The 56,657-nt window shown below is 67.7% G+C and carries 51 protein-coding genes and 1 pseudogene (2 of these 52 cut by a window edge); 19 read left to right on the forward strand and 33 right to left on the reverse strand.

Translation table 11 applies throughout. From position 1 onward, the window contains the following. The 7 genes and pseudogenes from ACP26O_RS20995 to phnS form a co-directional block, all read right to left on the reverse strand. Position 1: a 1-nt sliver of a phosphonate degradation HD-domain oxygenase gene (locus ACP26O_RS20995; RefSeq protein WP_175666483.1), read on the reverse strand. Its footprint begins 551 nt before the window's first position; just 1 of its 552 coding nucleotides falls inside the window; its start codon straddles the left edge of the window (only 1 of its three bases is visible, at position 1); its stop codon lies beyond the left edge, outside the window. Between the two features lie 4 nt (positions 2–5). Continuing rightward, a pseudogene (phnY, locus tag ACP26O_RS21000) lies at positions 6–1,473 on the reverse strand (phosphonoacetaldehyde dehydrogenase). Continuing rightward, positions 1,470–2,780 carry a phosphonoacetate hydrolase gene (phnA, locus tag ACP26O_RS21005; protein ID WP_175666481.1) on the reverse strand — a complete coding sequence of 437 codons (1,311 nt, stop codon included), beginning with the start codon at positions 2,778–2,780 and terminating at the stop codon, positions 1,470–1,472. Before phnA ends, phnY begins: the two are co-directional and overlap by 4 nt. Further along, on the reverse strand, positions 2,777–3,637 hold the full coding sequence (phnV, locus tag ACP26O_RS21010; RefSeq protein ID WP_105830456.1) for a 2-aminoethylphosphonate ABC transport system, membrane component PhnV: 861 nt from the start codon (positions 3,635–3,637) through the stop codon (positions 2,777–2,779). Before phnV ends, phnA begins: the two co-directional genes overlap by 4 nt. Further along, complete coding sequence (phnU, locus tag ACP26O_RS21015) at positions 3,627–4,547, reverse strand: 2-aminoethylphosphonate ABC transporter permease subunit (RefSeq protein WP_175666480.1); 921 nt, start codon at positions 4,545–4,547, stop codon at positions 3,627–3,629. Before phnU ends, phnV begins: the two co-directional genes overlap by 11 nt. Further along, positions 4,525–5,628, reverse strand: coding sequence for a 2-aminoethylphosphonate ABC transport system ATP-binding subunit PhnT (phnT, locus tag ACP26O_RS21020; protein ID WP_175666479.1), 1,104 nt, complete (start codon positions 5,626–5,628; stop codon positions 4,525–4,527). The genes phnU and phnT overlap by 23 nt, the downstream gene beginning before the upstream one ends. 34 nt (positions 5,629–5,662) lie before the next feature. Next, entirely contained in the window at positions 5,663–6,751 is a 1,089-nt protein-coding gene (phnS, locus tag ACP26O_RS21025) for a 2-aminoethylphosphonate ABC transporter substrate-binding protein (RefSeq protein ID WP_006756348.1), read from the reverse strand. Positions 6,752–7,005: 254 nt separating this feature from the next. Between phnS and ACP26O_RS21030 the strand changes: the two genes are divergently transcribed. After that, positions 7,006–8,115, forward strand: a complete 1,110-nt coding sequence (locus ACP26O_RS21030) for a 2-aminoethylphosphonate--pyruvate transaminase (protein ID WP_175666478.1) — start codon at positions 7,006–7,008, stop codon at positions 8,113–8,115. Between the two features lie 101 nt (positions 8,116–8,216). On the opposite strand, the gene ACP26O_RS21035 is transcribed toward ACP26O_RS21030, so the two are convergent. The 3 genes from ACP26O_RS21035 to aroQ are packed head-to-tail and all read right to left on the reverse strand — an operon-like array spanning position 8,217 to position 10,898. After that, positions 8,217–9,557: an MFS transporter gene (locus ACP26O_RS21035; protein ID WP_105830460.1), complete on the reverse strand. Its 1,341-nt coding sequence runs from the start codon at positions 9,555–9,557 to the stop codon at positions 8,217–8,219. A gap of 34 nt (positions 9,558–9,591) precedes the next feature. Next, complete coding sequence (locus ACP26O_RS21040) at positions 9,592–10,446, reverse strand: shikimate dehydrogenase (RefSeq protein ID WP_175666477.1); 855 nt, start codon at positions 10,444–10,446, stop codon at positions 9,592–9,594. Further along, the gene (aroQ, locus tag ACP26O_RS21045) at positions 10,443–10,898 is read right to left on the reverse strand and encodes a type II 3-dehydroquinate dehydratase (RefSeq protein ID WP_006756352.1); all 456 of its coding nucleotides are present in this window, start codon (positions 10,896–10,898) and stop codon (positions 10,443–10,445) included. Before aroQ ends, ACP26O_RS21040 begins: the two co-directional genes overlap by 4 nt. A gap of 257 nt (positions 10,899–11,155) precedes the next feature. Here aroQ and ACP26O_RS21050 point away from each other — a divergent pair, with 257 nt between their 5' ends. After that, entirely contained in the window at positions 11,156–13,048 is a 1,893-nt protein-coding gene (locus ACP26O_RS21050) for a bifunctional sugar phosphate isomerase/epimerase/4-hydroxyphenylpyruvate dioxygenase family protein (protein ID WP_175666476.1), read from the forward strand. Positions 13,049–13,333: 285 nt separating this feature from the next. Beyond that, entirely contained in the window at positions 13,334–13,597 is a 264-nt protein-coding gene (locus tag ACP26O_RS21055; protein ID WP_011659625.1) for a hypothetical protein, read from the forward strand. Positions 13,598–13,672: 75 nt separating this feature from the next. Here the strand turns inward: ACP26O_RS21055 and ACP26O_RS21060 are convergent, their stop codons facing one another. Beyond that, on the reverse strand, positions 13,673–14,467 hold the full coding sequence (locus tag ACP26O_RS21060; RefSeq protein ID WP_006756355.1) for an AraC family transcriptional regulator: 795 nt from the start codon (positions 14,465–14,467) through the stop codon (positions 13,673–13,675). Between the two features lie 628 nt (positions 14,468–15,095). Between ACP26O_RS21060 and ACP26O_RS21065 the strand changes: the two genes are divergently transcribed. After that, positions 15,096–16,232 (forward strand): branched-chain amino acid ABC transporter substrate-binding protein, encoded by a 1,137-nt coding sequence (locus ACP26O_RS21065; RefSeq protein ID WP_011659627.1) that lies wholly within the window; start codon positions 15,096–15,098, stop codon positions 16,230–16,232. A gap of 320 nt (positions 16,233–16,552) precedes the next feature. Then, entirely contained in the window at positions 16,553–17,863 is a 1,311-nt protein-coding gene (locus ACP26O_RS21070) for an MFS transporter (RefSeq protein ID WP_175666475.1), read from the forward strand. A gap of 140 nt (positions 17,864–18,003) precedes the next feature. Here ACP26O_RS21070 and ACP26O_RS21075 read toward each other — a convergent pair whose 3' ends face one another. The 3 genes from ACP26O_RS21075 to ACP26O_RS21085 all read right to left on the reverse strand — a co-directional run bounded on the left by ACP26O_RS21075 (position 18,004) and on the right by ACP26O_RS21085 (position 19,593). Then, positions 18,004–18,441 carry a DoxX family protein gene (locus ACP26O_RS21075; protein WP_426356400.1) on the reverse strand — a complete coding sequence of 146 codons (438 nt, stop codon included), beginning with the start codon at positions 18,439–18,441 and terminating at the stop codon, positions 18,004–18,006. Between the two features lie 224 nt (positions 18,442–18,665). After that, positions 18,666–19,121, reverse strand: coding sequence for an RbsD/FucU family protein (locus ACP26O_RS21080; protein ID WP_006752322.1), 456 nt, complete (start codon positions 19,119–19,121; stop codon positions 18,666–18,668). A gap of 79 nt (positions 19,122–19,200) precedes the next feature. Beyond that, a complete protein-coding gene (locus tag ACP26O_RS21085; protein WP_175660126.1) occupies positions 19,201–19,593 on the reverse strand; it encodes a nuclear transport factor 2 family protein in 393 nt (130 codons plus the stop codon). Between the two features lie 172 nt (positions 19,594–19,765). Here ACP26O_RS21085 and ACP26O_RS21090 point away from each other — a divergent pair, with 172 nt between their 5' ends. Then, on the forward strand, positions 19,766–20,251 hold the full coding sequence (locus ACP26O_RS21090; RefSeq protein ID WP_175656636.1) for a cysteine hydrolase family protein: 486 nt from the start codon (positions 19,766–19,768) through the stop codon (positions 20,249–20,251). A 68-nt stretch (positions 20,252–20,319) separates the two neighbouring features. On the opposite strand, the gene garD is transcribed toward ACP26O_RS21090, so the two are convergent. Beyond that, a complete protein-coding gene (garD, locus tag ACP26O_RS21095) occupies positions 20,320–21,873 on the reverse strand; it encodes a galactarate dehydratase (RefSeq protein WP_175656637.1) in 1,554 nt (517 codons plus the stop codon). A gap of 238 nt (positions 21,874–22,111) precedes the next feature. On the opposite strand from garD, the gene kdgD reads away from it, so the two are divergent. After that, a complete protein-coding gene (gene kdgD, locus ACP26O_RS21100; RefSeq protein WP_006752326.1) occupies positions 22,112–23,026 on the forward strand; it encodes a 5-dehydro-4-deoxyglucarate dehydratase in 915 nt (304 codons plus the stop codon). A gap of 136 nt (positions 23,027–23,162) precedes the next feature. On the opposite strand, the gene ACP26O_RS21105 is transcribed toward kdgD, so the two are convergent. Further along, complete coding sequence (locus ACP26O_RS21105; RefSeq protein WP_006752327.1) at positions 23,163–23,714, reverse strand: hypothetical protein; 552 nt, start codon at positions 23,712–23,714, stop codon at positions 23,163–23,165. A gap of 170 nt (positions 23,715–23,884) precedes the next feature. Here ACP26O_RS21105 and ACP26O_RS21110 point away from each other — a divergent pair, with 170 nt between their 5' ends. Beyond that, complete coding sequence (locus tag ACP26O_RS21110) at positions 23,885–24,082, forward strand: type II toxin-antitoxin system VapB family antitoxin (protein WP_175666474.1); 198 nt, start codon at positions 23,885–23,887, stop codon at positions 24,080–24,082. Between the two features lie 158 nt (positions 24,083–24,240). Here the strand turns inward: ACP26O_RS21110 and ACP26O_RS21115 are convergent, their stop codons facing one another. Beyond that, positions 24,241–25,818 carry an aldehyde dehydrogenase (NADP(+)) gene (locus ACP26O_RS21115; RefSeq protein ID WP_175666473.1) on the reverse strand — a complete coding sequence of 526 codons (1,578 nt, stop codon included), beginning with the start codon at positions 25,816–25,818 and terminating at the stop codon, positions 24,241–24,243. A 248-nt stretch (positions 25,819–26,066) separates the two neighbouring features. Between ACP26O_RS21115 and ACP26O_RS21120 the strand changes: the two genes are divergently transcribed. Then, entirely contained in the window at positions 26,067–27,470 is a 1,404-nt protein-coding gene (locus ACP26O_RS21120; protein ID WP_279607358.1) for an MFS transporter, read from the forward strand. A 61-nt stretch (positions 27,471–27,531) separates the two neighbouring features. Here the strand turns inward: ACP26O_RS21120 and ACP26O_RS21125 are convergent, their stop codons facing one another. After that, entirely contained in the window at positions 27,532–28,257 is a 726-nt protein-coding gene (locus tag ACP26O_RS21125; protein ID WP_175666472.1) for a site-2 protease family protein, read from the reverse strand. Further along, positions 28,254–29,207, reverse strand: coding sequence for a DUF2167 domain-containing protein (locus ACP26O_RS21130; RefSeq protein WP_175666471.1), 954 nt, complete (start codon positions 29,205–29,207; stop codon positions 28,254–28,256). The genes ACP26O_RS21125 and ACP26O_RS21130 overlap by 4 nt, the downstream gene beginning before the upstream one ends. A 255-nt stretch (positions 29,208–29,462) precedes the next feature. Here ACP26O_RS21130 and ACP26O_RS21135 point away from each other — a divergent pair, with 255 nt between their 5' ends. After that, a complete protein-coding gene (locus ACP26O_RS21135) occupies positions 29,463–30,311 on the forward strand; it encodes a helix-turn-helix domain-containing protein (RefSeq protein WP_175666470.1) in 849 nt (282 codons plus the stop codon). An 18-nt stretch (positions 30,312–30,329) separates the two neighbouring features. Here ACP26O_RS21135 and ACP26O_RS21140 read toward each other — a convergent pair whose 3' ends face one another. Genes ACP26O_RS21140 through ACP26O_RS21165 form a run of 6 tightly spaced genes read right to left on the reverse strand, consistent with a single transcriptional unit; the run spans position 30,330 to position 36,584 of the window. After that, positions 30,330–31,541, reverse strand: coding sequence for an acyl-CoA dehydrogenase family protein (locus tag ACP26O_RS21140; protein ID WP_175666469.1), 1,212 nt, complete (start codon positions 31,539–31,541; stop codon positions 30,330–30,332). Continuing rightward, complete coding sequence (locus tag ACP26O_RS21145) at positions 31,538–32,395, reverse strand: hypothetical protein (RefSeq protein ID WP_175666468.1); 858 nt, start codon at positions 32,393–32,395, stop codon at positions 31,538–31,540. The genes ACP26O_RS21140 and ACP26O_RS21145 overlap by 4 nt, the downstream gene beginning before the upstream one ends. Before the next feature lie 56 nt (positions 32,396–32,451). Then, complete coding sequence (locus ACP26O_RS21150) at positions 32,452–33,108, reverse strand: methionine ABC transporter permease (protein WP_006752338.1); 657 nt, start codon at positions 33,106–33,108, stop codon at positions 32,452–32,454. Then, positions 33,101–34,276, reverse strand: a complete 1,176-nt coding sequence (locus ACP26O_RS21155; protein ID WP_175666467.1) for a methionine ABC transporter ATP-binding protein — start codon at positions 34,274–34,276, stop codon at positions 33,101–33,103. The genes ACP26O_RS21150 and ACP26O_RS21155 overlap by 8 nt, the downstream gene beginning before the upstream one ends. Before the next feature lie 18 nt (positions 34,277–34,294). Then, a complete protein-coding gene (locus ACP26O_RS21160; protein ID WP_175666466.1) occupies positions 34,295–35,713 on the reverse strand; it encodes an LLM class flavin-dependent oxidoreductase in 1,419 nt (472 codons plus the stop codon). Positions 35,714–35,723: 10 nt separating this feature from the next. Next, positions 35,724–36,584, reverse strand: coding sequence for a MetQ/NlpA family ABC transporter substrate-binding protein (locus ACP26O_RS21165; RefSeq protein ID WP_175666465.1), 861 nt, complete (start codon positions 36,582–36,584; stop codon positions 35,724–35,726). A 419-nt stretch (positions 36,585–37,003) separates the two neighbouring features. Here ACP26O_RS21165 and ACP26O_RS21170 point away from each other — a divergent pair, with 419 nt between their 5' ends. The 5 genes from ACP26O_RS21170 to ACP26O_RS21190 all read left to right on the forward strand — a co-directional run bounded on the left by ACP26O_RS21170 (position 37,004) and on the right by ACP26O_RS21190 (position 43,224). After that, positions 37,004–38,368: a 2-hydroxycarboxylate transporter family protein gene (locus ACP26O_RS21170; protein ID WP_105830479.1), complete on the forward strand. Its 1,365-nt coding sequence runs from the start codon at positions 37,004–37,006 to the stop codon at positions 38,366–38,368. Positions 38,369–38,499: 131 nt separating this feature from the next. Next, the gene (locus tag ACP26O_RS21175; protein ID WP_175666464.1) at positions 38,500–40,404 is read left to right on the forward strand and encodes a sensor histidine kinase; all 1,905 of its coding nucleotides are present in this window, start codon (positions 38,500–38,502) and stop codon (positions 40,402–40,404) included. Further along, entirely contained in the window at positions 40,394–41,755 is a 1,362-nt protein-coding gene (locus ACP26O_RS21180; protein WP_426356401.1) for a sigma-54-dependent transcriptional regulator, read from the forward strand. Before ACP26O_RS21175 ends, ACP26O_RS21180 begins: the two co-directional genes overlap by 11 nt. 25 nt (positions 41,756–41,780) lie before the next feature. Next, positions 41,781–42,110 carry a DUF3579 domain-containing protein gene (locus ACP26O_RS21185; RefSeq protein WP_175666462.1) on the forward strand — a complete coding sequence of 110 codons (330 nt, stop codon included), beginning with the start codon at positions 41,781–41,783 and terminating at the stop codon, positions 42,108–42,110. Positions 42,111–42,372: 262 nt separating this feature from the next. Further along, the gene (locus tag ACP26O_RS21190) at positions 42,373–43,224 is read left to right on the forward strand and encodes an alpha/beta fold hydrolase (protein ID WP_011659650.1); all 852 of its coding nucleotides are present in this window, start codon (positions 42,373–42,375) and stop codon (positions 43,222–43,224) included. A 92-nt stretch (positions 43,225–43,316) separates the two neighbouring features. Here ACP26O_RS21190 and ACP26O_RS21195 read toward each other — a convergent pair whose 3' ends face one another. Continuing rightward, the gene (locus ACP26O_RS21195) at positions 43,317–43,757 is read right to left on the reverse strand and encodes a PACE efflux transporter (RefSeq protein WP_175666461.1); all 441 of its coding nucleotides are present in this window, start codon (positions 43,755–43,757) and stop codon (positions 43,317–43,319) included. 98 nt (positions 43,758–43,855) lie between these two features. Here ACP26O_RS21195 and ACP26O_RS21200 point away from each other — a divergent pair, with 98 nt between their 5' ends. Further along, positions 43,856–44,746 (forward strand): LysR family transcriptional regulator, encoded by an 891-nt coding sequence (locus tag ACP26O_RS21200; RefSeq protein WP_175666460.1) that lies wholly within the window; start codon positions 43,856–43,858, stop codon positions 44,744–44,746. A 180-nt stretch (positions 44,747–44,926) separates the two neighbouring features. On the opposite strand, the gene opcM is transcribed toward ACP26O_RS21200, so the two are convergent. Genes opcM through ACP26O_RS21220 form a run of 4 tightly spaced genes read right to left on the reverse strand, consistent with a single transcriptional unit; the run spans position 44,927 to position 51,834 of the window. Beyond that, on the reverse strand, positions 44,927–46,468 hold the full coding sequence (gene opcM, locus ACP26O_RS21205) for a multidrug efflux transporter outer membrane subunit OpcM (RefSeq protein WP_175666459.1): 1,542 nt from the start codon (positions 46,466–46,468) through the stop codon (positions 44,927–44,929). Positions 46,469–46,478: 10 nt separating this feature from the next. Continuing rightward, positions 46,479–49,679: a multidrug efflux RND transporter permease subunit CeoB gene (ceoB, locus tag ACP26O_RS21210; protein WP_175666458.1), complete on the reverse strand. Its 3,201-nt coding sequence runs from the start codon at positions 49,677–49,679 to the stop codon at positions 46,479–46,481. Positions 49,680–49,724: 45 nt separating this feature from the next. After that, a complete protein-coding gene (gene ceoA, locus ACP26O_RS21215; RefSeq protein WP_105830484.1) occupies positions 49,725–50,942 on the reverse strand; it encodes a multidrug efflux RND transporter periplasmic adaptor subunit CeoA in 1,218 nt (405 codons plus the stop codon). 31 nt (positions 50,943–50,973) lie between these two features. After that, positions 50,974–51,834: an alpha/beta hydrolase gene (locus ACP26O_RS21220; protein ID WP_011659656.1), complete on the reverse strand. Its 861-nt coding sequence runs from the start codon at positions 51,832–51,834 to the stop codon at positions 50,974–50,976. 170 nt (positions 51,835–52,004) lie between these two features. On the opposite strand from ACP26O_RS21220, the gene ceoR reads away from it, so the two are divergent. Next, complete coding sequence (gene ceoR / locus ACP26O_RS21225) at positions 52,005–53,009, forward strand: putative multidrug efflux transcriptional regulator CeoR (protein WP_006750356.1); 1,005 nt, start codon at positions 52,005–52,007, stop codon at positions 53,007–53,009. Positions 53,010–53,050: 41 nt separating this feature from the next. Here ceoR and ACP26O_RS21230 read toward each other — a convergent pair whose 3' ends face one another. Then, positions 53,051–54,007, reverse strand: coding sequence for a hypothetical protein (locus tag ACP26O_RS21230; protein ID WP_175666457.1), 957 nt, complete (start codon positions 54,005–54,007; stop codon positions 53,051–53,053). Next, positions 53,979–54,296: an H-NS family nucleoid-associated regulatory protein gene (locus ACP26O_RS21235; protein WP_011659658.1), complete on the reverse strand. Its 318-nt coding sequence runs from the start codon at positions 54,294–54,296 to the stop codon at positions 53,979–53,981. The genes ACP26O_RS21230 and ACP26O_RS21235 overlap by 29 nt, the downstream gene beginning before the upstream one ends. Before the next feature lie 252 nt (positions 54,297–54,548). Here ACP26O_RS21235 and ACP26O_RS21240 point away from each other — a divergent pair, with 252 nt between their 5' ends. Next, positions 54,549–55,235, forward strand: a complete 687-nt coding sequence (locus tag ACP26O_RS21240) for a response regulator transcription factor (RefSeq protein WP_175666456.1) — start codon at positions 54,549–54,551, stop codon at positions 55,233–55,235. Between the two features lie 321 nt (positions 55,236–55,556). Further along, positions 55,557–55,853 (forward strand): DUF4148 domain-containing protein, encoded by a 297-nt coding sequence (locus tag ACP26O_RS21245; protein ID WP_175666455.1) that lies wholly within the window; start codon positions 55,557–55,559, stop codon positions 55,851–55,853. A gap of 236 nt (positions 55,854–56,089) precedes the next feature. On the opposite strand, the gene ACP26O_RS21250 is transcribed toward ACP26O_RS21245, so the two are convergent. Then, positions 56,090–56,657, reverse strand: the 3' portion of a protein-coding gene (locus ACP26O_RS21250) for a purine-nucleoside phosphorylase (protein WP_011659661.1). The gene runs 512 nt beyond the window's last position; the window shows 568 of its 1,080 coding nt (coding positions 513–1,080); its start codon lies off the right edge, out of view — the gene reads right to left on this strand; the stop codon is at positions 56,090–56,092.

The following is a 56,657-nucleotide window of genomic DNA, read 5'->3' on the forward strand; positions in this document are numbered from 1 at the left end:
TCCGCTTACTCCCAAGGCAGCGAAAACGTCTTCAGGTTCGTGAAGCTCTTCATCGCTTCCTGAACGCCTTCCTTATAGCCAAGCCCCGAATCCTTGACGCCGCCGAACGGCGACAGCTCGATCCGATAGCCCGGCACCTCGCGCACATTCACGCTGCCGACCTTCAGCTCCTTCATGAAGCGCGTGATCGCTGTCGTACTGTTCGTGCAGACCCATGACGACAACGCATATTCCGTGCTGTTCCACATCCGGATCGCATCGTCGATCGTGTCGAACGTCATGACGGGCGATACGGGGCCGAAGGTCTCCTCGCGCACGATCGTCATCGACGGATCGACGTTGTCGAGCACGGTCGGCGAATACAGCGCACCGCGCCGCACGTTGCCGGTCAGCAGGCGCGCACCCGCGCGCAAGCGCATCGTTCACCTGCTCCTCGCACAACTGCGCCGCCGCGTCGTCGATCACCGTGCCCATTTCGTTCGCGGGATCGAACGGATCGCCGTAATTCCAGGCGCGCGTCTTCTCGACGAGCAGCTCGGTGAACGCCGGCGCGATCGAGCGCTGCACCAGGATCCGCTTGACGGCCGTGCAGCGCTGCCCCGAATTCCGGTACGAACCGAGCACGGCCAGCGATGCCGCACGTTCCAGATCGGCGTCGTCGAGCACGATCAGCGGATCGTTGCCGCCCAGCTCCAGCACGATGCGCCGGTAGCCGGCCCGCGCGGCGATCGCCTTGCCGATCGACACGCCGCCCGTGAAGGTAATCAGCGACGCATGCGGATGCGTGACGAGTTCGTCCGCGATCTCGCGCGGGTCGCCCGTCAGCACCTGCAGCATCGGCTCGGGCAAGCCGGCCTCGTAGAGCAGGTCCGCCAGATAGAACGCCGACAGCGGCACCTTCTCCGACGGCTTCACGATCACGCGGTTGTTGGTCGCGATCGCCGGCGCGATCTTGTGCGCGACCTGATTCATCGGGTGATTGAACGGCGTGATCGCGACGATCACGCCGTCGAGCGGCTGCCGCTGCGAGAACACGCGTCGCGCCTTGCCGTGGGGTGTCAGGTCGCACGAGAAGCTCTGCGCGTCGTCGCGCAACGCCTCGACCGACGCGAACTTCAGCACGTCGGCGACGCGGCCGATCTCGTAGCGGGAATCCCGTTTCGACAATCCCGATTCGAGCGTGATCAGGTCGGATGCCGCCTCGGTACGCTCGCGCAGCAGCGCGGCCGCACGCTCGAGGATCTGCGAACGTTCGTAACGCGTAAGCGCGGGCCGGTATGCCATCGCGTAGTCGAACGCGGCACGCACGTCGTCGACGCTCGCCAGCGGCGCCGTACCGACTCGCGTGCCGGTGTACGGATCGGTGACGTCGAACACACGATCGCGAAGATCCTTTCACGTCGCACGCGTGCCGCACCAGCGCAGCGCCTCGGCGCGAAACGCGGGGTGGTCCTGGCGGGGATGAGCCATCATGACGCGACCCGGTTCAGCACGAAATCGAACACGTCGAAGTTGCGCGGCCGACGTGCGGGGTCGTCCCGCTCGATCCGACGGTTGAACAGCAACGGCACTTCCTGCTCGGACACGCCGCCATGCGAACGCAGCGGCACGGTCAGGCCGGACAGGTCGTGTTCGCGCTCGCGCGTGCCGAGCGTCATGTCGCGCCGCGCGATCACGACGAGATCGCCGATCCGGTCGGCCGGCAGTTCGAAGCGGGCGGCCGCTTCCGCGTTGTCGAGCACGAGCTCGACGCCGTCGAGCCCGCCGACGCGCCACATCGCATCGGTCCGGTCGACACCCGACGCCAGATACACGGTCGCGAACGAGCCGAGTGCGCCGTGGTGCACGACGTACGGATCGGTGATCGGCAGGATCACGCGTGCGGCCTGCACACCGAACCAGCCGTCGAACGCGTCCTGCAGATAGATGACGTTCGGGCGGCCCGTTGCCGGATCGTGCTTCGCGTTCATCCCGTGGTCGGCCGTGAGCCCGATCGCCCAGCCCAGCGCGTCGAGCTGCGCGAGATAGCCGTCCATCATTGCGTAGAACGCGTTCGCGCCCGCACTCCCCGGCTCGCACTTGTGCTGCACGTAGTCGGTGGTCGACAGGTACATCAGGTCAACCTGGCGCGTCTGCGCGAGCCGCACGCCGGCCGCGAACACGAATTCGGACAGCGCCGCGCTATAAACGTCGGGCGATGGGAGGCCAACCCAGTCGAGCACGTCGGCGATCCCGTTTTCCGCGAGATTCGCCTGCGCGGCCTTCTCCGCGGAAAAACAGATGCCGTTCATCTGCCAGCCGAGCAGCCGGCGCAGCTTGTCCTTCGCCGTGACGACGGCCACCCGCGCGCCGGCGTCGGCCGCCGCCGCGAGCAACGTGCCGGCCCGCAGGTAGGCCGGGTCGTTCATCATCACTTCGGCGCCGCGACCGCCGTCGGCGGCCGGATCCCAGAAGTAGTTGCCGCAGATCCCGTGGACCGACGGCGGCACGCCGCAGACGATCGACAGGTTGTTCGGGTTGGTGAAGGTCGGCACGACGCAGTCGGCGCGCCACGCGGTGCCTGCCGCGATCATCCGGCCGATGAACGGCGCGACGCCCGCCTCCACCGCACGCTCGAGATAGTCGTACTCGCAGCCGTCGACGCAAACCACGACAGTCGGTTCGACCGGCAGCCGGTAGCGCCGGCCGTTCACGTCGACGGAACGACCCGCGAGATCCGTCGACACCTTGCCCGCGGCCGCTTGCTCGCCGGGCAGCCGCAACGCGAACGCGGCGTTCATGATGCGGCCCGCGTGCCGCGCGGCACGCGCGCGGCGATCAGCAGCAGCGCCGCGAGCGACGCCCCGAGCATCAACAGCGACAGCGCCGATGCCGGCAGGTAGTAGCCGCGCTCCACCTGGCCGATCACGACGATCGGCACGGTCGCGAAACCCGGCGGGTAGACGGTCAGCGTCGCGCCAAGTTCGCCGAGCGACAGCGCGAAGCCAAGCGCGAGGCTCGCACGCAGCGCCGGCACGAGCTGCGGCAGCAGCACGCGGCGCAGCACCATCGCGGGCGGCGCACCGAGGCTCGCCGCCGCTTCGCGCAGCACGGTCAGTTCCGGCCGCAGCGCGGCGGCCGCGCAGCGATAGCAGAACGGCAGAATCAGCGCGAGTTGCACGAGCACGACGATCGCCGCGGAGCTCGACAGGTCGAGCGGCTTCTGGTGATACGCGATCAGCACCGCGAGCCCGAGCACGACGCTCGGCACACCGTTCGGCACCATCACGAGCGCGTCGACGAGCGCGCCGAGGCCGCGCCGGTCGCGCCCTTCGAGCGCGAGCGCGAGCCACAGCCCGAGGATCGTGCCGAGCGCCGACACGCCGAAGCCGATTTCGAGGCTCGTCAGCAGCGCGTCGTATTCCGGCGACGCGAGCCGCTCGAACCAGCGCAGGCTGTAGCCGGCCGGCAGAATCGTGCCCGACCACTGCGTCGACACGCTCGACAGCGCGACGACCACGACCGGCAGCACGAACAGCCAGAAGCAGGCGAACGCGGCCAGCGCGAGCGCGGCGCGCGACGCATGCTTGAGCAGCGTGTCGCCCCAGCCGATCTGGTGGCGCGGCACGGCTGCCCCGATACGGAATTCAGCGGACATCGTTTCCTCCCGTCACACGCCGGTTCACCCGGCGATAAACCGCATAGAGCGCCAGCGACAGCGCGAGCATCACGACCGCGCCGGCCGATGCGGTCGGCAGGTCGAGATCGACGGTCGCGCTGCTGTAGATCGCGACCGGCAGCGTCACGAGCCGCGCGCTGCCGAGCACGAGCAGGATCCCGAACTCGTTCAGCGTCAGCAGGAAACACAGCACGGTGCCGGCGGCGATGCCCGGCCACGCGATCGGCAGCACGACGCGGCGCGCGAGCATCCAGCCGGACGCGCCGAGACTGCGCGCCGCCTCGATCAGGCGCAGGTCGAGCGTCGCGAACGACGCAAGCGTCGGCCGCACGACGAACGGCGTATAGAAGACAGTCTGCGCGAGAATCACGCCGCCGATGCCGAACAGGAAGTCGAGCGGCGGGCTCTCGAGATGGAACAGCTGCTGCAGCGCGATGCTGATCGAGCCTTGCGAGCCATATAGAAAGATCAGCGTGAACGCGACGAGGAACGACGGGAACGCGACGTACAGCTCCAGGAAGCGCGTGACGAGCGATGCGCCCGGGAACGGCCTGAAGAACAGCAGCGCGGCCAGCAGCACGCCGAGCACCGACGCGGTGCCGGCGCTCGCGAACAGCACGCCGACGCTCGTCAGCAGCACGCCGCGCGTATCGGGGTTGCCGAAGAACGTCCGGTACGCGGCGAAGCTCAGCCCGTGATCGCCGGACACGCTCAGCAGCACGAGCCGCACCAGCGGATAGATGACGAGCGGGCCCAGCACGACGAGCGCGAGCGCGGCGAGATGCAGGTCGCCCATGCGCTTGCGGCGCCGCGCGGCGGCGGCATGCGCGGCGGCCGACGCGAGCGCCTGCGGCGGCAGGCCGGCTTCAGGGCTCGATAAGGACGACATCGTCTGCCTCGCAATGCAGGGAAACGCGCGCACCGCGCTCGGGAGCCGCGCCGCGGCCGCGTTGCATCGTGACGCGCACGGGCTCGTCGGGCGCCGCGTCGATCACGACCGCGATCGACAGGTCCGCGCCCTGCCATTCGACGGACGACACCGTGCCGTGCAGGCCGCCCGCCGCGAGCGGCATCACGGTCAGGCGCTCGGGGCGCACGCAGGCGACCTTGTCGCGCACATCGTGGCGCGGATCGCCGAGCGGAAAGATCACGTGCGGGGGCAGCAGGTTGGCGGGGCCGAGATAGCGCGCGACGTAGCCGTCCCGCGGCGTGTCGTACAGCTGCTGCGGCGTGCCGAGCTGCGCGATGTGGCCGTCGCGCATCAGCAGGGCGCGGTCGGACAGCACGAGCGCGTCGTCGCGGTCGTGCGTCACGCAAACGACGGTCAGGTTCGGCAGGCGCTCGTGCAGCGCCTTCAGTTCGCTGCGCACCGATGCGCGCAGGTTGGCGTCGAGCGCCGACAGCGGCTCGTCGAGCAGCAGCACGTCCGGTTCGATCACGAGCGCACGCGCGAGTGCGACGCGCTGCTGCATCCCGCCCGACAGTTGCGCGGGCAGATGATGGCCCGCATCGCCGAGCTGCACGAGCTTCAGCGCGTCGGCGACGCGGCGCGTCACGTCCGACGAGGCCATGCCGCGGGCGCGCAGCCCGAATGCGACGTTCTCGAACACCGACAGGTGCGGGAACAGCGCGTAATTCTGGAACAGCAGACCGAGATTGCGCTTGTGCGGCGGCGCGTAGGTCAGGTCGCGTCCGGCCACGGTCAGCGTGCCGGTCAGGCCGTCGGCCTTCACGAACCCGGCGATGAAGCGCAGCAGCGTGGTCTTGCCGCAGCCGCTCTTGCCGAGCACGGTCAGAAATTCTCCGGCGCCGATCGACAGCGACAGATCTTCCAGCACCGTGCGTGCGCCGTAGCGCACGCTCAGGTGCTCGATCCGCACGCCGCCCGGCGCGCCGGACCGCAGCGTCGCTTGCGGCTCGGCGGCGCCGAATGCGCCGGGATGGGTCAGGGTGGTTTCCACCAGGTTCATCCTCTTGCTCACTAATACAGGCGGCGCGCGCCGATCACTTCGGCTTGACGACGTCGAGCTGCTTGCCCGAGCTGCCGATCACGTCCTTCTTCCAGCGCTCGATCCACACCGGCTTCTTCGCCATCACCTGGCTCCAGTCGACCGGGATCAGCTTCACGCCCGCGATCGCCTTCTTGACCGCCTCGCCGTTCTTGCCGGCCAGCGGAACGTCGGTGCGGCCCGGGATGCCGTACATGTCCGGCACCTTCGACTGCACTTCCGTCGACATCAGGTAGTCGATCAGCTTCTTGCCGACGTCCTGATTCGGGCCGCTCTTGATCAGACCGATGCCGTACGGCAGCTGGAACGTGGTCGGCTGGTCGCCGTCCTTCGCGGCCAGGAAGATCGGCTTGACGGACAGCGCGCCGTGCTCGGCGTCGTCGAGGTCCATCTGCAGGTCGCCGTTCGCGACGCTGATCTCGTTGCGCGACAGCAGCACGTTCAGGTAGCCGGTGCCCTTCGTGTGGAACTTCACGCTCTGCGACAGTTTCGCGAGGTAGTCGAACGCCTTGTCCTCGCCCATCAGCGAGGTCGTCAGGATCAGCACGGCCATCCCGTCGCCGGCGGTCGCCGGGTTCGAGTACGCCACCTTGCCGGCATAGCTCGGCGACAGCAGGTCGGCGAACGTCTTCGGCTGGTTCTTCACGACGTCCGGGTTGATCGCGAACGAGAAGTAGTTGTTCACGAACGTCGCCCACGTACCGTCTTCCGCCTTCGCGATCGCCGGCACGTTCTTGTAGTTCACGCTCTGGTACGGCTGCAGCAGGCCCATCTGGCCGGCTTGCTGAATGAACGGCGGCAGCGTGACGATCACGTCCGCCTTCGGCGAGTTCTTCTCGATGTTCGCGCGGTTGACGACCTCGCCGCTGCCCGCCGTCACGATGTTGACCTTGACGCCTTCCTTCTTCTCGAAGGCCGGCAGCACATCGCGATAGAGGTTCTCGAGGCCGTCCGCCGTATACAGCACGACCGCGTTCGCCGCATGCGCGGGCAATGCGACGCCCATCAGGCCGGCGACGCCGGCAGCCAGCGCGAGCTTGCGGAACGCGCCGGCAGCGGCGCGCGAGGAATTCTGCAGTGTCATCTCACTTCTCCGTAGGCGGAACACCAGCGGCCGGGGCACGATCCGGCTCGTTTCAGTCGGGCAGACCGACAACCGGCCGGCCTCGCTGCCGCGCTGCAGGTGGTGTCGCGCGGCAACCGAAGGATCACAGCGTTCGATGACAAAGCCGTGACGCGCGCCACAATTTCCACAAAATGACACATTTTGCCAATATCATGCAAGTCGTTCAGAAAAGCCACTCCCCACGTTTCGCCCGACCTTTGCTGGAGAAAACCATGCCCGATCCGATTCTGCTCACGCCCGGCCCGCTCACTACGTCCGCCACAACACGCCACGCAATGCAACATGACTGGGGCTCTTGGGACGCCGCTTTCAACCAGTTGACGGCCAGCGTCTGCGCGGACCTCGTCGCGATCGCGCGCGGCGGCGACGAGTACGTGTGCGTGCCGATGCAAGGCAGCGGCACCTTTTCGGTCGAGGCCGCGCTCGGCACGCTGGTGCCGCGCGACGGCGTCGTGCTGGTGCCCGACAACGGCGCGTATTGCGCGCGCATCCTGAAGATCCTCGGCCGGCTCGGCATCGAAGCGATCGCGTTGCCGTTCGGCGAGGACGCAGCGGCCGACCCCGCGGCGGTGGAAGCCGCGTTCGCGCGCGAGCCGCGCATCACGCATGTCGCGCTGGCGCACCTGGAAACGAGTGCCGGCATCCTGAATCCGCTCGACGCGATCGCGGCCATCTGCCGGCGGCACGGCAAGCGGCTGATCGTCGACGCGATGAGTTCGTTCGGCGCGCTGCCGATCGCGCTGGCGGACAGCGGGATCGACGCGCTGGTGTCGGCGAGCGGCAAATGCCTGGAAGGCGTGCCGGGGATGGGGTTCGCGATCGTGCGGCGCGACGCGCTCGATGCATGCGAAGGCAACTCGCCGTCGCTCGCGCTCGACCTCCAGGATCAGCACGCGTACCTGCGCAAGACGGGCCAGTGGCGCTTCACGCCGCCGACCCACGTGATCGCCGCGCTGCGCGCGGCGCTCGACCAGTATCTCGCCGAAGGCGGCCAGCCCGCGCGTGGCGCACGCTATGCGGAGAACTGCCGGACGCTGGTCGAATCGATGCGCGCGCTCGGCTTCGCGCCGTTCCTCGACGCCAGCGTGCAGGCGCCCGTGATCGTCACGTTCCATGCGCCCGACCATCCGGCCTACGATTTCCGCCGCTTTTACGACGCGGTGCGCGACGCGGGCTTCATCCTGTATCCGGGCAAGCTGACGAAAGTGGAGACGTTTCGCGTCGGCTGCATCGGCGCGATCGATGCCGGCGACATCCGCCGCGCGGTCGCGGCGATCGCGCAGGCACTCGAATCGCTCGGGATTGCCATGCAGCGCGCGTGAGCGCGCATGCGTGAGCCGGCCGCACTCCGGCGGCAGAAATAAAAACGCCCGGAGACCCAAGGTCGCCGGGCGAATGCACGGAGCGTGCGTGGAGCCGGTCCTTACAATTCGATCCGCTTGATGTCGCCGACGACGAAGATGTACGACAGTGCGCCGATCAGCGCGATCACGCCGATGAACACCAGCGCGCCGACGAACGAACCGGTCGACGCGACGATGAAGCCGACGACGAGCGGCGTGACGATCCCCGCGAGGTTCGCCGCGAAGTTGAAGATGCCGCCCGTCACGCCGAGCAGGCCGTCCGGCGCGATGTCGGACACGAGCGTCCAGCCGAGCGCGGCCATCCCCTGCGCGAAGAAGGCGATCGACATGATCGCGATCACGGCTTCGTTGCTCTTCACGTAGTTCGCGAGAATGATCGTCGACGCGAGCAGCAGGCCCGCGATGATCGGCAGCTTGCGCGCGAGGTTCGCCGACTTGCCGCGACGCAGCAGCCAGTCGGAGAAGATCCCGCCGAACATCACGCCGACCGACGCGGCGATGAACGGCATCACCGCGAAGAAGCCGATCTTCAGCCAGCCCATGTGGCGCTCGGTCGCGAGATAGGTCGGGAACCAGGTCAGGAAGAACACGAGCGTCGAGTTGCCGGCGAACTGGCCGAGGCAGATGCCCGCGAGCTGGCGCTTCTTCAGCAGCTTGCCGGCCATCGACCAGCTGAACTTCTTCTGCTCGCCCTTGGCGCCCTTCTCGCCCTTGCGCACAGCGTGCACGAGCCCGCCGCCCGCCTCGATGTAGGCGAGTTCCTCCGAGTTCGCGGCCGGATGATCACGCGGCTCGTGATAGAACTTCCACCAGATCAGGCCGAACGCGATACCGACCGCGCCGACGACCCAGAACAGCGAACGCCAGCCGAACGCGCCCATCAGCGCGAACAGCACCGGGCTGAAGAACGCGAGGCCGATGTATTCGCCAACGGTATAGGTACCGGTCGCCATCGCGCGCTCGCTCTGCGGGAACCAGGTCGCGACGACGCGGCTGTTGGTCGGGAAGCACGGCGCCTCCGTCACGCCGAGGCCGAGCCGGCACGCGAGCAGCGTCGCGATGCCCGGCACGAAGCCCTGCAGGAACGTGCACAGCGACCACAGCGTCATCGACCAGTAATAGGTGACCTTGCTGCCAAAGCGGTCGAGGAACAGGCCGCCGGGCACCTGCATCGCGACGTACGTCCACGAGAACGCGGAGAACATGATGCCCATCACCGCCGCGTTGATGCCGAGCTCCTTGGTGAGCTGCGGCGCAGCCACCCCCAGCACGGTACGGTCGAGATAGTTGATCATCGTGCCGATCGCGAGCAGCGCGAGAATCTTGTAGCGCGCCGATGTCCGCCGGACCGTGCCGGCCGCCTGCGCTGGCGCGGCGTTCGTGTGGGTGGTGTGCTGCATGGTTGTCTCCTGGTTTCTCTTTTGGATCGAAGGGTCAGCGCGCGACGAGCGACTGAAAGTGTTCGAACATCCGCTCGTCGTCCGGCGTACGTCCGGTGAAGATCTCGAACGCATCGACGGCCTGGTACACGGCCATTCCGCCGCCCGGCAGCGTCGCGCAGCCGGCCGCGCGCGCCGCTCGGATCAGTTCGGTTTCGAGCGGGAAATACACGATGTCGGCCACCCACATTCCCGCGTGGAGCAGTTCGGCCGGCAGCGGCAGGCCCGGATGCTTGGTCATGCCGGTCGGCGTGGCATGGATCAGGCCCGTCGCGGCGCGCATCGCGGCCGCGAGATCGCTGCCCGGCGTGACCCGGGCGGCCGGGAAACGCTGCTGCAGTTCGCTCGCGAGCGTGTCGGCACGCGTGCCGTCGACGTCGAAAATCGTCAATTCGGCGGCGCCCATCTGCAGCGCCGCATGCGCGACGGCCGCGCCCGCGCCGCCCGCACCGAGCTGGACGACGCGCTCGAGCGACGCGTCGGGAAGCCCGCGGCGGAACGACTTCGCGAAACCCGACCAGTCGGTGTTGTGGCCGATCCGCTTGCCGTCCTTGAACAGCACGGTGTTCACCGCGCCGAGCGCGCGCGCGTCGTCCGACAGCGCGTCGAGGTGCTCGATCACGCGCTGCTTGCACGGGTGCGTGATGTTCAGCCCGTTGAAGCCCATCCGCTGCGCGGCCTCGAGCAGTTGCGGCAGCGCGTCGGCGGTCAGGCCGAGCGCGTCGAGATCGATGCGCCGGTACACGTAGCCGAATCCCTGGCGGAATCCTTCTTCCTCATGCATCGCAGGCGACAGCGAACCGCCGATGCCCTGGCCGATCAGGCCGATCAGAAAAGACGGGCGGCTCATCGTGCGGCCCCCTGCGCAAAAAGGGTCGACAGGCGCTGCAGCGCGAATACATAGCCTTCGGTGCCGCAGCCGCAGATCACGGCCTCGGCCACCGCCGACACATACGAGTGGTGACGGAACGCCTCGCGGCGATGCACGTTGGAGATATGCACCTCGATCACCGGTTTCGCGATCGCGGAAAGCGCGTCGGCCAGCGCGACCGACGTGTGCGTATAGGCAGCCGGGTTGATGACGATGCCGTGCGTGTCGTGACGCGCGGCATGCAGCCAGTCGATCAGCTGGTGCTCGGCGTTCGACTGGCGGAAGTCGATCTCCAGCCCGAGCCCGTCGGCCGCCGTGCGGCACCGCTGTTCGAGATCGGCGAGGGTTTCCGCGCCGTAGATATGGGGCTCGCGGGTGCCCAGGAGATTCAGGTTCGGGCCGTTCAGTACCAGCACCTTGTGCTTGCTCATGACGATCTCTGCTCTTTAAAAAAGGGGGCGGAACGTTGCCCGCTGCGCCCCGTGACATCAGGAAGTTGGCGCTAGTGTGCGCCGGCATGCAAGCGCTGTCTTTTCGGGTTTTCGCTAATTTGTACCAACTAGTTAGTTTGTATAATTCCTCTCACTTCCCTAGTAAATTCGGGATATGGCGTCCGTCGTGAATTCAACGACTGGTTCATTCGGGTCCGATCGGCCGACGCCACCCCGCTCATCCGCAGGATTCCCCCATGCAGCGCTCGATCGCCACCGTGTCACTGTCCGGCACCCTCGCCGAGAAGCTCGCCGCCGTCCAGGCCGCCGGCTTCGACGGTGTCGAAATCTTCGAGAACGACCTCGTCTACTTCGACGGATCGCCCGCCGACGTGCGGCGCATGGCCGCCGATCTCGGCCTCGACATCGTGCTGTTCCAGCCGTTTCGCGACTTCGAGGGCGTGAGCCCGGCCCAGCTCGCCCGCAATCTCGACCGCATCCGGCGCAAGTTCGACGTGATGCACGCGCTCGGCACCGACCGCATCCTGGTGTGCAGCAACGTGTCGCCCGACACGATCGCGGACGACGCGCTGCTGGTCGACCAGCTCGGCGCGCTCGCCGAAGCCGCGCGGCAGGCCGGCGTGGTCGCCGCGTACGAGGCGCTCGCGTGGGGCCGCGTCGTGAAGCGGTACGGCCATGCGTGGCAGCTCGTGAACGCGGTGAACAGCCCGCACCTCGGCCTTGCGCTCGACAGCTTCCATACGCTGTCGCTCGACGATTCGCCGGACGCGATCGCCGACATCCCCGGCGACCGGATCGCGTTCGTGCAGATCGCCGATGCGCCGAAGCTCGCGATGGACGTGCTCGAATGGAGCCGCCACTTCCGCTCGTTCCCCGGCCAGGGCGACTTCGACCTCGCGCGCTTCACGGCTCGCGTGATCGAGTCCGGCTATACGGGGCCGCTGTCGCTCGAGATCTTCAACGACGGCTTCCGCGCCGCGCCGACCGCGATCACGGCCGCCGACGGCCACCGCTCGCTGCTCTATCTGGAAGAACTGACGCGCGCGCGGCTCGCGCAGGACGGCCGCGCGCCGGCCGCCGACCAGCCGCTGTTCGCGCCGCCGGCGCCGCCCGCGCACGTCGGGTTCCAGTTCATCGAATTCGCGGTCGACGCGCAGGCGGCGGCCACTGTCGGCGCATGGCTCGGCAAGATGCGGTTCCGGCTCGCGGGCCGCCATCGGTCGAAGGACGTGACGCTGTTCCAGCACGGCGCCGCATCGATCGTGCTGAACGCCGAGCGCGACTCGTTCGCCGATGCGTTCTTCCAGCAGCATGGGTTGTCGCTCTGTGCGTCGGCGTTTCGCGTCGACGATGCGAAGGTGGCGTTCGAACGCGCGGCCGGTTTCGGCTATGCGCCGTTTTCCGGGCGCGTCGGCCCGAATGAGCGCGTGCTGCCGAGCGTGCAGGCGCCGGACGGCAGCCTCGAATACTTCGTCGACGAGACGCCGAACGCGCCGACGCTGTACGAATCGGATTTCGTGCTGACCGACATCGACGGCCCCACCGAGGTCGGCCCGCTGACGGGCATCGACCATGTCTGCCTCGCGCTGCCGGCCGACGCGCTCGATACGTGGATCCTGTTCTTCAAGACCGCATTCGGCTTCGAGGCCGAGCGCAGCTGGCTCGTGCCCGACCCGTACGGCCTGATGCGCAGCCGTGCGGTGCGCAGCGCGGACGGCTCGGTGCGGATCGCGCTGAACGCGTCGGTCGACCGCCATACGGCCGTCGCCGAATCGCTGGACCGCTATCACGGCACGGGGCTGAACCACGTCGCGTTCCGGACCGACGACATCGTGAAGACGGTCGCCGCGTTTGCAGCCGACGGCGTGCCGTTCCTGCGCATTCCGCCGAACTATTACGACGATCTCGCCGCGCGCTACGCGCTGCCGGACGAGCTGATCGACACGCTGAGCGCCCACCATCTGCTGTATGACCGCGATGAAAACGGCGGCGAATTCCTGCATGCGTATACGGAACTGGTCGACAACCGCTTCTCGCTCGAGATCGTCGAGCGGCGCGGCGGCTACGACGGCTACGGCGCGACAAACGCGGCCGTGCGGCTCGCCGCGCAGGCCCAGCGCAGGAAATAAGGAAGCAACGGGAAGTTCGTTCCGGGTCGGCGCGGCAGGGAAAAACACGGGCCTGCGTCGCGCCAGCCGCTCGGGCGCACCATCGTGGGGAATTTGGCCGCAGCGCCCGCCCGGCAAGGTTGGCGCTTGCGTATCCGGCACGACCGGCCGGCGCGAGTTACATCCGGTAATGCTTGCCGCGCTGCAACATCCGCGCGGTGGCTGCAATTTTAAGAATCGCTTAAGTCTTTCTCGGCACCATCCGCAACCAGTACCCGATGGATATCTCGAAAAAGGAGGACAGCGATGAGCGCCGTAGATGCACCCGCGGGCCGCCAGCCCGCCCCCCCTGCGAAAAAGACGATGCTGCGCCGTTTGCTCAGCCATCACGAAATCGCGACGCTGCTCGTGCTGCTGCACGCGCCGATCGGCGCGAATGCCAAACCCGAATTGCCCGCGCTGCAGGAAGCCGGTCTCGTCGAGATGATCAAGCTCGACGCCGACACGTCACCGCGCTTCCGGCTGACCGAAGACGGCACGGCCGTCTTGAAAGGGCTCGGCTACCGCTGAGCCGACGCTTTCCCCGCTCACCGTTCCCGCCTCACCCCGATCATCCCGAACCGCCGGCCCGGCCGGCGCGTCGCTTCACCCCGCCCGATCCTGCAGCATCAGCCGGTATTCGGTCGGCGTCACGCCGACCGTCGCCTTGAACTGGCGCGTGAACGCGCTGTGATCCGTATAACCGCATAGCGCCGCCACGTCCGTCACCTTGTCGTGCGTGACGAGCAGCGCGGTGGCCGCGTCGAGGCGCGTCTTCAGCAGCACCTGGCGCGGCGTCAGGTGAAACACCTTGTGGAAGTAGCGCTCGAGCTGCGCGACCGACATCCCGGCCATCTGCGCGAGCTGCTTGAGGTTCAGCGGCTGCACGTAGTGATCCTGGATGTGCTGGACCACGTCGGCGAGCTTGCTGTACGCCGGATGCGAGCCCTCTTGCGCCTTCAGGTCGCGCGAAATGCCGGCGAGGCCGACCACCTTGCCGGCCGCGTCGCGCAGCGGCTCCTTGCAGGTCAGGCACCAGCCCGGCTGACGGCCCGGATACAGATGCAGCTCGAGCTGGTCCATCAGTTGCTGGCCGGCGTTGATCGTCGCCATGTCCTGCTCGAAATAGGTGCGGCCGAAGCGGCGCGGAAACACTTCGTCGGTCGTCTTGCCGAGCAGGTCGCGCTTGTCCTTGTAGCCGCAGCGCATGGCCAGCGTGCGGTTGACGAGCGCGTAGCGGCCGTTCGCGTCCTTCACGAAGAACGCGACGTCGGGCAGCGCGTCGAACACCGGCTCGAGCAGGCGGAAATGCGCGAGCATCGCGCCGAGATCGGCGTTGTCGGGCTGGTAGCGCAACGTATCGGACAGGCTCATGGGCGGTGCGGCAAGGAAGGTCGTCATCCCGGCATCTGCGAAGGGGGTGGCTGATGGCGTCGATTATAGGAGTGCCCTCTCGAACGCGTCATGGCGATCGGGGGCAGGCGAGCGGCTCGCCGGGCGGTGGGACGCGCAATGCGTCGCCGATCGGCGGTGATTCAGCGAGCGCGTACGTTCGCGCATCGTACGCCGTGAGGTTGTGCACACAACCACTGCGCCGCTCGCATGTCCGGCGGCGGCGATTTCGCGTCGGCCGGCGCGGGTAGCGACATCCAGCGCACTCCGCCGACGTCGCGATCACACACGCCCGACCCGCCATCCTAGAAATGCCGGCGTGTCGCGTCTTGGCGCGTTTGCGCACTCCGCATGACGATTTCGGCATATATCAGGGTTATCGACGATATGCCGAAATCGTCGCCGGCCGCGCACCGAACGCGCAAGACGCGCACATTTTCGCTACCTAGACTTCGCTCAACGGTTACGAGACGACATCCCGCCGCCGCCGCGCACGCCGATTCCGGCACAACCCGCGCGGCGCACGGCGAGCCGCACCGCCCTCCCATAGGCGTGCAAACCGATACGTCTCGCCCGGTTTACCGCACCGGCCCGCTGGCCGGCGGCGGCCCAACCACGCCATCAAGGGGAAGTGAAAGTGAAGCTGAAGGTATCGCACGTCGCGCTGGCTGCTGCCTGCGCACTGTCGGGCGCACACGCCATCGCCGCCGACGTCGTCAAGATCGGTTTCGCCGCACCGCTGACGGGGCCGCAGTCGAACTACGGCGCGGACATGCAGAAGGGCGTGCAACTCGCGATCGCCGATTTCAACGCGACGCACCCGACGATCGGCGGCAAGCCCGTCACGTTCCAGCTCGACTCGCAGGACGACCAGGCCGATCCGCGCACCGGTACGACCGTCGCGCAGCGGCTGATCGACGACAATGTCCGCGGCGTGATCGGCCACTTCAACTCGGGCACGAGCATTCCGGCGTCCGACCTGTACGATCGCGCGGGGCTGCCGCAGATTTCGATGGCGACGTCGCCGCAATACACGGCGCGCGGCTACAAGACGACCTACCGGTTGCTGACGAGCGACGCGCAGGCCGGCCGCATCGTCGGCACCTATGCGGTGAAGTCGCTGCACTTCAAGCGCATCGCGATCATCGACGACCGCACGGCCTACGGCCAGGGCATCGCCGACGAATTCGCGAAGGCCGTGCAGGCCGCGGGCGGCACGATCGTCAAGCGCGACTTCACGAACGACAAGGCGCTCGACTTCTCCGCGATCCTGACCAATCTGAAGGGCGTCAATCCCGACGCGATCTTCTACGGCGGCGGCGATGCGCAGTCTTCGCCGATGATCCGCAAGATGCGCCAGCTCGGCATGAAGTCGGCGTTCGTGACCGGCGAGATGTCGCGCTCGCCGACGTTCCTGAAGGTCGGCGGCGAAGCGGCCGAAGGCGCGATCGTCTACATGGGCGGGCTGCCGAAGGAAAAGATGCCGGGCTTCGCCGGCTACGCATCGCGCTACAAGGCACGCTTCAATGAAGACGTGATCACCTACTCGCCCTACGCGTACGACGGCACGATCGCGCTGCTCACCGCGATGAAGGACGCGAACTCGACCGACCCGAAGGTCTATACGCCGTATCTCGGCAAGGTGTCGGTCAAGGGCGTGTCGGCGCCGAGCATCGCGTACGACGCGAAGGGCGACCTGAAGGATGCGCCGGTGACGATCTACAAGGTCGAGCACGGCGCGTTCAAGCCGGTCGACACGATCGCCGGCAACTGATCGCGGGGCCCATGCCCCGCGCGGCGCGGCAAGCGGTTCACCGCGCCTGCCGCGCCGCTTGCGTTTCGGCTCGACGAAGTCCGGAACGTGCCTCTGCGCACCGCCGTGCCCGCGCATTTCGCGCTCCTGTAGAATCCCCCCACCCGCTTTGACGCCTCGTCCGCGTCGCGCCCCATCCCGGTGCGACGGCGCGTGTTTCGTGCCCCATCCGGCACCCGGCACGCTTCGACGATGCAAGCCGCGCCTTGTCAGTCCATGCCGATAGCGGGCCCTGGAGACGCAGCACCGACAACTACATTCGAAAACCGATCGTCCTGACCATGCAAGCTTCCGAATTGAGCGGCGTGCCTCGCGCCGCCGAACGCGCGCTCACGCGCAGCGACTACAAAACCCTTGGCCTTGCCGCACTCGGCGGCGCCCTCGAGTTCTACGACTTCATCATCTTCGTGTTCTTCGCGCCGGCGATCGGGCAGCTGTTCTTCCCGCACGACATTCCCGACTGGCTGCGCCAGTTGCAGACGTTCGGCATCTTCGCGGCCGGCTATCTCGCGCGCCCGCTCGGCGGCGTGATCATGGCGCACTTCGGCGACCTGTTCGGCCGCAAGCGGATGTTTACGCTCAGCGTGCTGATGATGTCGGTGCCGACGCTGCTGATGGGCCTGCTGCCGACTTACGACACGGTCGGCATCCTCGCCCCGGTGTTGCTGCTGCTGTTCCGCGTGCTGCAGGGCGCGGCGGTCGGCGGCGAAGTGCCGGGCGCATGGGTGTTCGTGTCGGAGCACGTGCCGTCGCGCCACATCGGCTATGCGTGCGGCACGCTGACCGCGGGCCTCACGGCCGGCATCCTGCTCGGCTCGCTGGTCGCCGCCGGCATCAACAGCCGTTACTCGGGCGCCGAAGTCACCGCGTTCGCGTGGCGCATTCCGTTCCTGCTCGGCGGCGTGTTCGGCCTGTTCTCCGTGTACCTGCGCCGCTGGCTGCACGAGACGCCGGTGTTCGCCGAAATGAAGGCGAAGAAGGCGCTCGCGGCCGAGATTCCGCTGAAGGCCGTGCTGCGCGACCATGGCCGCGCGGTAATCGTGTCGATGCTGCTCACGTGGATGCTGTCAGCGGCGATCGTCGTCGTGATCCTGATGACGCCCGCGCTGCTGCAGAAGCAGTTCCACCTGACGCCCGCGACCACGCTGTTCGCGAACAGCGTCGCGACGCTGTGCCTGACGGCCGGCTGTATCACTGCCGGCTCGCTCGCGGGCTGGATCGGCGCGAAGCGCGTGCTCGGCATCGGCGGCTTGGTGCTGGCCGCGTGCTACTACCTGCTGTTCGTGCAGGTCGCGGCCGACGCGTCGACGCTGCCGCTGTACTACGGGATCGCCGGCTTCGCGGTCGGCACGATCGGCGCGGTGCCATTCGTGATGGTCCGCAGCTTCCCGGCCGTCGTGCGCTTCTCGGGCATCTCGTTCTCGTACAACGTCGCGTATGCGATCTTCGGCGGCCTCACGCCGGTGATCGTGTCGCTGATGATGAAGTCGAATCCGCTCGCGCCGGTCGTGTACGTCGCGGCGATCTGCGTGCTCGGCGCGATCGCCGTGCAGTTCTCGAAGGATGCGCCGGATCCGAAGGACGCACGCTGAACGTCGGCGCGCACGCGCCGGCTCCATGAACGAAGGGCCGAATCCCGCGGCGTGCGGGATTCGGCCCTTCTGTTTTGCTTCAGTGCGACGACGTGCGCGCGTTGCCCGGATCAGCTCGAATCAGCCCGGATCAGGTCGACTCAGCGCAGCGCGCCATACGACGAACTCGGTCGGCGCAGCGCATCGATGCTCGCGCCGCCGGCGCCCGTCACGAACAGCAGCAGGAAGCCGCCGGCGATCGCGACGTTCTTCCAGAAGTGGATCACCATGTCGTGCTGGACCGCGGCGTCGGTCGCGTCCCAGAAATTGTGTCCGACCATCGCGGTCGCGATCGTGTAGAACGCCAGCAGCAACGCGAGCGGCCTGACCTTGTAGCCGACGATCAGCAGCAGGCCGCCGAGCGCTTCGATCGTGACGACGACCGGGCCCATCACCTGCGGATAGGGCACGTTCAGCGCGTGCAGATAGCCGATGAAATCGCTGTAGCCGAGCAGCTTCATCGCGCCGCCCCACAAGAACAACGCCGCCAGCGCCAGGCGCGCGAAAAAAATGACGCCGGAATCGACGGAACGCGTCATGCCTCTCTCCTCGTATGCAATTCGGCCGTCCGCATGAGGCACACCCATGCGGTTCGGGGCCGCGTGGCCCTGCGGGGCCCGCGGCAAATGGGCCAGCATAGAGGGTCTTTCCGCGCTGTCCAAGAAAAAGGTTGTAGCAAATCTTTACACTGCGGCGGGGGCGCAGGCACGGCGGCGCTATGAAAAACGGCGTTCGCCCGTGCCGCAAATAAAGGGAACCGGCCCTAAGCCGCGTCGCTCAGCAGCACGCCTTTCTTGAACAGAAAGCAGCCGTAGCCGCGCAGCTCGCCGGTGACGATCACCGCGTAGGCCTGCTGCGCGCGCTCGTAGAACGCGAAACGGTCGATGCCCGCGAGCGGCACCGCGCGCCCTTCCGCGCGATCGATCTCGGCCTGCACCTCGCGCTGCACCGGCGGCACCGCGGCCGGATCGCCGACGACTTCCATCCGCCACGCGGGCGTGTCGACGAACGTGTCGAGCGGCAGCACGGACAGCACCGCGCGCGCGACGCGCGCCGAATCGGCGCCGTCGATGCGCAGCGCGCGGCCGACCACCGTGTGCTCGGCGACGGATTCCGCCGGGAAATTCGCATCGCAGATCGCCACTTCATCTCCGTGGCCCATCGCGCGCAGCGCGTGCAGGATGTCGGCGTGCAGCAGCGGATCGAGATTCTTCAGCATGTCGGCTAGTCTCCGGGATCAGGAACGAACCGCATAACGTTACCCGATCCCGGACGCCGCCGGGCATGCGCGGCTCGCGTCACGACGCCGCGGCCGGCATTTCGTCGATGAAACCCGTGACCGACTTCAGGCGGCCCGATGCGTCGACGGTGCCGAAATCCGAACCCTTCACGATCGCCGCGCCGTCGGGCGACACGAGCGCCCACGAGAAGCGCAGGTGCTGGCCGAACCCGTCGACGTCGGTCGTGCGGCGGAAACGGAACGCGGGGAAGCGTTCCTGCACGGCCGCGATCATCGTGTCGATGCCCGCGTGGCCGTCGCCGGCCATCAGCGGATCGCGATAGGCCGCGTCGCTCGCGTAGGTCGCATCGATCAGCGCGCGCCGGCGCGCGGCGTCGGGTTCGTTCCATGCATCGAAATAGCGGTCGATCAGGTCGGCGTGAGCGGACTGGACGGTTTGGGCGGTGTTCATGCGAGGCTCCTGGTCTGGATGAAGGGAGGACAGCGCCGCGAACCTGTCGGGTTCGCGTGCCGCTATCGTCGCCGGCCCCGCGCGGGCGGTCGATTACGTTCGAGGTAAGGAAATCGCGCCGCCGGCGCACGCGCTAGAATCGGCCTGCCTGGACCTCCGGACGTCATCCGCCATGCAGCAAGCCCTCCTGATCGTCGACATCCAGCCGACGTTCGCGCCGCCCGAATGGCTCGTCACCCGCGTGCGTGCGCTCGTCGGGCGCCTGCCGAGCGTCGCGACGGTCGAGCGTCACGACGAAGCGCGCGTGCCGTTCGAGCGGCAGCTCGGCTGGCGCCCGTCCCGCGACGACGACAGCCTGATCGCCGCCGATCGCGTGTTCGTCAAGCACGGCTACGGGCTGCCCGTCGAAGTCGTCGAGCACTTACGCGCGCTCGCGCCGGAACGCGTGCTCGTCTGCGGCATCCAGACCGACACGTGCGTGCTCGCGGCCGGCTTCGCGCTGTTCGACGCGGGCCTGCACCCGACGCTGCTCGCGGATCTCACGGCCGGTTCGTCGCTCGATCGCAGCGGCGAACTCGGCGTGCGGCTGTGGAAGCATCACTTCGGCCGCGTCGAGTACGCGCATGCGTTGTTCGACCTGCCGAACGACGACGCGTAGCGCGTCCGCCGCCGCAACGAAAACGGGCGCCCGAAGGCGCCCGCATCGTCTGCCGTCGCAACCGTGCGTCAGGTCACCGGCGCCGGATTGAACAGCGTCAGCGCATTCGCGAGCTTCCATTGCTCGGCCCACGTGCGGCGCTTGCCGCTCGCGACGTCGAGCATCAGCCGGAACAGCTCCCAGCCCACGTCCTCGATCGACGCCGCGCCGGTCGCGATCTGCCCCGCGTCGAGATCCATCAGGTCGTGCCAGCGGCGCGCGAGATCGCTGCGCGTCGCGACCTTGATCACCGGCACCTGCGCGAGGCCGTACGGCGTGCCGCGGCCGGTCGTGAAAATGTGCAGGTTCATGCCCGCCGCGAGCTGCAGCGTGCCGCAGATGAAGTCGCTCGCGGGCGTCGCCGCGTACAGCAGCCCCTTTTGCCGGGCACGATCGCCGGGACGCACGACGCCGGCGATCGGCGCGCTGCCCGACTTCACGATCGAGCCCATCGCCTTCTCGACGATGTTCGACAGGCCGCCCTTCTTGTTGCCGGGTGTCGTGTTCGCGCTGCGGTCGACGCGGCCGCGCTCCAGGTAACGGTCGTACCAGTCCATCTCGCGGATGATCTCGCGGGCGACGTCCTCGTTCGCGGCGCGCGACGTGAGTTGCGCGACGCCGTCGCGCACTTCGGTCACTTCCGAGAACATGATCGTCGCGCCGGCGCGCACCAGCAGGTCGGCCGCGAAACCGACCGCCGGGTTCGCGGTCAGCCCCGAGAACGCGTCGCTGCCGCCGCACTGCACGCCCACGACGAGATCCGACGCCGGACAGGTTTCGCGGCGACGGCGGTTCAGCCGCTCGAGGTGCGATTCGGCCATCTTCATGATCGAGTCGATCATCGAGTTGAAGCCGACGTGCGCGGCGTCCTGCAGGCATACCACGCCGCCGTTGTCGGCTGCGCCGTCGGCCGTCAGCGGAATCGCGCCGGGCGGCAGCAGGCGCTCGGGCTGCAGCTTCTCGCAGCCGAGGCTCACCGTCATCACCTCGCCGCCGAAGTTCGGGTTCAGGCTGATGTTGCGCAGCGTGCGGATCGGAATGTCGGCGTCGGGCGCATCGATCGCGACGCCGCAGCCGTACGTGTGCTCGAGCCCGACCACGTCGTCGACGTTCGGGTAACGCGGCAGCAGTTCTTCCTTGATCCGCTTCACCGCATGCTCGACGACGCCGGACACGCACTGCACGGTCGTCGTGATCGCGAGGATGTTGCGCGTGCCGACCGAGCCGTCGGCATTGCGGAAGCCCTCGAACGTATAGCCTTCGAGCGGCGCCAGCGGCGGCGCGGCACGCGTGGCGAGCGGCAGGTTGTCGAGCCCCGGCGGCTCGGGCATGCGCATCGTGCGCTCGTTGACCCAGCTGCCGCGGCGCAGCTCCGTGAGCGCGTAGCCGATCACGACGTTGTAGCGGACGATCGGGTCGCCGGCCGCGAGGTCGGCCAGCGCAACCTTGTGCCCTTGCGGCACGCCTTCGCGCAGCGTCAGGCCGTCGGCGAACGTCGCGCCCTCGGGCAGGCCGCCGTCGTTGACGACGATCGCGACGTTGTCGTCCGGGTGCACGCGGATGTAGAGAGGGGAAGCAGTCATCGGAATTCCTGGAGGCTACCGGTCAAATCGTTAGTCATCATACGACATTCAACACGAACCGGGATGCTGAGTAAACCCTTATCCGGAAAGACCCTAACCTCAGCCCGCCAGCAAACCGCTTGCGTCACCTGTTGCCTCGTTGTACGATGACATACAACGACATCGCCAATACGGCCCGGATGCCGTGCCCGACAAACCTGCACTCGCGCTGCGCTCGCGCTAGACGGACGACCCAACCATGACTTCACCGCAAGAACTCAAACAAATCATCTCCCACGGCCTGCTGTCGTTTCCGCTGACGGACTTCGACGCAGACGGCAGCTTCCGCCCGACCACCTATGCGGAGCGCCTGGAATGGCTCGCGCCGTACGGCGCGACCGCGCTGTTCGCGGCCGGCGGCACCGGTGAATTCTTCTCGCTCACGCAGCGCGAGTATTCGGACGTGATCCGCGTCGCGACGGAAACCTGCAAGGGCAAGGTGCCGATCCTGGCCGGCGCCGGCGGCGCGACGCGCGTCGCGATCGAATATGCGCAGGAAGCCGAGCGCCTCGGCGCGAGCGGCGTGCTGCTGATGCCCCACTACCTGACCGAAGCCAGCCAGGAAGGCATCGCCGAACACGTCGAGCAGGTGTGCCGCGCGCTGAAGATCGGCGTCGTGGTGTACAACCGCGCGAATTCGAAGCTGAACGCCGACATGCTCGAGCGCCTCGCCGATCGTTGCCCGAACCTGATCGGCTTCAAGGACGGCGTCGGCGAAATCGAGAGCATGGTCACGATCCGCCGCCGCCTCGGCGACCGCTTCGCGTACCTCGGCGGCCTGCCGACGGCCGAAGTCTACGCGGCCGCGTATAAGGCGCTCGGCGTGCCGGTGTACTCGTCGGCCGTGTTCAACTTCATCCCGAAGACGGCGATGGAATTCTACGAAGCGATCGCGAAGGACGACCACGCGACGGTCGGCCGCCTGATCGACGAGTTCTTCCTGCCGTACCTGCAGATCCGCAACCGTCGCGCGGGCTACGCGGTCAGCATCGTGAAGGCGGGCGCGAAGCTCGTCGGCCACGACGCGGGCCCGGTGCGCGCGCCGCTCGTCGATCTCAACGACGCCGAAGTCGCCGAACTGGACGTGCTGATCAAGAAGATGGGCCCGCAGTAAGCGGAGACGGCCGGCGCGGTGCGCTCAGCGGCACCGCGACCGGCTTGTCGTCAGTGTTGCGTCGCGGCCGGCTCTTGCCGGCCGCGGTCGTTTGCAGCGGCGGCAACGCGCTGCATCCCGCCGCGCATGCGTGCGGTCACATCTGCGCGATGACGCCGATGATCCGGTGACGCACGTTGCCGAGCTTGATCCGGGTCGTCTCGATCTGCTCCTGCGCGCCCGAACGCACGCGTGCGTTCGACTCGCCGCCGAGAATCTGCCCCAGCACGTCGCGGTCGACGACCGCATCGAAGAACCGGCCGACCGTGATCGTCGCCGACTGCTTCGCGGTCAGGAGCGCGCTGTTGGCCTGCGTCAGCGCGTCGGTACGCAGGTTCTGGTCGCGTTCGTCGATGCCGCGGCGCTGCTCGAGCGCGAACACCAGCGCTTCCATGTCCTGCCTGAAACGGCGCACGGCGAGGCCAAACATGAGCGAATGCGCGTCGGAGCCGGTCACGGGCCGCCCCTGGTTGATGGTCACGTCGAATTCGCTGCCGCCGAGGTCGCGCTGGAATTCGAGCAGCGCGTTCGCGAGCACGCGCCCTTCGCTGTACTGGCCGATGCGGCTGCGCACGGAATGCGCGACGTCGCCGATCGCCTTCCACAGTCCGGCGGCGAACAGGTGGTCGCCGCGCTTGCTGATGTTCATCGGATGGTTCCTTGTTGGTCTTGTGTCTCTCAGGCTCGCCAGCGGGCCGGACGGCCCGCAGCCTCGCTACTGTAGGAGAAATTCGGGCGGCGCGGAAGGTGGGCCGGCTCGCTGCGGCAACACATCATCTGATGCGACAATCGACGCGTCGACTTACTCTCGAGCCGTTCATGCGCACCACCTTGTCCCTCGACGACGAACTGCTCGCCAAAGCGCAGCAATTGACCGGCGTCACCAAAAAATCGGCGCTGGTGAGAGAAGCGCTGCGCGCTTTGATCGCGCGCGAAAGCGCACGACGACTTGCCCGCCTCTGCGGCACCGAGCCCGATCTTGAATCCGTTCCACGCCGGCCGTCAGAGCCCGCATGATTCTTGTCGACCTCTCAGATCGCGCAACCCGCGGCACGAAACCCCGCCACAAATGAAAACGGCGGACGCGCCCGTGGGCACCGTCCGCCGCCATCCATCAACGTACCGAATCGCGCCCCTCCCGGGACGCGGCCTTCAGTCGGTCACGTTCAGCCCCCTCACTCCGCCTTGCCGTCCCGCAGCCGCGGAATCGCGAGCGGATTGCTTTCCTGCAGCCCCTCGGGCAGCAGATCGTCCGGGAAGTCCTGGTAGCACACGGGCCGCAGGAAACGCTCGATCGCGGTCGCGCCGACCGACGTGACGGACGAATTCGACGTCGCCGGGAACGGCCCGCCGTGCACCATCGCGTCGCACACCTCGACGCCGGTCGGATAGCCGTTGACGAGCAGACGCCCGGCCTTGCGTTCGAGGATCGGCAGCAGGCGACGCGCGAGCGGCTTGTCGTCGGCGTCCATCTGCAGCGTGGCCGTCAGCTGGCCCTCCAGCGCGTCGAGCACGTGCGCGACTTCGTCGAGATCGCGGCAGCGCACGATCAGCGAGGCCGGCCCGAACACCTCGTGGCTGAATGCCGGCTCCGCCAGGAACGCCTGCGCGGCGACTTCGTACAGCGCGCCGCCTGCCTGGCATTCGGTCTGCGCCGTCTCGCCCGCGCCGATTTCACGCACGCCCGGCAATTCGGCCAGCTTGCCGCGACCGTTGCGATACGCGTCCGCGATGCCGCGCGTCAGCATCACGCCGGCCGGCTTCTTCGCGAGCGCCTGCGCGGCGACCGACTCGAAGCGGTCGAGATCGGGACCGTCGATCGCCAGCACGAGGCCCGGGTTCGTACAGAACTGGCCGACCCCGAGCGTCAGCGAATCGACGAAGCCGGTCGCGATCGCGTCGCCGCGCGCGGCCAGCGCGGCCGGGAACAGCACGACCGGGTTGATGCTGCTCATTTCCGCATAGACGGGAATCGGCTGCGGACGCGCGTTCGCGAGCTGCACGAGCGCCATGCCGCCCTGCCGCGACCCGGTGAAGCCGACGGCCTGGATCGCCGGATGACTGACGAGCGCCGCGCCGGTCACGCGGCCCGGGCCGACCAGCAGCGAGAACACGCCGGCCGGCATTCCGCATTTCGCCACCGCCGCGCGGATCGCGCGACCGACCAGCTCGGACGTGCCGAGGTGCGCCTCATGGGCCTTCACGATCACCGGGCAGCCGGCCGCCAGCGCCGACGCGGTATCGCCGCCGGCCACGGAGAACGCGAGCGGGAAGTTGCTCGCGCCGAACACGACGACGGGCCCGAGCCCGACCGTCTGCAGCCGCAGGTCCGAACGCGGCAGCGGCGTGCGCTCGGGCTGCGCGGGATCGATCGACGCGGCGAGGAAGCGCCCGTCGCGCACGACGCGCGCGAACAAGCGGAGCTGGCCGACGGTGCGGCCGCGCTCGCCCTGCAGCCGTGCGACGGGCAGGCCCGTTTCGGCGTGCGCGCGTTCGATCAGCGCGTCGCCGAGCGCGACGATTTCGTCGGCGATCGCTTCGAGAAACGCCGCGCGGGCCGCGAGCGGCTGGGCGCGGTACGCGTCGAAGGCGTCGCGCGCGAGTTCGCACGCGCGCTCGACGTCGGCCTGCGTCGCGACGCCGAAGGCCGGCGCGTCGATCGGCGCGCCCTTCGACGGGTCGAACGCGTGCAAGGTACCGGCCGAGCCGGCCACCGCGTCGGCGCCGATCAGCATCTCTCCAGTCAATTGCATGGGGTGTGCTCCGTGGTTCGGGAATGATTCGCTCATTGTAGCTCAACAGATATGATGTCTGCCGACGACATTTCGATATTTGCGCGGCGCGTCGGCAGCGCGGTCGCGTGCGTCAAATCCTTATCTGTTCGGCCTAAGCACGATTTTCTGACCCTTTCGCGTCACCCGGCAAAGGGAAAACCCGAGGTTTCTGCGTGGCGGCGTTGCTCATAAACTCGCGGTCATGTCATACGACGACGTACCTTAACGTGCCCAACAATCAGACCACCTCCCGCGATCTTCCGATCGAACTCGCCGGCAGCGCGCGCCGGACCGCCGTGCGCTACTGGATCCTGGCGATGCTGTTCGTCGTCACGACGCTCAATTATGCGGACCGCGCGACGCTGTCGATCACCGGCACGCCGATCCGCAAGGCCTTCGGCATCGATCCGGTGACGATGGGCTACATCTTCTCGGCGTTCAGCTGGGCGTACGTGCTCGCGCAGTTGCCGAGCGGCTGGCTGCTCGACCGCTTCGGCGCGCGCCGCGTGTATGCGGCGAGCATCTTCCTGTGGTCGGCGTTCACGCTGCTGCAAAGCACGATCGGCCTCGGCGGCAGCGCCGCGTTCGCGGTGACCGCGCTGTTCGTGATGCGCTTCGCGGTCGGCATCGCCGAGGCGCCCGCGTTTCCCGCGAACGCGAAGGTCGTCGCGAGCTGGTTCCCGACCGCCGAGCGCGGCACGGCGTCGGCCATCTTCAACGCCGCGCAGTATTTCGCGGCGGTGGTGTTCTCGCCGCTGATGGCGTGGCTCACGCATGCGTACGGCTGGCACCACGTGTACCTGTGGCTCGGCCTCGCCGGCATCGCGCTCGCGTTCCTGTGGCTGCGCGTGATGAAGGACCCGGTCGACCATCCGGCGGTGAACCGCGCGGAACTCGAGCATATCGAGCAGGGCGGCGGCCTCGTACGCTCGACGGCCCGGCCGAGCGCGGCGCACGGTAGCGGCGCGGCGTCCAAGGCATCCGAAGGCAGCCGCGTCGCGGGCTGGTACTACGTGCGCCAGCTGCTGTCGAACCGGATGCTGCTCGGCGTCTATCTCGGCCAGTACTGCGTGAACGTGCTTACGTACTTCTTCCTCACGTGGTTCCCGATCTACCTCGTGCAGGCGCGCGGGATGTCGCTGCTGAAGGCCGGGTTCATGACGTCGCTGCCGGCGATCTGCGGGTTCCTCGGCGGTGTGCTCGGCGGGATGCTGTCGGACCTGCTGATCCGTCGCGGCGTGTCGCTGACGCTTGCGCGCAAGATCCCGATCGTCGGCGGGATGCTGCTGTCGATGGTCATCATCGGCTGCAACTACGTCGACAGCGAAGTGCTGGTGATCGTGCTGATGGCCGTGTCGTTCTTCGGCAAGGGAATCGGCTCGCTCGGCTGGGCCGTCGTCGCGGATACCGCGCCCAAGGAAGCGATCGGCCTGTCGGGCAGCCTGTTCAACATGTTCGGCAATACGGCCGGCATCGTCGCGCCGATCGCGATCGGCTACCTGGTCGGCGCGAGCGGCTCGTTCAACGGCGCGCTCGTGTTCGTCGGGCTGAACGCGCTCGTCACGGTGTTCAGCTATCTGGTGATCGTGAAGGACATCAAGCGCGTCGAGCTGCGTCATCGCGACGCGTGAGCTTCGGCGGGAATGGAAGGATGATGACGGCGGCCGCGTGCAAACGGCCGCCGTTTTTGCGTCAGGCCGCCGAATGCGCGACGCGCAGCATGTCGTGCACGCCGGACGTCATCAGCGCGAGAAACGCGACCAGGCCGATGTAGCAGAGCGCGTAGGTCGTCTTCGTCTCGATCGACGTCGCGTAGTACGCGCGGTTCTCCGGCGCGGTGGGATCGTAGCGCCACGCGCGTTTCAGCTGCGGCAGCGCGAGGATCGCCATCACGATCAACAGCGGGCTCGGCCGGTACACGAACAGCGCGATCAGCACGGGCACGCCCGCGAACCAGATACGCGGCGACAGCACCGCGGTGATGCGCCCGCCGTCGAACGGCGACAGCGGAATCATGTTGAACAGGTTCAGGAAGAAGCCCGTGTACGACACCGCGAGCAGCAGGTTGCTGTCGTAGTGGCGCGCGGCCGCGTAGCAGGCCAGCGCGCCGAGCGTGCCGACGAACGGCCCGGCCAGCCCGACGTACGCCTCGGTTTCGGCATCGTGCGGCATCTCCTTCAACTGGATCCACGCGCCGACGAACGGAATGAACGTCGGCAGCCCGACGTCGAGCCCGCGCCGCTGCGCGGCCAGGTAGTGGCCGGCCTCGTGCACGAACAGCAGCGCGACGAAGCCGGCCGCGAAGCGCCAGCCGTAGAACAGCGCGTAGACCGCGATCGACGCGAGCATGGTGCCCGCGGACATGAGCACCTTGCCGAGCTTCAGGCCGCCGAAAATCAGCAGCAGCAGTTTCGTCATTCCTTGCGCTCCGTCTCCGGCACCCCGGACGCATCGGCGATGACCGGTACCGCGGCGGCCTTCGGCTTGCGGCCGAAAAAGCGCTTCAGCGCCGCCGCGCCCCCCAGCAGCGCGATCGCGCCGACCTTGAAGAACTTCAGCGCGAACGCGCCGATCAGCGCGAGCAGGCCGAGCTTCTTCGCGCCGACGCCGACGATCAGCGCCGCGAGACCGTACTCGGCGACGTGGTCGGTCGACTTGTTGAAATCGGCGTAGCGCTTCCCGTCGTTGAAGCGGATGTTCGCGAGCAGGTCGTCGGCCGAAGGCTTGTACTTCGGCAGATCGGCGAGCGTCGACGCCATCGTCAGCGACAGGTAGCCGTCGCGGCCGAGCACGAGCGTGCGGTAGTTCACCCCGTCGTTCTCGGCGTTCGCGGCCGCGCCCTTGTCGCGGATGATCGCGGACCACACGAGCCGGTGCGAGGCCGCGTCGTATGCCGGCGCCTTCGCCCAGCCGACCACCTCGGTTTCCGGCAGCCCGCGCTCCTTGCGCGCAGGGTTGCCTTCCTCGGTGCCGGCCTGGAGGCTCTTCAGCAATTCGTCGGGTTTCCAGTCCTTCGCGTCGTCGTCGCGGATGTAGCCGCTCGGCTCGAACGACACGACCGAGAGCCAGTCGGCATCCGGATCCTCCGGCAGCACGAGCCCGACCAGCTTCGATTCGTCGACCGAGTTGCCCATCGAGCGCAGGTAGCGACCGGCTTCGGCGGCCGGCACGAACGATTCGCCCGCCTTCAGCTTCAGCACGGCTTCGTGCTTGATGTCGATATCGGCCGGCCCGCTGACGACGGCCTTGTTGGCGGCCGCGGCGGCGGCCCTCATTTCGACCTGCGCGGCTTCGGTTTGCGCGTGGCCGCTGGTCGCGGCGAATGCGAGCATCGCCACGCAGGCGACACGGACGGCGAGTTTTTTCATTGTTGGATTCCCCTGGACTGCCTTGTTGTGAATGTGCACGGCGTCCGGCTCGAGCGTTGTGGTCGCGGGTCCGGCGCCGCCTCTCAGTGGCACGGAGGCTATGGTAACGCAGCGTCGCGGCGCGTCAGTGAACGAAATGCGGGGGCGGAAGGGAGCCCCGGGCGGCAGCCGGCGGAATCGGTGGCGCACGCCGGTCGGGAATGCTTACCTGTCGGGTAATGCCCGGCGCGTGCAGGATTGCCTATCATCTGCACCATGAACTCGACCGCCGCCCTCCATTCGCTCCCCCCGTCCGCCGGCCGTGCGTCCGGCATCGGTCCGCTGCTGCGTACCTGGCGTCAACGCCGGCGCCTGAGCCAGATGGCGCTCGCGCTCGAGGCGGAGGTGTCCGCGCGACACCTGAGCTTCGTCGAATCGGGCCGCGCGCAGCCGAGCCGCGACATGGTGCTGCATCTCGCGGAGCGCCTCGACGTGCCGCTGCGCGAGCGCAATGCGCTACTCGTCGCGGCCGGCTATGCGCCGCTGTTTCGCGAGCGGCCGTTCTCCGATCCGCAGCTCGATGCCGCGCGCCACGCGGTCGAGGCCGTGCTGCGCGGCCACGAGCCCTACCCGGCGCTCGCGGTGGATCGCCACTGGACGCTGCTCGCCGCAAACCGGATGCTCGGCGCGCTGGTCGCGCAGGCCGATCCGGCGCTGCTGCAGCCGCCCGTCAACGTGTTGCGCCTGAGCCTGCATCCGGACGGCCTCGCGTCGCAGATCGTCAACTGGCACGAGTGGCGCGCGCATATCCTGCACCGGCTGCAACGGCAGATCGACGCGAGCGGCGACCGCGCGCTGCATGCGCTGCGCGACGAACTGGCTGAATATCCGGCACCGGCTGGTCAGCGCGACGACACGCATGCGCGCACCGACTACGCGGACATCGCGGTGCCGCTGCGGCTGCGCACGGCGGCCGGCGAGCTGACGTTCTTCAGCACGACGACGGTGTTCGGCACGCCGGTCGATGTCACGCTGTCGGAGCTCGCGATCGAGGCATTTTTTCCAGCGAATCCGGAGACGGTGGATGCGATGCGGGCACTGGCGGAGAAGTTGCCGGCGCAGTGACGCGATGGCTCACCGCCTTCACGTATAGAGCGACGCCTGCGGCAACTCTCCCGTCAGTGCAAACCGCCCGACGTCGCGCAGCCGATAGTCGAGCGGATCGTGCAGCGTATGCGTGCGCGCGTTGCGCCAGAAGCGGTCGAGGCCGAGCGACGCGGCCGTCGCGCGTGCGCCGCACGCATCGAACAGCGCCTCGCCGTTGTCGAGCGCCGCGCGCTGCGCGACGATCTTCGCCTCCGACACGGCGAGCGCCACTTCCGCACGTTCGTCGGCCGTCAGCGCGTCGCGCCGCACCCATGCGCGCTGCAACTCGAGCGCCGCGCGATCGGCCAGCGATGCGGCCGACACCGCCCGCACGCGCATGTCGCCGAAGCGTTGCAGCGTATAAGGATCGTCGCTCGCCTGCGCGACGCCCGCATGTATCCACGGCCGGCCATGCTTCAGCACATAGTCGCGCGCCTCGGCGAGCGCGCCTTCGGCAAGCCCGACGAATAGGTTCGTCAGCACCAGCTGCGACACCAGCGTGCGCAGCGTCGCGCGCGGCGTCGGCGGCGTTTCGGACCGGTGCAGCACGTCGTCCGGCGCGAGCGTCACACCGTCGAAGCGCACACTGCCGCTGTCGGTCTGGCGCTGGCCGATCGGATCCCAGTCGTCGTTGACCGTGATCCCGTCACGATCGGTCGGCACCACGCCGAACACGGTGCGGCCCGTTTCCGGATCGTGCGCGGACACGGTCATCCGCTGCGAACCGCGCGTGCCCGAGCAGAAGCCCTTCACGCCGTCGAGCCGGTAGCCGCCGTCCGGCGTCGCGGTCGCCACCAGCCGCGTGTCGAGCGGGTTGACCGCATTGCCCCACCACCAGTGATGCTCGACCGTGCCGCGCAGATAGCGTTCGCGCTGGGCCGCGCTGCCCCACACGTCGACGCTCACGATCTGCAGGATCTGGAACCCGACCAGATGCGCGAGCGCGCTGTCGACGCGCGCGATCTGCCGGATCGTGTCGTAGATTGCCGGCCACGCGGCTTCCTGTCCGCCGAATTCGAGCGGCACCGCGAGCGTCAACAGGCCGGCATCGGCGAGCCACTGCTTCTCGTCGGCCGCATGACCGCCCGCGCGGTCGCGCGCGGCCGCCGTCGCCCGCAGCGAATCGATCGCGCGCGCCAGCGCATCGGCGTCGATCGCGCGTGCATCGGGATCCGGCGCAAACGTCGCCGGGCTGCGCGGATCGTTCATGCGACGGCTTCCGGTGCAACGGGTTCGTGCGCGCCGACTTCGCCGGACAGCGGCACCAGCGCGCCGAGCGGGCGGCCGGTCAGCCGCGACAGGATCTCGCGCCGCCAGTCGTCGTAGATCGCGCGGTACTCGGCGATATCCGCACCGAACACATGCGCGGTATGCGCGTACTCGTCATGCAGATAACCGTCGAGCCGCGCCTGCGTTTCCTCGTCGGCCGCGATCACGCGGTCGATCAGCGCATCGCGCTCGTCGGCCGGCAACGCCTTCAACGTGTCGAACCACCACTGGACGATCTGCACGCGATGCCACTCCTCGTCCGGGCGAATCCGGTTTTCGCCGTGCTCGCGCATCGCGCCATCCGCGATGCGGCCGGTCTTGCGCTGGATCCACAGCTTCGCGAGGATGTGCAGCTCGTAATGCCATTCGAACGCGAGGAAGCCCGCGACGTCGCGCACCGCGATATCGCCGATGCGCGCCCAGTGCGCGGCGACGAGCCGCTCGACTTCCGGCAGCGGATCGCGGCCCGTCAGTTCGGTCACGCGCTCGCGGCCGATCACCGCATGCGCGCCGTCGTCGCCGAGCTGGCGCGACAGGATCAGCTGGAAATGCGGATCGTCGCGGAACAGCGTGTCGATCGCCTTCGCGACGACCTGCACGATGAACAGGTCGTGCGACGCCATCTTCGTGTAGTAGTCGGCGACGGCGGCCAGCTCGTCTTCGCTGCGCGGCTCGCGCGGCGGCGTCGCGAGCTTGTCGGGAAAGCCGGGACGATGGCGTCGCGCGACGTCCAGGAACAGCGCTTCCTCGAATTGTCCGTTCCATTCGCGCGGTGCGCCGATGGGCAAGGTCATGGGTATCGTTCTCTCAGGGTCTGGAAAAATGAAATGAGCCGCGCTCGTGGCGCCGCTCAGGTACGCCGGGTCACGTGTCGGACCAGGCGGTCGCCCGTGATTTGCACGGCCGATACGAGTGCGATCAGGATCACGATCACGGTCGCCATCACGGTGGTGTCGAAACGCTGGTAACCGTAGCGGATCGCGAGATCGCCGAGCCCGCCCGCGCCGACGGCGCCCGCCATCGCGGTCGAGCCGATCAGCGCGACGACGGTGATGGTGAAGCCGCCGAGCATGCCGGGCAGCGCCTCGGGCAGCAGCACGTGCCACACGATGTGGCGGCGTTTCGCGCCCATCGCGAGCGCGGCCTCGATCAGCCCGCGATCGACTTCGCGCAGGCTCACTTCGGCAATTCGCGCAAAGAATGGAATCGCGGCGATCGACAACGGCACGACGGCCGCCCATACGCCGATCGTCGTGCCGATCAGCACACGCGTGAACGGCAGCAGCGCGACGAGCAGGATGATGAACGGCGTCGAGCGGAACACGTTGACGAGCGCGCCGAGCACGGCGTTCACGCCGCGCCGCTCGTAGATGCCGCCGGGCGCGGTCGTCACGAGGATCACCGCGAGCGGGATGCCGATCAGCGCGGCGACGGCGGCCGACGCGGCGACCATCGACAGCGTGTCGCGGATCGCGTCGAGCAGTTCGGGCCACCAGAGTTCAAACATAGCCGAGCACCTCCGCGTGGTTCGCATGGCGGCGCGCGCGCTCCAGCAACGCGGCGACCGCGCCGCCGTGTGCCAGCGACTGCCCGGGCGACGCGGCGATCACGAGGCGTCCCTGCGCATGCCCCTGGATCCGCTCGATCCCGCCATGCAGGAAACGCACCGAGCCGCCGAGCGCCGCCGCGAGCGCGCCGACGTCCGGCTCGCCGCCGCTTTCGCCCGTATAGCGGACGTCGAGCACGACCTGCGCGCCGTCCGGCAGCACAGCCTGCTCGGGCAACGGCTGCACACGCGCGGCCAGTTCGGCCGGCAGGTCATGCACGAGCGTGCTGAGCAGCGCGCGCGTCGCGCCGTGGCGCGGATCGCCGAACACGCGCCATACCGGGCCCGTTTCGACGAGCTCGCCCTGCTCGATCACCGCGACCGTGTCGCACACCGCGCGGATCACTTCCATCTCGTGCGTGATCAGCACGATCGTCAGCCCGAGGCGGCGATTGATGTCGGCGAGCAGTGCGAGGATCGACTGCGTCGTCTCGGGATCGAGCGCCGACGTCGCCTCGTCGCACAGCAGCACCTCCGGATCGTGCACCAGCGCCCGCGCGATGCCGACGCGCTGCTTCTGGCCGCCCGACAGGCTCGCCGGATACGCGTCGCGCTTCGCGGCGAGCCCGACGAGATCGAGCAACGCATCGACCTTGCGCGTGCGCTCGGCCTTCGGCACGCCGGCGATCTTCAGCGGCAGCGCGACGTTCTCGAACACCGTCTTCGCCGACAGCAGGTTGAAATGCTGGAACACCATCCCGGTGCGGCGGCGCAGCGCGACGAGCCCGTCCTCGTCGAGCGCGCCGACGTCGACGCCCTGCACGCGCACGCTGCCCGAACTCGGACGTTCGAGGCCGTTCACGAGCCGCAGCAGCGTCGACTTGCCGGCCCCGCTGCGGCCGATGATCCCGAACACTTCGCCGCGCCGCACGTCGAGCGTCACGTCGCGCAGCGCCGCGGCGTGGCCGCGCGGCGTCGCGAACACCTTGCCGACGTGCACGAGCGACACGGCGGCGACCTCAGCCCGCGTGGCCGCTTCCCGATGCGCGCCATGCGCGTCGAGCGCCGCTGCGCCGGCCCGCACGGCCGATGTCTCGATGAAACCCAGCGTATCGAACAGTTGCGTCATCGCTTCGCTCCGTCACGTTCATGCATGCGCGGGATGCGCGGGTTCCGATGCCGGCACGGCGACCAGCCGGTGCTGCGCGCCCGTATGCCAGGCCGGCAGCCGCGCGCCGGCGCCGAACAGCTTCTCGCGCAGCGTCGGCGCGGGATCGTAGTCTTCCTTGTAGATGCCGCGGTTCTGCAGTTCAGGCACGACCCAGTCGACGAAATCCTCGAACGACTCGGGCATCACGGTGCGCGTCAGGTTGAAACCGTCGATGCCCGTCTCGTCGATCCACGACTGCAGTTCGTCCGCGACCTGCGACGGCGAACCGACGATCGGCGCGTAGCGACCGCCGAGCGACATCTGTTCGAGCATCCGGCGCACGGTCCACGTGCCGGTCGTGCTCTTGCGCGAGATCGCGTCGACGGCCGACTGGATCGAATCGGTCTTCACATACGAGATCGGCTCGTCGAGCCCGTACTTCGCGAAGTCGATGCCGGTCGAACTCGCGAAATGCGCGAGGCCGGCTTCGGGGCTCGCATAGCGCCGGTATTCGTCGAACTTCTCTCGGGCGAGAAGTTCGGTCTCGGCGGTCACGACGCTCACGCCGGCGAAAATCCTGATCGAGGCCGGGTCGCGGCCCTGCCGTGCGGCGGCCGCGCGGATATCGAGCGCCGCCGCGCGCGCGGCGGCCTTGCTCTGCCCGTTCACGAACACGCACTCCGCGTGCCGCCCCGCGAACGCGACGCCGCGCGCGGATGAACCGGCCTGGTACAGCACCGGCGTGCGCTGCAGCGACGGCTCGCTGAGGTGGATCGCGTCGACCGAGTAGAACGGCCCGTCGTGCTTGACGCGCCGCACCTTGCCCGGCTGCGCGAACACGCGCGCCTGCGCGTCGCGGATCACCGCATCGTCGTCCCAGCTTTGTTCCCATAGCTTGTAGACGACGTCCATGTAGTCGTCCGCGCGTTCGTAGCGGTCGTCGTGGCCGATCTGCTGCGCGAGGCCCATTCCGCGCGCGGCGCTGTCGAGATAGCCGGTCACGATGTTCCAGCCGATGCGCCCCTTCGTCAGATGGTCGAGCGTCGACATGCGGCGCGCGAACAGGTACGGCGGCTCGTAGGTCAGGTTCGCGGTCACGCCGAAGCCGAGATGCCGCGTGACCTGCGCCATCGCGGGCACGAGCAGCAGCGGATCGTTGACGGGCACCTGCACCGATTCGCGCAGCGCGGCGTCCGGGCCGCCGCCGAACACGTCGTACACGCCGACGATGTCCGCCAGAAAGATCCCGTCGAACTTGCCGCGCTCGAGCGTCCTCGCGAGATCGGCCCAGTAGTCGAGATTGGTGTAGTGCGCGGAGCGGTCGCGCGGATGCGTCCACAGCCCGTGGTTGATGTGTCCGACGCAGTTCATGTTGAACGCGTTGAGCAGGATCTTCTTGCGGTTCGGCGTCGTCATGTTCCCTCCGTCACCACGCGATCGCGTAAAGCGAGCCGAACGCGTTGTCGAGCGCACGGCGCACCGCCGGCGAGTGCTGGTAGATCGCGATGAACTTGCGGATGCGCGGATCGTTCGCGCTCTCGGGCCGCACGACCCACTGGATCGCGAAGTTCTTGTTCTCGGTGCCGTCGAACAGCAGCGCGCTGTTCGGGTCGGTCGTGCCGGCGAGCTTGATGAAGCTCGGGTAGCCCTGCGCGAGGTCGACGTCGTCGAGCGAGCGCGCGAGCTGCGACGCCTCGAGCGCGATGATCTTCAGGTGCTTCGGGTTGGCCACGATGTCGTGCGTCGTCGCCCGGTAGTCGGCGCCCGGCTTCAGCGTGATGAGGCCCGCGCGCTGCAGCAACAACAGCCCGCGCCCGCCGTTGACCGGATCGTTCGCGATCGCGACGCGCGCGCCGTCCTTCAGCTCGGCGAAGCTTTTCACCTTCTTCGAATAGAGGCCGATCTTCATGATCGTGCCCGGCGCGATCGACACGAAGTTGTAGCCGCCCTGCTTCTTCGCGTTCTCGAGAAACGGGATGTGCTGGAAGTAGTTGACGTCGATGTCCTTGTTCGCGAGCGCCGCGTTCGGCGTATTCCAGTCGGTGAACTCGACGATCCGCACGTCGAGGCCCTGCTCCTTCGCCTCCTTCGCGGCGATCTTCAGCGCTTCGATCTGCGGGCTCGTCGAGATGCCGACCTTCAGCGGCGCGGTGTCGGCGCGCGCGCCGCCCGGCAGCGCGACGGCGAGCCACGCGGCGAGCAGCGCGGCCGCGGTCAGGCGGGCCGGCAGGACGAGCCGTGCGAGGCGGACGGCGCACGAGCGGGCGGAAAAAACGGCATGCGGCATGGGAACCACTCTCCTGTCCAAGGACGGTATCGACGGATGAGCGACGCCGCGGCGAACGCGCGGGCGTTCTCCCGACAGTCGTCGCATCGGAAAAGGATCAGCCGATGATAGAGAGCGGCGGGAAGGCGGTCTACGAAGCGATTGTGCGAAGAAAATCGCGCGCGGCGATATGGCGCGCGATCGCGGTCGGCCCGGCGCGCGGCCGGCCGACTGGCCGAAATCTCGGCCTCCCTCGCCGGGCGGATTCCGAAATCTCGGCCGGCCAAGGCGGCCACCCTTTCCGCAGACGAAACAAATCCCTTATGAATCAATGCATTAAAAATATTCCGGCAGGCCGGAATTCTGGCACGGGGGTTGCGTAATAGACGGCACACGATGCCGCGAAGCGATGCAGGCATCCCACAATCAGGAGACACGTCTTGCAGACCTCTATCCATACCCCGTCCCACCCGGAACCGATTGCCGAAGCCGGCGCCGCCACGCGCGCACGCTTCTGGCCGGAAGGCTGGTGGAAGCTGATGGAAATCCGCATCGGCATCATCCCGCTGCCGGTGTACGTGATCCTGTTCGCGCTGATCGTCGGTTTCTCGGTCACGGGCAAGGTGCCGGGCGAGATCTCGATGGCGATCGCCGTGCTCGCGTTCTTCGGCTTCACGTGCGCGGAACTCGGCAAGCGCCTGCCGCTCCTGCGCAACATCGGCGCGGCCGCGATCTTCGCGACCTTCGTGCCGTCGGCGCTCACCTACTATCACGTGTTGCCCAAGCCGGTGCTGAACCTGACGGTCGAGTTCACGAAGTCGACCAACTTCCTGTACCTGTTCATCGCGTCGATCATCGTCGGCAGCATCCTGAGCATGGACCGGCGCGTGCTGATCCAGGGCTTCGTGAAGATCTTCATCCCGCTCGCCGCCGGTTCGGTCGCGGCCGCGATCGTCGGCACGGCGGTCGGCACCGCGCTCGGCCTGGGCGCACGCCACACGCTGCTGTACATCGTCGTGCCGATCATGGCGGGCGGTGTCGGCGAAGGCGCAATTCCGCTGTCGATCGGCTATTCGGAACTGATGCACCTGCCGCAGGGCGAGATGTTCGCGATGGTGCTGCCGCCGGTGATGCTCGGCAGCCTGACCGCGATCATCCTGTCGGGGGCGCTCGACATGCTCGGCAAGCGCCTGCCGCACCTGACCGGCAACGGTCGTCTGCAGGTCGGCGAAAGCGACGACCTGGCGCCGCAAAACGAAGAGATCCGCGGTCATGTCGACGTCACGCACATCGCGGGCGCCGGCATCACGGCGATCACGCTGTATCTCGTGGGCCTGATGGCGCACAAGCTGTTCGGCCTGCCCGCGCCGGTCGCGATGCTGTTCCTCGCGGTGCTGGTGAAGCTGGCGCGCGCGGTGTCGCCGCCGCTGCAGGAAGGCGCGTTCGTCGTCTACAAGTTCTTCTCGACCGCCGTCACGTATCCACTGCTGTTCGCGATCGGCGTCGCGATGACGCCGTGGGACAAGCTGACCGCCGCCTTCACGATCGTCAACGTCGTCACGATCGTGTCGACCGTCGCGACGCTGATGGGCACCGGTTTCGTGGTCGGCCGCCTGCTGAAGATGTACCCTATCGACACCGCAATCGTGAACGCCTGCCACAGCGGACAAGGCGGCACCGGCGACGTCGCGATCCTGACCGCCGCGAACCGGATGCAGCTGATGCCGTTCGCGCAGATCGCGACGCGCATCGGCGGCGCAATCGTCGTCACGGTGACGCTGATCCTGGTCGCGCACTTCGGATAATGCACGGCCGCGCGCACCGTCGCGCAGGCTGCTTCGCACGCGCCGCCGCCGGCCCTGCCGGCGTGCGGCGCGCGTCGTTGCGGAGGGCCGGTTGCGGAGGGCCGGTTGCAGGTGACCGGTTGCGGGCTTCGATGAGGGCGAACGTGCAGAAGAGCTTCAAGGGAATCCCGTGGTGGGGCTGGGCGTCGGCCGTCGTGCTGTATGTCGGCGTGGCGGGCGCGGCCGTCGATTTCGCGTCGGAACGCGCGATCGACGCGCTGGAGGAAACCGGCGCGCACCGGCTCGACCTGTATGCGTCGAGCCTGAAGAGCGAACTCGGCCGCTTCGAGATCCTGCCCGGCCTGGTCGCCCGCCAGGACGGCGTGCGCGCGCTGCTGAAGGCCGCGCCGCAAGACCGGCCCGCGCTCGCCCACACGGTGAACACGTACCTCGAAGCCGTGAACCGCGACGCGGGCAGCGGCGCGGTCGACGTGATCGACCTGCGCGGCGAAGTGATCGCCGCCAGCAACTGGAACGAGACGATCAGCTTCGTCGGCACGAACGTGTCGTACCGGCCGTACTTCAAGGACGCCCTCGCGCACGGCAGCGGCCGCTTCTTCGGGATCGGCACCAATACCGGCGTGCCGGGCGTCTACTTCGCGAGCGCGGTGCGCGACGACGGCGCGCCGATCGGCGCGGCGGCCGTGAAGATCAGCGTCGACCCGCTCGAATCCGCGTGGCGCGCGCCGGGCGTCGCCGCGCTGGTGGTCGACGGCAACGGCGTGATCGTGATCTCGACCGAGCCGGCGTGGAAATTCACCGCGTTGCGCCCGATCACCGCGCAGCAGCAGCGCGACATCCAGGCGTCGCGGCAATACGCGGGCCGCACGGTCGACGTGCTGCCGTACCGCCACATCGGCGACCGCAGCGCCGCCGCGTGGTTCGGCACGTTTCCCGATCCGCGTCACGCCGGCCGCAACACGCGCTATCTCGTGATGTCGCGCCCCGCCCCGCAGGCCGGCGATTCGCTGATGGTGCTGCTGGACATCGCGAGCGCGCGGCGCCAGCAGGAGACCGCGTTCGTGTTCGTCACCGGCGCGTTCCTGATCGCCGCGCTGCTGGCCGGCTACGCGATCCAGCGCCGTCGGGCCATCGTCGCGCGGCTGAACGCGCAGGACGCGCTGCGCCGCGCGAACGACCGGCTCGAGCTGACCGTCGCGCAGCGCACCGCCGCGCTGACGGCCGCGAACGAGCGGATGCAGCGCGAGATCGTCGAACGCGAGCGCACCGAGCAACGGCTGCGCGATTCGCAGCAGGAAGTCGTGCACGCGGGCAAGCTCGCGGTGCTCGGGCAGATGGCGGCCGGCCTCACGCACGAGCTGAACCAGCCGCTCGTCGCGATCCGCACGCTGTGCGACAACGCGCGCACGTTCTTCGAGCGCGGCCAGCCGGCGCCCGCATATGCCAATCTCGAACGGATCGGCAAGCTGATCGACAGCATGGCGGTGCTCACCGGCGAGCTGAAGACCTTCGCGCGCAAGCCCGACGTCGAGCGCGTCGCCGTGTCGCTGACCGAGGCCGTCGCGCATGCGCGGTTCATCTACGATGCGCGGATTCGCGACGAAGGCGTGCAGCTCGACGTGAACATCGCGCCCGGCACGACGGTGTCCGCCGAATCGAGCCAGCTGCAGCAGGTGATCGTGAACCTGCTCGGCAATGCGCTCGATGCGGTGCACGACGCGCCCGTGCGGCGGATCGTCATCGAAGCCGCCAAAGTGGACGATGCGAGCGATGCGGACGAAACCGGCCGCGTGCGCTTCACCGTCGCCGACAGCGGTGCCGGCATCGCGCCCGACGTGCTGCCGCACCTGTTCGAGCCGTTCGTCACCACCAAGCCGCGCGGCCAGGGCCTCGGGCTCGGCCTCGCGATCACGTCGCGCATCGTCGAGGCGTTCGGCGCGAAGATCGCCGCGACGAACCGCGACGCGGGCGGCGCGCAGTTCACCATCGAATTCGCGGCGGCGACGCCGCAACAAAGGACAGAGCATGGAAGATGAGATTCGCGTGCTGGTCGTCGAGGACGATGAAAACGTCCGGATCGGCGTCGAGCAGGCCGTCGCGCTCGCCGGGTTCCCGGTCGACGCGTTCGCGTCGGGCGCCGACGCGCTCGCGCACGTCGCGCCCGGCGCGCCCATCGTGATCGTGTCGGACGTGCGGATGCCGGGCATCGACGGGCTGCAGCTCCTCGAGCGCGTGATGGCCGTCGATGCGCAGATCCCGGTCGTGCTGATCAGCGGCCACGCCGACATTTCGACGGCCGTCGGCGCGATGCACGACGGCGCGTACGACTTCATCGAGAAGCCGTTCTCGTCGGACGTGATCGCCGGCCGCGTCGCGCGCGCGGTCGAGAAGCGCCGGCTCACACTGGAGGTGCAGGGGCTGCGCGCGGCGCTCAACAACTGGCAGGGCATCGAGGCGCTCGTGCTCGGCAAGTCGCCCGCGATCGAACAGGTGCGCAAGAAGATCCTGCGCCTCGCCGATACGTCGGTGTCGGTGCTGATCACCGGCGAGACGGGCACCGGCAAGGAACTGATCGCGCGCAGCCTGCACGACTTCGGCAGCCGGCGCGACGCGCATTTCGTCGCGCTGAACTGCGGCGGCCTGCCCGAGCAGATCTTCGAGAGCGAGCTGTTCGGCCACGAGGCCGGCGCATTCACCGGCGCGATCAAGAAGCGCATCGGCAAGCTCGAATATGCGCCCGGCGGCACGCTGTTCCTCGACGAGATCGAGACGATGCCGATTCCGCTGCAAATCAAGATGCTGCGCGTGCTGCAGGAGCGCGTGGTCGAACGGCTCGGCGCGAACGAGCTGATTCCGGTCGACTGCCGCGTCGTCGCCGCATCGAAGGCCGATCTCGCCGAGCTCGCGGCCGACGGACGCTTTCGCGCGGACTTGCTGTATCGGCTCAACGTCGCGCAGATCGAACTGCCGCCGCTGCGCGAACGGCGCGAGGACGTGCCGCTGCTGTTCGAGCATTTCGTGCTCGCGGCCGCGCGTCGCTTCGGGCAGCCGGCGCCCGTCGTCACGGCTGCGCAGGTGTCCGAACTGATGACGCATGCGTGGCCCGGCAACGTGCGCGAACTGCAGAACGTGGCCGACCGCTTCGTGCTCGGCCTGACCGGCGACAGCCTGCTGTCGTCCGGCAGCGCGCCGACGGCGGGCGGCACGCTCGCGGAGCAGCTCGCGTATTTCGAGCGGATGCTGATCGAGGACATGCTCCGGCGTCACAACGGCAACGTTGCGGACGCAAGCGTTGCACTCGGCATGCCGAAGAAGACGCTTTATCACAAGCTGCGCAACCTGCGGATTCCTGCGCGCGGCGACGCGGCGGCCGACGGCGGCGAATGACGCGAACGAGGATACGCACAACGGCATGGATCGCATCGACATCTCCGAACGCGGCCGCATCAACGGCCACCTGATCCGCGGCATCACCCGCGCGCAGAAAACCTTCCGCCCGAGCGACTGGCCCGAACGGCTCGCGGGCGTCATCACGCTGTTCGTCGGCGAACGGCGGCCCGGCTATCCGTGCGCGCTGTCGCGGCTCGCGATGCCGGTCGTCGACGGCGGCGCCAAATGCCTGTTCGTGTCGGACGAATTGCGCACCGTCTGTGCCGATGCATTCGACTTCGCGATGCAGTTCGCCGCCGACAACGATCTGCCCGTCGAGCTTCAGACCGCGCCCGCGCTGGCGGTGCGGTGATCTGGGGGCCGCGTTCGGCGGCCTTTCCCCTTTTTCCTTCTGCCCCTCCGATGCGCGTGTGCGCAGGCGTTCGCACGCGCGTTCGGCAGCGAAACGAATCGTCAGATGATTGAAGGCTTCGATACATCCCCACGCTGCGACAAGGGTTTTTCAGCCGAGCCATCAATAAAATTGATCGTCGCGATGAAAATTATGCGTTTTCCTTGCAGGTCGCCGTGATGCATAGTTGCGTCGTGTTGACGCACCTTTGAGTCTTTCAGCCATGAACATGCGAATCGAGCCGTCGGTGCTCGCGAACCCGGACCTGCAATTTGCGACGCTTTCGTCGGGCATCAGCCTGCCGTATGTCGAGCGGGGCAGCGGCGCGCCGATGGTGTTCGTGCACGGATCGTTGTGCGACTACCGCTACTGGGATCCGCAACTCGCATCGCTGTCGGCACACTACCGCTGCATCGCGCCGAGCCTGAGCCACTACTGGCCGGCCGTCGAAGCGGGCATCCAGGACGAGTTCAGCTGGCAGAACCACGTCGACGAGCTCGCCGAATTCATCGACGCACTCGATCTCGGCCCCGTGCATCTCGTCGGCCATTCGCGTGGCGGCAGCGTCGCGTTCAACGTCGCGCGCCAGCATCCGCACCTCGTCGAGTCGCTCACGCTCGCCGATCCGGGCGGCCCGCTGCAACAGCCGGGCGTGCGCGAAGCCGCGCTGCCGGCCGCCGCGATCGCGCTGCGCACGAAGGCCGTGAACCTGATCGGGCAAGGTGAAGTGGAAGCCGGCCTCGAGATGTTCGTCGACTCGGTGAGCCTGCCGGGCGCATGGAAGAAGAGCACGTCGCGCTTTCGCACGATGGCGATCGACAACGCGAGCACGCTGCCGAAGCAGCTGCGCGATCCGCTGCCCGCGTATTCGCAGCACGCGGCGTCGGATATCGCGTGCCGCACGCTGCTGATCGACGGCCAGCGCAGCCCGAAGATGTTCCGCAACAACGTCGACACGCTGTCGCAGTGGATCGGCGATGCGCAACGGCAGACCGTCGCCGGTGCGTCGCACGGGATGAACGCGGCAAGCCCCGCGGTGTTCAACCGTTTCGTGCACGAGTTCGTCGCCGCGTAACGCGCTCGGGCGGCATTCGTTCCGCCCGCTACTCCCCTTCTCTTTCGACGCGAAACGACGCGGGCTCCCGCACCGCTTCGCGTTCCCATGCGTTACGCGATCGGCTCGGCCTTGCGCGTCACCGCATCCGGCAATCCGAACACGCTGTCGAACGACCAGTTGTACACGAACGTGAAGATCGGGAAGAACACGATCAGTACCGCGTCGTACAGGAACGCCTGCAGCAGCGACACGTCGAGCCACCACGCGATCAGCGGGATCAGGAACGTCACGAGCGCGACCTGGAATCCGATCGCATGCACGATGCGCCGCCCGACGGTGCGCGTGGTTTCCGCACGCCGCCGCTCCCACGCCTCGAAGCCGAAGTTGTAGAGGAAATTGACGGTGACGCCCGTCGTCGAGATCATCACGCCGAGCAGGCCGCTCGTCGCCGCGCTCGCGCCGCTCAGCATGCCGAGTACCGACGACGCGACGAGGATGCCGAGCACCTCGAACATCACGACGTAGACTATGCGTCTCTTCCATCCTTGCATGACCCATCACCTTCGTATCGAACCAGGTGGCGAGACTACAGCGGGCACTTCGCCCGCAAAAGTCAGGTCCTTTCAATTTTTCTGACAGGAGGCCGCACGTGCTGACCAGCGACCACATCGACATGCTGCTGACCGTCATCGACAAGGGCTCGTTCTCGGCAGCCGCGCGTGCGCTCGGCCGCACGCCGTCGGCCGTCAGCATGGCGATCGCGAATCTCGAGGCCGAGCTGGACCTCGTGCTGTTCGATCGCGGCACGCGCGAGCCGACGCCGACCGCCGCGATGGCCGCGCTGCTGCCCGACGCGCGGTCGATCGCCGAACGGCTGCAGGCGCTGCGCGCGCATGCGCAGCATCTGTCGGAAGGCGTCGAGGACACGCTGCGGCTCGGGCTCGCGGCGGAGCTCGACGGCGCACCCGTTGCGCGCGCGCTGAGCGCCGTCGCCGCGAAGTATCCGGCGCTCGCGATCAGCATCGTCACCGCGCCGCAGGACGCGATCGTCGACGCGCTGCATCGCGGCGCCGTCGATCTGTGCGTCGCGTACGGCGGGCTCGATCTCCATCCGCAGGAACAGATCCACGCGCTGTGGACCGAGACGTTGATTGCCGTTGCCGCGCCGGGACATCCGGCGATCGCCGAAGCCGCGCAGCCGGAGGCGATCGAGCGGTTGTCGGGGTTCCGGCAGATCGTGATCGCCGATCCGGAGCGGCCGGTCACCGACGTGCGGCCCGTGATCGGCAATCGCACGTGGAAGGTGACCGACATGGCGACCGCGATCGCGTTGGTCAAGGCCGGCCACGGCTGGGCCAACCTGCCCGAATCGACGATCGGCCGATACGTCGACGCCGGCGAGCTTGCGCCGCTCGTGTTCGCGAATATCCGCAACGGGCTGCTGCTGCCGGTGTATCTGCGGCGGCCGAAGCACACGGGGCTTGGCAAGGCGGCGAGCGAGCTGGTGCGGGCGTTGCGGGCTGAAGGCCACGCAGTCTGATCGGGGCGTGCGGCGGGACACCGCCGCACGCCCCGTCCGCAGGCGCTGGATGAACCTGACCGTTAGTTGCGGTATAAACCCGGCACACCATGAAAAAACCCCGGTCACGCAGGCCTGGGCCTGCATGCCGGGGTTCTTCGATTCGCGGCTGACGAGCGATGAATCGCTCGCCGTTCAAGCTCAGCGCGCAGCCACCTCCGCCTTGCCCGTCGCCGCATCACCCACCGCCGTCGGCGCCGGTGCATTCCCCCACCCGCCGCCCAACGCGCGAATCAGGTTCACGGTCGACACGGCCTGCGCACCGGTCAGCTGGTTCGCCTGCAATTGCGACTGCAGCACCGACCGCTCGCTGTCGATCACGTCGAGATAGGCGACTTCGCCTTCCTGATACTGCGTACGCGACAGCGTCGCCGCTCGGCGCGACGCGTTGACGGCCGCATCCTGCGCGCGAATCTGGTCGTCGAGCAGACGCAGATCGGCGAGGTTGTCCTCGACCTCGCGGAACGCGACGAGCACCTGCTGCCGGTAGTTCGCGACCTGCTCGTCGTATTGCGCGCGCGCCTGCTGCACGCCGGCCGCACGCCGCCCGCCGTCGAACAGCGGCAGCGTCAGCGCGGTACCGGCGAACGGTCCGAGCAGGAACGTGCGGCTCGACCACAGGAACAGGTTGCCGAGCGTCGACGCCTCATACCCGAACGCGCCCGTGATATCGAGCTTCGGGAAATACGCCGACTTCGCGAGGCCGATCCGCGCGTTCGCCGCCGCCATCGCGCGCTCGGCCGCCGACACGTCCGGGCGCCGTTCGAGCAGCGCGGACGGCAGTCCTGCCGGTACCTTCACCGCGACCGGCACGATCGGCGTTTCCTTGAACGCGAAGTCCGCGGGCGCCTTGCCGAGCAGGATCGCGAGCGCATGCTCGGACGCCGCGCGCCGACGCGCGACGCCGACCGCATCGGCCTGCGCGGTCGCCAGTTCGTTCTTCGCGCGCGACACGTCGAGCTCGCTGATGTCGCCTTCGTTGAAGCGACGCTGCACGAGCTTCAGCGCCTGGTCGCGCAGCTCGACCGTGCGGCGGTACAGGTCCTGGTCCGAGTCGAGCTGGCGCAGTTCGAAGTAGTTCTGCGCGACGTCCGCCTGCAGCGCGAGCTGCACCGAGCGGAACAGCGCTTCGCTCTGCGCCTGGTCGGCGCGCGACGCCTCGACATTGCGGCTCACGCGGCCGAACAGGTCGGCCTCGTAAGACACCGTGCCCTGTGCGCGCCACAGCGTCGCGTTGGTCGGGCCCGTGCCCTGCGGCTGGAGCTGCGACGCCGACGACAGCCCCTGGCGCGTCGGCCCGAACCCGGCGCCGACCTGCGGGAACCACTGCGAGCGCGCGGTGCGGGTCGCCGCACGTGCTTCCTCGACGCGCGCCGCCGCGGCCTTCAGGTTCTGGTTCGCGGCGAGCGCCTGCGCCTCGAGCGAGTCGAGCACCGGATCGCCGAACACCTTCCACCATTCGCCGCGATGCTCGCCGTCCGCCGGTTCGGCGGTCTTCCACGTGCCGGCCTGTTCGCCGGCCGCGAGCGTCGGCGCTTCCTTGAACGCCGCGGGCGTCGACACGTCCGGGCGCTTGTAGTCAGGGCCCACCGCGCACGCGGCGAGCAGCGTCGCGAGCAGGGTGCTCGCGGCCGCCACCTTCGCGAAGCGCATCAGGCCATTCGAGTTGTACATGTTGTCCATCTTGTTGTCCTCAAGCATCCGTAGCCGACGCGCCCGACGGCGACACGCCATAGCCGGCGGAGTCCTTCCCGGCGACGTGGATCTTGCCGCCCGCGAGCGTGCGCAGCACCACGTAGAACACCGGCGTCAGCATCAGCCCGAACAGCGTCACGCCGAGCATCCCGAAGAACACCGCGATACCCATCGCATGCCGCATCTCCGAGCCCGCGCCCGTCGACGTGACGAGCGGCACGACGCCCATGATGAATGCGATCGACGTCATCAGGATCGGGCGCAGCCGCAGCCGGCTCGCCTCGATCGCGGCCTCGAGCGGCGTCCTGCCGTCATGCTCCAGTTCGCGTGCGAATTCGACGATCAGGATCGCGTTCTTCGCCGACAGCCCCACCAGCACCATCAAGCCGATCTGCGTGAAGATGTTGTTGTCGCCCTGCGTGAGCCACACGCCTGTGAGCGCCGACAGAATGCTCATCGGCACGATCAGGATCACCGCGAGCGGCAGCGTCAGGCTTTCATACAGCGCCGCGAGCACCAGGAACACGAGCAGCACGCTGATCGGGAACACCCACATCGCCGAATCGCCCGCCAGGATCTGCTGGTACGTGAGGTCGGTCCACTCGAACCGCACACCGCGCGGCAGCGTTTCATGCGCGATGCGCTCGACCGCGGCCTGCGCCTGCCCCGACGAGAAGCCTGGCGCCGGCCCGCCGTTGATGTCGGCCGCCGTGTAGCCGTTGTAGCGCACGACCATTTCCGGGCCGAACGTCGGCGTCACCGTGACGAGCGACGACAGCGGCACCATCTCGCCCTTGTCGTTGCGCGTCTTCAGCTGCAGGATGTCGTCCGCGCGCTGGCGGAACGGCGCATCGGCCTGCACGCGCACCTGGTACACACGCCCGAAGCGGTTGAAGTCGTTCACGTACAGCGAGCCGAGATACACCTGCATCGTGTTGAACACGTCGGTGACCGGCACGCCGAGCTGCTTCGCCTTCACGCGGTCGAGATCGACGTTGAGCTGCGGCACGTTGATCTGGTAGCTCGTAAACAACGGGCCCAGTTCAGGCGCCTGCTCCGCGCGCTTGATGAAGTCGTTGGTCGCGTCCGACAGCTTCGCGTAGCCAACTGCCCCACGATCCTCGATCTGCATCTTGAACCCGCCGAGCGTGCCGAGGCCGAGCACCGGCGGCGGCGGGAACACCGCGACGAACGAGTCCTTGATCGCGCCGTACTGCTGGTTCAGCGCACCCGCGATCGCGCCGGCGGACAACGCCTTGCCGTGCCGTTCCGAGAACGGCTTGAGCGTGACGAACACGATGCCCGCGCTCGAGCTGTTCGTGAAGCCGTTCACCGACAGCCCCGGGAACGCGACCGCGCTCTCGACGCCCGGCTGCTTCAACGCGATCGAGCCCATGTCGCGGATCACCTTCTCGGTGCGGTCGAGCGACGCGCCGTTCGGCAGCTGCGCGAACGCGATCAGGTATTCCTTGTCCTGCGCGGGCACGAAACCGCCCGGCACGACCTTCGACACCAGCACGGTCGCGCCCACCAGCACGAGGTACACGCCGAGCATCAGCGTCTTGCGCGACAGCACGCCGCGCACGCCGCGGCCGTAGTTCTCCGCGCCGCGATGGAACACCTTGTTGAAGCGCTTGAAGAACCCGCCGAGCACGCGGTTCATCACGCGCGTGAGCCAGTCTTCCTTGTCGCCATGCCCCTTCAGCAGGATCGCCGACAGCGCCGGCGACAGCGTCAGCGAGTTGAACGCCGAGATCACCGTCGAGATCGCGATCGTCATCGCGAACTGCTTGTAGAACTGGCCGGTCAGGCCCGACATGAACGCGAGCGGCACGAACACGGCGACGAGCGTCAGCGCGATCGCGATGATCGGCCCGCTCACTTCCTGCATCGCCTTGTAGGTCGCCTGCCGCGCGTTCATCCCGCTTTCGATGTTGCGCTCGACGTTCTCGACCACCACGATCGCATCGTCGACCACGATACCGATCGCCAGCACCATCCCGAACAACGACAACGCGTTGATCGAATAGCCGAAGCCGAGCAGCAGCGAGAACGTGCCGATGATCGACACCGGCACCGCGATCAGCGGAATCAGCGACGCGCGCCAGGTCTGCAGGAACACGATCACGACGATCACGACCAGCGCGATCGCCTCGAGCAGCGTATGCACGACGGCCTTGATCGACGAACGCACGAACTGCGTCGGGTCATAGACGATCTTGTAGTCGATGCCGGCCGGCATGTCCTGCTTCAGCTCGGCCATCGTCTTGCGCACTTCGTCGGAGATCTGCAGCGAGTTCGCGCCCGGCGACTGGTTGATCGCCATCGCGACGGCCGGCTTGTTGTCGAGCAGCGAGCGCAGCCCGTACTCGGACGCGTCGAGCTCGATGCGCGCGATGTCGCGCAGGTGCGTGACGCCGCCGTCCGGCGTCGTCTTCACGACGATGTCGCCGAACTCGTCTTCCGTCTGCAGACGGCCGCGCGCGTTCACCGACAGCTGCAGCGGCGTGCCCGGCAACGACGGCGACGCGCCGATCACGCCAGCCGCGACCTGCACGTTCTGCTCGCGAATCGACCGCACGACGTCCTCGGCGGCCAGCCCGCGCTGCGCGACCTTCTGCGGATCGAGCCACACGCGCATCGCGTAGTCGCCCGAACCCCACAGCTGCACCTGGCCGACGCCCTGGATCCGCGACAGGCGATCCTTCACGTTGATCAGCGCGTAGTTGCGCAGGTAGGTCATGTCGTAGCGGTTGTCCGGCGAGATCAGGTGGACCACCATCGTCAGCGTCGGCGAGCTCTTCACCGTGGTGATGCCGAGCCGCTGCACGTCTTCCGGCAGGCGCGGCAGCGCCTGGTTCACGCGGTTCTGCACGAGCTGCGTGGCCTTGTCCGGATCGGTGCCGAGCTTGAACGTGACGGTGATCGTCATGTTGCCGTCGCTGTTCGCCTGCGACTGCATGTAGAGCATGTCCTCGACGCCGTTGATCTGCTCTTCAAGCGGCGACGCGACCGTCTCGGCGATCACTTTCGGGTTCGCGCCCGGGTATTGCGCCTTCACGATCACGGAAGGCGGCACGACTTCCGGATACTCCGAAATCGGCAGCAGGAACATCGCGATCACCCCGCCGAGCAGGATGATCACCGATAGGACTCCTGCAAAGATCGGCCGGTCGATAAAGAATTTGGAAATGTTCATGGGTTGCTCTGTCTGGTTGAACGCGGAAGCGAAGCGGCGGGCCGCTTACGAATCCGCCTTCGCCGGTGCGGCCGGCTTCGCGGTGCTCGCGAGCGGCGCGGACGGCGCATCGCCGCCCGTCATCGGGACCATGTGCGGCTTCACCTGCTCGCCGGGTCGTACGCGCTGCGTGCCGTTCACGATCACGCGGTCGCCGGCGGAAAGCCCGCTCACGATGACGCGCCGGTTGCCGTGCTGCATCCCCTGCTGCACTTCGCGATACGACACGCGGCCCTGCTGGTCGACGACGAACACGAACTTCTTGTCCTGGTCCGTGTTGATCGCCGCGTCGTCCACGAGCAGCGCCTGGTGCGGCGCGCTGCCGCCCACCTTCACGCGCGCGTAAAGGCCGGGCACGAGCGCACCGTCGGCATTGTCGAAGCGTGCGCGCACGCGGATCGTTCCGGACGACGTGTCGAGCCGGTTGTCGACCGAATCGATCTCGCCGCTGCGCGAGTAGCCGGTTTCGTTCGCGAGACCGAGCTCGACCGGCACCTTGCGGCCGTTGCGCGCGCCGTTGATGTATTGCAGATAGGTCTGCTCGTCCGCGTCGAACGATGCGTAGATCGGCGACACCGACACCAGCGTCGTCAGCGGGGCGGCCGACGCGCCGGCCGACACGACGTTGCCGAGCGTGATTTCCGCGCGCGACACGCGGCCTGCGACCGGCGCCGTGATCCGCGTATAGCCGAGGTTGATGCGTGCCGTTTCCAGCGCGGCTTCGGCGGCCTTCAGGTTCGCGCTCGCCTCGCGCGCGGCGTTCTGCTTCTCGTCGTAGTCGCGCTTCGCGATCGCGTTGTCGCCGATCAGCCGCTGCGCGCGCTGCCAGTCGCTCTGCGCGTAGCCGTTGCGTGCCTGCGCGCCGGCGAGCTGTGCCGCGGCACGGTCGACTTCCGCCTGGTAGGGGCGCGGATCGATCACGAACAGCACGTCGCCTTTCTTCACGAGCGCGCCGTCCTTGAAGTTCACCGCGACGATCGTGCCCGACACCTGCGGGCGCACGTCGACTTTCTCGACCGCCTCGAGGCGGCCCGAATAGCTTTGCCAGTCGGTGACGGTCTGCGGCACGACGGTCGCGACGTCGACTTCGGGCAGCGGCGCCGCCGCCTTTTCGGGCGCGTTCGCGCTCACGCGCATCGCGCCGAACGTGCCGAGGCCGACGACGGCGAGCGTCACGATCGCCGCGGTGGCGATTCGGGAACGGGAGGTGCGTAGGATGGCCATGTGGATCTCCAGTAAGCGTGGATTGGTCTGGTTATTCGGAACGGTTCGGCTGGCGCGCCTGGAAGCGGCACTGGAAGAAGCGCACGGCTTCCTCGAGCGCGGCTTCGTGCGTCGCGAGCGCCGCGTGCGTGACGTCCGGGTAGCGGATCACCTGCGTGAGCACGCCCGACGAAATCAGGCAGCCCGCATATTTCTCCGCTTCGACGTGCAGCACGTCGTTCTGCGCGGTGACGACGAGCGTCGGCGGCAGGCCCGCGAGGCGCACCGATTCGAGCGGCGCCGCATACGGGTGCATGCGCTGCGCCGCCTGCGGCAGATAGGCGCGATAACAGGCCGCGCATTCGCGCGCGGTGATGTCGGATGACAGGCGTTCGGCGTCGCCGATGCGCGTCATGCTCGGGTCGAGCATCGGCCCGAACAGCGCCTGCGCGGCGATCGACACTTCGCCGCGATCGCGCGCGATGAACGCGAGACAGTTGGCGAGCTGGCCGCCCGCGTCATGGCCCGCGACGCCGATCTTCTTCGGATTGCCGCCGAACGCTCGGGCGCGGGTCGCGGCCCACACGGCGGCGCGATACGCATCCTCCGGCGCGGCCGGAAAGGGAAAGGCCGGCGCGAGCGAATAATCGACCGACACTACGAGAGCTGGTAAGCGTTCTGCTAAAAAGCGCGCGGCGAAGTCGGCGTCGTCGAGCGAGCCGCGCACGAAACCGCCGCCGTGGAAGTAAAGCACTACCGGCAGTCCGGTCTTGTCCGCGCGCCGATAGAGGCGCAGCGAGATGTCCTGCGCGTAGCCGGGGATTTCCACCTCCGCGACCGTCAGTGCCGCGCCGGCTCTGGCTTCGGCGGGCAATGCGGCTTTCAGGAATTTGCTGAATTCAGAAGCGTCCATGACGATGCAGGATCCATTTCGAGATGGAACGAATTCTGGGTCCGGCAGACATCGGGATAAATGCCTATAATCCGGCAACACAATTCAACACCCCCGAACAATCCCAGGCTGCGTTTACCCATGAGGTAGCGCAGCCTTGTTGTTCCGGTCATAAGATTGCGGAGGTTGTGATGGACCGGCTTCAGGCCATGCAGGTGTTTACTCGCGTCGTCGATACAAGCAGCTTCACCAAGGCAGCAGAAACGCTCGGCCTGCCGCGGGCGTCCGTCACGACGATCATCCAGAATCTGGAAGCTTTCCTCGGCGTGCGCCTGATGCACCGGACCACGCGCCGGCTGTCGCTCACGCCGGACGGCGCCGCGTACTACGAAAGGTGCGTGCGGATCCTCGCCGATGTCGAGGAAACCGAAGCAAGCTTCCAGGCGAACAATCGCAAGCCGCACGGAAAGTTGCGTATCGACATGCCGGGCTCGATCGGGCGGCTGCTCGTGATCCCGTCCCTATGCGAATTCCATACGCGCTATCCGGACATCGATCTGCAGCTCGGCCTGTCCGACCGGCCGGTCGACCTGCTGCAGGAAGGCGTCGACTGCGTGATCCGCGTCGGTGCGCTGCAGGACTCGTCGCTCGTCGCACGCCGCGTCGGCCTGTTCGAGTGCGTTTCGGTCGCGGCGCCCGCGTATCTGGAGAAGTACGGCGAACCGCAGACGATCGAGGATCTGAGCGATCACAAGGCCGTCAATTACTTCTCGAGCCGCACGGGCCGTACGATCGACTGGACGTTCCTGACCGACGGCAAGGAAGTCGAGGTCAAGATGAACGCGATCGTGTCGGTCAACGACGCCGACGCGTACGTGACGTGCGGGCTCGAAGGTTTCGGGCTGATCCAGCCGCCGCTGTTCATGGTGCTGCCGCACCTGCGCGACGGCCGGCTCAAGGAAGTGCTGCCCGGCCTGAAGCCGCTGCCGATGCCGATCTCGGTCGTGTATCCGCACAGCCGGCACCTGTCGCCGAAGGTGCGCGTGTTCGTCGACTGGATCGCCGAAGTGTTTGACCGCTGCCCGCTGCTGAGCGGCAAGGGCAGCCTCGACGCGACGTGCAGCAAGCGCACGTTCGAGGAAGCAGAGCGCGCGCCGGTGCTCGACACGCCGGTCATCAACGAGTGGGTCGCGTAAAGGGCAAACGCGGGGCAAGCGCTCCGCTTGCCCTTTACGCTTCATCCGCACGCGCCCCGGCCTGACGAGCGCGCGGCGCGGCCGGACCGCCTCACCACCCGCGCGAGCGCCCTCGCCGTGCCGACGCGTTGCCCGCGCACCTGCCGTCCACAGTGACGTTCGACCACGCCGATCTGGTTGCTGAGGAACGCGATGGTCTGCTCGATCCCGCCGCGTACGCTCGGGTGGCATCGAGCCAGAAGCTGGTATTCCGCCATCAGCGTGCGCGCGAGTTGCCGCCGGCGCTGCACCAGCGCCTGGACATGCTGCAGTTGCGGGTCGGCAAGCGGCTCGGCAAACCGGGCGCTCGACGGCGCGTCATCGAGTATGCACGCCAGTTCCGTCATCATGCGCGCATGGGCCCCTTTCCCCTCGAGCGGCAGGTCGAGCGAGCGCGCGATGAACGCGCGGGCCTGATGCAGGTGAACGACCGCCACGGGCAAGCGTGCGGCCAGCAACGCGCACGCCGCTGCGCACTCATAGCCACCGGCCGATTCCACCACCACGAGCGCCGGTGACCACTCGGCAATCGCATCGGTCAACGATTCGATGCCGAACGTCTCGTTCCGGTAGCCGAACACGAGCCGCATCGACGAAGCGCACACTTCGATGATCTCGCGCGTCACGCCGACGCCGACACAAATGCGCTCAGGCATGAGGTCCCCGCCGTCCGGCTGGTTCACGTCCGCGATCATCGACGCCCCCTTCCCATGCGCCGGGGGCAGCAACCGGGGTGACCATTTCGAGAACTGATATAATGAAACTGTAATCTCGAATGGAACCGGTTCCATTTTCGCTCCGGTTCCGTCGATCGTGCGGCCGTTCTCCGCCCCCGTGCGTTGGATTGCCAACGATTCGCGGCCGCATCGACCCGGCAAGCGGCGCGGGCACCCTCGATGGCCATTCGATGTTTTTTTATCGACTTCACGATCAGGATTCCTCATCTTCAGGTTGCTCATGCGATTCCGAGTCGATCAGAAACCGGTCTCGATCCTGACCGCGCAACCATACCGGTTCCCGCCCCACTCCCGACCAGGCCTGCCCCGTTTCCGGGTTGAAGTATTTCACCCGTCGCCGCTTCCCCGGCGCACCGCTCTGGGCGGGAAACACGTCCTTGACGCCAAATCCGAATTCCTCGATGCACTGCCGGATTTCGAGCAACACCATCGTCGCAATCGCGAGTCGCTCCCGAACCAGTTGCTCCTCGAGCAGCGCCTTCTTTTCCATGAACGACTTGTACACCAGCATGACCATCCTCCCCGAGCAACTCCTCCAGAATCCCATTGATTTGGATTACTAAAATACTACGACACTCGATCCGAAGCTTCCATGTTCATGGCCGCTGCGTTCAGAATTGTTGACAATTTCCCGAATCGGACCCATGCGAACATGCGCCGCGGATCGCCGGCCGACATTCGGCGCCAAGCCGGGCGCGAATCCGCGCTATCCGCGTTGCGTCCGGCTCGATATCACCACACGCGACAAATAGGTGCACCCACCATGCACGTTCTATATCTCGAGGACGACACGACGTATGTCGAACTCATCAATTCGATACTGGGAGAGGCGGGACACAGCGTGCATTCCGTCGCCAACGGCCATGAGGCGATCCGCCATCTCGAACGCACGGTCGTCGATCTGCTGATCCTGGACTGGGAGGTACCGGGCCTGTCCGGCTTCGAAGTGCTCAAATGGGCACGCGAGCGGATCGGCGGCACGCTGCCGATCCTGTTCCTGACGATCCGCGCGCACGAAAACGAGGTTTTTTCCGCGATCACGGCGGGCGCCGACGACTACATGATCAAGCCGATCAATCGTTTCGAATTGCTGGCGCGCATCAACGCATTGCTGCGCCGCGCCTATCAGGGCGGCGATATCCAGCAGGACGTGCTGGACATCGGCATCTACCGGATCGATACGAAAGCGCGCGAGATATGGGTGAACGGCACCCCGGTCAAGCTGACGCCGCGCGAATTCGAACTCGCGGTCCTGCTGTTTCGCCATTTCGGCCGCATCATGCCTCGCGAAGCGCTGATCCGTTCGCTATGGGGACGCGACATGGCCGGCGCGTCCCGCAGCCTCGACACGCACATCTACCGACTGCGCACGAAACTCGCGCTTCAACCGTCGAACGGCGTGCGTCTCAGCGCGGTCTACACGCTCGGCTACCGGATCGAAGCGGTCTGACGCGCGAGCATTCGATGCGCGGCACAGAAGAGACCTTTGCGCCGGCAAGGACAATCGCATCAGCCCACGCGCGATACGCGTCGCACCGCTGTCGCCCTTGCGGCATGGGGCTGCGGGGCGCGGTTCGCCGCCCTGATGGCCGTGTGGAATGCGATTGTTCCGCGCTGACGACAATTCAATTCGCGGCAGTGCCATTTATCGCAACCCGGCGGACACCTAGAGTAAACCCTGTCGCGCACCTCGTTGCGCATCGAACAGCCCCGCTTGACGGGACCGGAGCCAGCGCCCGCGCGCCACTCCGACCAACACAGGAGTTACGTCATGAACCGCCGCCATCTTCTTTCCGCGCTCGCCCTCGCACTCGCCGTGTCCGCACCGGCCTTCGCCGATACGAACACCCCGCAAGCCGGCGATTACGGCACCGCGTCGTCGTACACGCAACACAACAATGGTCCGCGCACCCGCGCCGAAGTCAGCGCGGAGGTCGCGCAGGCACGCCGCGACGGCACGCTGGCCTGGCTGCGCAAGGCGAATTCGTATCCGCAAGGGCTCGAACTCGCGCAAGGCCCGTATCGCTCGATGCCGGAAAGCAACCAGCTCGCAGGCGGGGGCCGGTAAACGTGCAACGCCGCGCAGCGGATGATCCGGTGCGCGGCGTCGTGACATCGCTGTCGAACACGCGATGAGTGAGTCAATTAGCTAGTCAGTTGCAGGAGCCTGTGATGAACGATCAACTTCCTTCGCCGCTCGATCATTGGGACGACACCACGCCGGTCTGGACGCCGTTCCGTTCGGCGCCGCAGTCGTCGCACTGACCGCCACGCCGACGTCTCGCTGATGCCGTCGTGCTGCCGTCAACGACGCGGCACGCCGTCACGCCACTCGCCCCAGTGCGTGACGATGTCCTGGACGAGCGGATTGCCCGCGCGGTACAGGTTCTCGGTCGCCGGCGCGAAGCCGCCCTGGTCCGCGTAGTTCAGCAGGTTGTCCGCACTCGTCTGCCCCGCATACGGCCGGTCGAAGTCGGACCCCGTGCGCAGCACCGCGACGCGCGACAGGTCGACCCGCTTCACGCTCGCCGCGCGCTTGAGCGCTTCAAACGTCGCGTTGTCTTCCTGCGCGGTCATGCAGTAGGTGCCCTTGCCGTCGGTCAGGATCTTCGTCCACTGGCGCGCGCGCTCGCCGATCAGCGTGCCCGAGAACCACGTGTTACCCGATGACGTGTCGCACTGGATCACCGTCGGCGGCCGGTTCGCCGGCGCGTACGTGAACTTCGCGCGCGCGGCCTGGGCCTGCGCGCTGTCGGCGAGCACGACGTTGCGCGACAGCGCATACGCGGCGTCGGTCAGCTGCGGATTGAGCTGGAACACTTCGGTGCGGTAGTCGAGCGGCGGCTTGTCGTTCGGACTCTTCGTGTTGATG

The sequence above is a fragment of the Burkholderia sp. R-40 genome, assembly GCF_049942845.1.
Taxonomy (GTDB): Bacteria; Pseudomonadota; Gammaproteobacteria; order Burkholderiales; family Burkholderiaceae; genus Burkholderia; species Burkholderia ambifaria.

Coding starts and splice junctions, on each gene's coding strand:
- phnA (WP_175666481.1), bottom strand. CDS start 2,780: ATGAACGCCGCGTTCGCGTTGCGGCTGCCCGGCGAGCAAGCGGCCGCG.
- phnV (WP_105830456.1), bottom strand. CDS start 3,637: ATGTCCGCTGAATTCCGTATCGGGGCAGCCGTGCCGCGCCACCAGATC.
- phnU (WP_175666480.1), bottom strand. CDS start 4,547: ATGTCGTCCTTATCGAGCCCTGAAGCCGGCCTGCCGCCGCAGGCGCTC.
- phnT (WP_175666479.1), bottom strand. CDS start 5,628: ATGAACCTGGTGGAAACCACCCTGACCCATCCCGGCGCATTCGGCGCC.
- phnS (WP_006756348.1), bottom strand. CDS start 6,751: ATGACACTGCAGAATTCCTCGCGCGCCGCTGCCGGCGCGTTCCGCAAG.
- ACP26O_RS21030 (WP_175666478.1), top strand. CDS start 7,006: ATGCCCGATCCGATTCTGCTCACGCCCGGCCCGCTCACTACGTCCGCC.
- ACP26O_RS21035 (WP_105830460.1), bottom strand. CDS start 9,557: ATGCAGCACACCACCCACACGAACGCCGCGCCAGCGCAGGCGGCCGGC.
- ACP26O_RS21040 (WP_175666477.1), bottom strand. CDS start 10,446: ATGAGCCGCCCGTCTTTTCTGATCGGCCTGATCGGCCAGGGCATCGGC.
- aroQ (WP_006756352.1), bottom strand. CDS start 10,898: ATGAGCAAGCACAAGGTGCTGGTACTGAACGGCCCGAACCTGAATCTC.
- ACP26O_RS21050 (WP_175666476.1), top strand. CDS start 11,156: ATGCAGCGCTCGATCGCCACCGTGTCACTGTCCGGCACCCTCGCCGAG.
- ACP26O_RS21055 (WP_011659625.1), top strand. CDS start 13,334: ATGAGCGCCGTAGATGCACCCGCGGGCCGCCAGCCCGCCCCCCCTGCG.
- ACP26O_RS21060 (WP_006756355.1), bottom strand. CDS start 14,467: ATGACGACCTTCCTTGCCGCACCGCCCATGAGCCTGTCCGATACGTTG.
- ACP26O_RS21070 (WP_175666475.1), top strand. CDS start 16,553: ATGCAAGCTTCCGAATTGAGCGGCGTGCCTCGCGCCGCCGAACGCGCG.
- ACP26O_RS21075 (WP_426356400.1), bottom strand. CDS start 18,441: ATGACGCGTTCCGTCGATTCCGGCGTCATTTTTTTCGCGCGCCTGGCG.
- ACP26O_RS21080 (WP_006752322.1), bottom strand. CDS start 19,121: ATGCTGAAGAATCTCGATCCGCTGCTGCACGCCGACATCCTGCACGCG.
- ACP26O_RS21085 (WP_175660126.1), bottom strand. CDS start 19,593: ATGAACACCGCCCAAACCGTCCAGTCCGCTCACGCCGACCTGATCGAC.
- ACP26O_RS21090 (WP_175656636.1), top strand. CDS start 19,766: ATGCAGCAAGCCCTCCTGATCGTCGACATCCAGCCGACGTTCGCGCCG.
- garD (WP_175656637.1), bottom strand. CDS start 21,873: ATGACTGCTTCCCCTCTCTACATCCGCGTGCACCCGGACGACAACGTC.
- kdgD (WP_006752326.1), top strand. CDS start 22,112: ATGACTTCACCGCAAGAACTCAAACAAATCATCTCCCACGGCCTGCTG.
- ACP26O_RS21105 (WP_006752327.1), bottom strand. CDS start 23,714: ATGAACATCAGCAAGCGCGGCGACCACCTGTTCGCCGCCGGACTGTGG.
- ACP26O_RS21110 (WP_175666474.1), top strand. CDS start 23,885: ATGCGCACCACCTTGTCCCTCGACGACGAACTGCTCGCCAAAGCGCAG.
- ACP26O_RS21115 (WP_175666473.1), bottom strand. CDS start 25,818: ATGCAATTGACTGGAGAGATGCTGATCGGCGCCGACGCGGTGGCCGGC.
- ACP26O_RS21125 (WP_175666472.1), bottom strand. CDS start 28,257: ATGACGAAACTGCTGCTGCTGATTTTCGGCGGCCTGAAGCTCGGCAAG.
- ACP26O_RS21130 (WP_175666471.1), bottom strand. CDS start 29,207: ATGAAAAAACTCGCCGTCCGTGTCGCCTGCGTGGCGATGCTCGCATTC.
- ACP26O_RS21135 (WP_175666470.1), top strand. CDS start 29,463: ATGAACTCGACCGCCGCCCTCCATTCGCTCCCCCCGTCCGCCGGCCGT.
- ACP26O_RS21140 (WP_175666469.1), bottom strand. CDS start 31,541: ATGAACGATCCGCGCAGCCCGGCGACGTTTGCGCCGGATCCCGATGCA.
- ACP26O_RS21145 (WP_175666468.1), bottom strand. CDS start 32,395: ATGACCTTGCCCATCGGCGCACCGCGCGAATGGAACGGACAATTCGAG.
- ACP26O_RS21150 (WP_006752338.1), bottom strand. CDS start 33,108: ATGTTTGAACTCTGGTGGCCCGAACTGCTCGACGCGATCCGCGACACG.
- ACP26O_RS21155 (WP_175666467.1), bottom strand. CDS start 34,276: ATGACGCAACTGTTCGATACGCTGGGTTTCATCGAGACATCGGCCGTG.
- ACP26O_RS21160 (WP_175666466.1), bottom strand. CDS start 35,713: ATGACGACGCCGAACCGCAAGAAGATCCTGCTCAACGCGTTCAACATG.
- ACP26O_RS21165 (WP_175666465.1), bottom strand. CDS start 36,584: ATGCCGCATGCCGTTTTTTCCGCCCGCTCGTGCGCCGTCCGCCTCGCA.
- ACP26O_RS21175 (WP_175666464.1), top strand. CDS start 38,500: ATGAGGGCGAACGTGCAGAAGAGCTTCAAGGGAATCCCGTGGTGGGGC.
- ACP26O_RS21180 (WP_426356401.1), top strand. CDS start 40,394: ATGGAAGATGAGATTCGCGTGCTGGTCGTCGAGGACGATGAAAACGTC.
- ACP26O_RS21185 (WP_175666462.1), top strand. CDS start 41,781: ATGGATCGCATCGACATCTCCGAACGCGGCCGCATCAACGGCCACCTG.
- ACP26O_RS21190 (WP_011659650.1), top strand. CDS start 42,373: ATGAACATGCGAATCGAGCCGTCGGTGCTCGCGAACCCGGACCTGCAA.
- ACP26O_RS21195 (WP_175666461.1), bottom strand. CDS start 43,757: ATGCAAGGATGGAAGAGACGCATAGTCTACGTCGTGATGTTCGAGGTG.
- opcM (WP_175666459.1), bottom strand. CDS start 46,468: ATGGACAACATGTACAACTCGAATGGCCTGATGCGCTTCGCGAAGGTG.
- ceoB (WP_175666458.1), bottom strand. CDS start 49,679: ATGAACATTTCCAAATTCTTTATCGACCGGCCGATCTTTGCAGGAGTC.
- ceoA (WP_105830484.1), bottom strand. CDS start 50,942: ATGGCCATCCTACGCACCTCCCGTTCCCGAATCGCCACCGCGGCGATC.
- ACP26O_RS21220 (WP_011659656.1), bottom strand. CDS start 51,834: ATGGACGCTTCTGAATTCAGCAAATTCCTGAAAGCCGCATTGCCCGCC.
- ceoR (WP_006750356.1), top strand. CDS start 52,005: ATGGACCGGCTTCAGGCCATGCAGGTGTTTACTCGCGTCGTCGATACA.
- ACP26O_RS21230 (WP_175666457.1), bottom strand. CDS start 54,007: ATGAGCAACCTGAAGATGAGGAATCCTGATCGTGAAGTCGATAAAAAA.
- ACP26O_RS21235 (WP_011659658.1), bottom strand. CDS start 54,296: ATGCTGGTGTACAAGTCGTTCATGGAAAAGAAGGCGCTGCTCGAGGAG.
- ACP26O_RS21240 (WP_175666456.1), top strand. CDS start 54,549: ATGCACGTTCTATATCTCGAGGACGACACGACGTATGTCGAACTCATC.
- ACP26O_RS21245 (WP_175666455.1), top strand. CDS start 55,557: ATGAACCGCCGCCATCTTCTTTCCGCGCTCGCCCTCGCACTCGCCGTG.